The sequence below is a fragment of the Streptomyces sp. NPDC031064 genome (assembly GCF_055570965.1).
On record NZ_JBVIGF010000010.1, the window covers coordinates 279,507 to 335,515 of the forward strand.

Here is a 56,009-nt window from a genome sequence, read left to right on the forward strand (position 1 = left end):
CCCGGTCTTCAGTCCGGATGCGCGAACGGTCGGCCCGAGAACCTTGAGGAAGTCGACGGCCTGCTGCGGGGTGAACCGCATCGAGGCGTAGGTCGCCGTCCAGTCGGGTTCGTTGGTGAACCCGAGGTCGGTGATTCCGATGCCCTCCCGCTGGTAGAACTTGGCGTACTGGACGAGGTAGTTCGCGTAGGCCTGACGCCATGCGGGCAGGAGTTCGCCGCCGTCGTTCTCGCTGTTGTTGGTCTTCATGAAGGCCGGGGCGCTCCAGGCGTCGGCGAAGAACCGTTTGACGCCGTACGCCTTGGCCTCCTTGGCGAGCCAGACCTGACCGCCGTCCCAGCCGTCCCAGACGTACTTCGGCGTGGCGTCCGGTCCGCCGGGATCGGCCGGCAGGATCGTCGGCATGTGGTCGTAGACCCGGTCGGTCGACGACCCGATGCCCAGGCGCAGGATCGACAGGCCCGCGCCCTTCTCCTTGCTGAGCAGCAGGTCGAGGACCTCGCGCCGCTTGGCAGGGCTGAGGCCGCGCGCGCCGTGCAGCAGGTCGGCCCGCTGGAAGGCCATGGAGAAGCCGAATCCGTCGATGGGCTGGAGTTCGGCGCGGAAGTCGATGCCGGGGCGCGAGGGGTCGCCCGCGGGTCGTGCGGGGTCGGCCGCGGCCTGCGATGTCAGCGCTAACAGCAGGACGGCTGTCAGCGCGGTCAGGCGTTTCACAGGGTCTCCTCGGGGGTGGAGGTCACGTGGGACGGGTCAGCCCTTGGTGGCACCCGCGGTGAGGCCGCCGATCAGCTGTCGTTCGGCGACGGCGTAGAAGGCGAGGGCGGGGACCATGGCGAGCACGATGTAGGCGAGGACGAGCGCGTAGTCGGTCGAGTACTGGCCCTGGAACTGCTGGACGCCGACCGGGATCGTCTGCCATTTCGGGTCGTTGAACACCAGCAGCGGCAGGAAGAAGTTGTTCCAGCTCGCGACGACCGACAGGACCGAGACCGTGCCGAGCGCCGGACGCGCCATCGGCAGCAGGATCTTCCAGAAGAAGCGGAACTTGCCGCAGCCGTCCACGATGGCGGCCTCCTCGATCTCCGCCGGGATGGTCCGGAAGAAGCCGCGCAGAATGACGATCGTCATCGGGAGCCCGAAGGCCGCCTGCGGAAGAATCACCCCGAGCGGATTGTCGAGGAGGCCGAAGTTGCGCAGCATGAGAAAGAGCGGCAGGACGGCCACCGCGAACGGGAACATCAACCCGATCGTGAACAGCGTGTAGAACAACTCCCTGCCGCGGAAGGCGTAGCGGGCCAGCACGAACGCGGCCATCGCGGAGGCGGCCACCGTGCAGATCGTCGTACCGATCGCGATGCCGGCACTGTTGGCGATCTGCCGCCAGAACGTCCCGTCGCTCAGAATGCCGGTGTAGTTGCCGGCCTTCCACTGCTCCGGCAGGCCGAACGGATTCGTCGTCAGCTCGCCGGTGCTCTTGAACCCGGAGATCACCGCGTAGATCAGCGGCACGACGACGAACGCGGCGATCAGCCAGACCATGGCCTGCAGCGAAAGGCCGCGTGCCGTCGCGCGGGCGTTCATCGGCCGCCTCCCGAGGTGACGGCCCCGCTCAGGTCACGGCGGAGCACGTAACGCTGGTAGAAGAGGGAGAAGACCAGACTGATCATGAACAGCACTACGCTGATCGCACTGGCGTAGCCGACCTGGTACCGCTTGAACCCGAACTGGAACATCGCGATCGCCATCGTCTCGGAGGAGTGGTTGGGCCCGCCTGCGGTCATGACCCAGACGAGGTCGAAGAGCTGAATGGACCCGATGATGGAAAGGAAGACGCTGATCCGGATCGTCGGGCCGAGCAGCGGCAGCGTCACGTGCCGGAAGCGCTGCCAGGCGCCGGCGCCGTCGATGGAGGCGGCCTCGAGGACCTCGGCCGGGATGCTCTGCAGCCCGGCGAGGAAGAGCATCATGTGGAAGCCGAAGTACTTCCAGATCATGACCACGAACAGGGTTGGCATGACCGTCGAGGGATCGGCGAGCCACTTGCCCTGCAGCCCCTCCAGGCCCAGGAGGCCGGCGAGATGGTCGGCCATGCCGGCGCCGGGCAGGAAGATCATCGTGAAGAGGACCGCCGTGACCACCTCGGAGAGGATGTACGGCGCGAAGAACAGCATCCGGTAGACGGCCCGGCCGCGGAGCCTCTGGTTGAGCAGGACCGCGGTGAACAAGGCGAACGGCAGCTGGACCGTGATCGACAGGACGATCAGGTACAGTCCGCGCCCCAGATCGCCGAGGAAGACCTGATCGTCGAAGAGTCTGGTGTAGTTCGCGAAGCCGACGAAGTCGGCCATGGGGCCGATCCCGCCCCATTTGAAGAAGCCGGTGTAGACGGCGACGACGATCGGGGCGAGGACGAAGACGAGGAAGAGGACCAGGGCCGGGACGAGGAACCAGGCCACCGAAGCCCAGTCTCCCCAGCCGCGCAGGAGCGACCGGACCGGGACGGGCGGGCGCACCGGCACGGCCTCCTCCGTCCGCTCCTTGGTCAGGGCGGACACGGAGTCAGGCACCCTTCGCAGCCTCGGTGATCGACGTGGTGACCTGCTCGGGCGTCTTCTTGCCCGCGATGAGGTCGGCGACGCTGTCGTTGACCTCCTGGCCGACCGCCGGCGGGTATGCCTGGTCGAGGAAGAGCTGGAAGCCCGTCGCCTTGACCAGGCTGTCGGCCACCACCTTCTTGTTGGCGTCGGTGAGCCGGCTCTCCGCACCCTTGACCACCGGCAGGTAGCCGTTGGAGGCCAGCAGCTTGGACTGGTTGTCCAGAACGAAGAACTTCAGGAAGTCCAGCGCCTCCTTCGGGGCGCCCTTGCGCAGCGCGAAGCCACCGCCGCCGCCGAACACCTCGGTGGCCCGGCCGACACCGCCGTCGACCGTCGGGAAGGGGAAGAAGCCCAGGTCTGCTCCGAGGTCGGCGCCCGCGTCCTTCTGCACCGACGGTCCCCACTGACCCATCAGCTCCATGGCGGCCTTGCCATTGCCCATGGTCGCGGCCTGCCCGCCGGGGGTGGCGTAGCCGGCTCCCAGGAAGGCCGCCTGGAACGGCTGGAGGTCGACCAGCTCCTTGAGGTGGGCGCCTGCCTGGACGAAGCCGGCGCCGGTGAAGTCCTTGGTGGTCGCGGCCTGCTGCAGCGCGGGGAGACCGGCGACGCGCATCGCGAGGTAGGCCCAGTAGTAGTGCCCCGGCCACTTCTCCTTGCCCGCGAGGGCGATCGGAGTGACGCCCGCCGCCTTGAGCTTCCTGACGTCTTCGAGAAGCTCGGCCCAGGTGGCCGGCGGGGCGGTGATGCCGGCCTTGGCGAAGAGCTTCTTGTTGTACCAGAAGCCGACCATGCCGATGTCGTAGGGCACTCCGTAGGTCCGGCCCCCGAACTGGTACGCCTGCAGCGAGACCGGGGTGAGCTCGGACGACCAGTCGAAGATGTCGGTGAGGTCCTCGACCAGCCCGGCGTCGACCTGCTGCTGCAGCACACCGCCGCCCCAGGTCTGGAAGACGTCGGGGAGTTTGCCCGAAGAGGTGGTGGCGGTCAGCTTGGACTTGAACGCCTCGTTCTCCAACGAGGTCGTGTTGATCACGATGTTGGGGTGAGCGGCCGTGAACGCCGAGGAGATCTGCGGGAAGAGGGACTTGCCCGGTTCTGTCGTGGCGATGTTCCACCACGCGAAGGACACCTTGCCGTCGGCCGACCCGCCGCCGGATCCGTCGGCTCCGCAGGCCGCGGTCATGGAGACGGACAGGGCGGTCAGGCCCGAGAGCGCCAGGAAGCTGCGTCGGCTCGGGAGGGTGCTGGCCATGGGACCTCCGGGGTGGGGAATGCCGGTTCGTGCCCGAAAATTTTTCGAAATACTCTCGAATTCTGCGCTGCCACAAACTAGGAACGTGAGGCTTCTCGGTCAAGACCTCGCGCCAACTTATCTAGGGGCAGTGGTTGTTAGCAGGCTTGACAAGCAGGTCTGGCCGCCCAGAAACTCATCGAAAGTTTGCGATACCTGTCGCCCGGCCGAAGGCATCCGCGCAGAGGAGAGAAGTTGAGCGAGCAGCGCCCGACCCTGGCCGTCATCGCCGCGGAGGCAGGGGTGTCCCAGGCCACCGTGTCCAAGGTGATCAACGGCCGTTCCGATGTCGCACCCTCGACACGCGAACGGATCGAGGGCCTGCTGCAGGCGCACAACTACCTCCCGCCCGGCCGGCAGGGCAGAGCCCGCAGATCGGGTCTCGTCGACCTGATCATCGGCGGTCTGGACAGCGCGTGGGCGGTGGAGATACTGCGCGGCGTCGAGGCCGAGTGCGCCCAGCGGAGCGTCGGTACCGTCGTGTCGCTCGTCCCGCCGGGCGAGGCCACGCCGTCCAGTTGGACCGCACTGCCGGTCCTGCACCACAGCGACGGCGTCATCCTCGTCACCGCCTCGGTCACCCCCGCCCAGCGCGCCCAGGTCGAACGGGCCGGGGTGGCGCTGGTCGTCATCGACCCGATCGACCTGCCGGGCAACGGCGTGCCGAGCGTCGGTGCGACCAACTGGGCCGGCGGCCTCGCCGCCACCGAGCACCTGCTGGAGCTGGGGCATCGCCGGATCGCCACGATCGGCGGACGAAAGGAGATGCTGTGCAGCCAGGCCCGCATCGACGGGTACCGGGCCGCCCTGGAGCGGGCCGGGATCGAGGTCGACCGCGACCTGATCCGGTTCGGCGACTTCCAGCACGAGGGCGGATTCCGGTGCGCCCAGGAGCTGCTCGCCCTCCCCGAGCCGCCGACCGCCGTCTTCGCCGGCAGCGACCAGCAGGCGATGGGCGTCTACGAAGCCGCCCGGCAGGGCGGCTTGAGCATCCCGCACGACCTCAGCGTGGTCGGCTTCGACGACCTGCCGATGTGCGACTGGCTGTCACCGCCGCTGACGACGGTGCGCCAGCCGCTGGAGGAGATGGGCCGGGTCGCCGCCCGCACACTGTTCCAACTTCTGGACGGCCAGCCCCTGGTCAGCCCCCGGATGGAGCTCTCGACCGAACTCAAGGTCCGGCTCTCCACCGCCCCGCCTCGTCCCTAGGGGGTGCCTTGCCGGTCATGCCGGGCTCGCGTGCCCTGGCACGGCTCCCCCGTAGTCCTTCGGGCACGGGAGGTACCCCCGGGCCGCGTTGTCGTCGGTCGCCGACTCTCCCGTAGCCCTGCGGGCACGGGAGGGACCCCCAACGCGTTGTCTCCCTCCTCCGCCTTGCGATCCGTCCCCTCGGCCCTGGCGGGCCCGGGGAGGCCCCATGCACCAGACGCCGCTCCCTGATCCGGCCTGATCGACAGGACACCCCCTAGGAGAACCCCTTGAACGAGCCCTGGCGTGACCCGCTCCTCCCCGCGTCCGTGCGCGTCGCCGACCTGCTGGGAAGGATGACGCTGGAGGAGAAGACAGGGCAGCTCGCCGGCTACTGGGCGTTGCCCTCGAATCCGGGAGCACCTGTCGCGCCCATGGAGGACGACTCCGGTGAGCCCGCGCCCGGTCTCGACGACATCGTCGCCCACGGACTCGGCCAGCTCACCCGGGTGTACGGCACCGCCCCGGTCACCGCGGAAGCCGGAATGGAACGGCTCGCCTCGCTCCAGCGGCAGGTGACCGGAGCCGGTCGGTTCGGGATCCCGGCGGTCGCTCACGAGGAGTGCCTGACCGGATTCATGACGTTCGGAGCGACGGTTTTCCCCGCGCCGCTGGCCTGGGGCGCTTCCTTCGATCCTGGGCTCGTACGCCGGATGGCCGCCGTCATCGGCGCGGGGATGCGACGGGTCGGCGTCCACCAAGGGCTGGCTCCGGTGCTCGACGTGGTCCGCGACTACCGGTGGGGCAGGACCGAGGAGTGCATCGGTGAGGACCCCTATCTCGTCGGGGCGATCGGCACGGCCTACGTGCAAGGCCTGGAAGGCGCCGGCGTCGTGGCGACACTCAAGCACTTCGCCGGGTACTCGGCCTCGCGCGGCGGCCGGAACATGGCGCCCGTCGCCTCGGGGCCGCGCGAGTTCGCCGACGTGCTGGTCGAGCCCTTCGTACGGGCGCTGCGCGAGGGCGGCGCCCGGTCGGTGATGAACAGCTACACCGACGTGGACGGCGTCCCGGCGGCCGCCGACGAACGGCTGCTGACCGAACTGCTCAGGGGTGAGCTCGGTTTCGGCGGTGTCGTCGTCGCCGACTACTACGCCGTCTCCTTCCTGGAGACCCGGCACGGCGTCACCGGGTCGCGCGGCGCGGCCGGCGCGCTGGCATTGACCGCCGGAATCGACGTCGAGCTGCCCACGGCCCGCTGCTACGGCGAGCCGCTGACCGAACGTGTGCGATCGGGAAGCGTTCCCGAAGCGCTCATCGACCGGGCCGCGGAGCGGGTCCTGCGCCAGAAGGCCGAACTCGGCCTGCTCGATCCCGACTGGGAACCCGTCAAGCCGGAGCCGGTCGACCTCGACCCGCCGGAGAACCGGGCATTGGCCAGGCTCCTGGCCGAACGGTCCACCGTGCTGCTCGCCAACGACGGCACCCTGCCGCTGCGGCCGTGCCGTGTCGCGATCAGCGGGCCGTACGCCGACGACCCTCAGTCCTTCCTCGGCTGCTACTCCTTCCCCAACCACGTCGCGCTGCCCGGCGACCTGGGGCTGGAGATCCCGACGCTCGGCGAGGCGCTCACCGCTGCCGGGTTCACGGTCTGCGCGGACGATCCGGAGGTGAACGTGCTGGTACTCGGGGACCGGGCCGGCATGTTCGGCCGGGGCACCTCGGGAGAGGGCTGCGACGCCGAGACCCTCGACCTCCCCGGCGACCAGGCCGCCCTCGCCTCCGCGGTCCTCGACTCCGGAGTGCCGACCGTCCTGGTCCTCGTCTCCGGACGGCCCTACGCGCTCGGCTCGCTGGCCGAACGCGCATCGGCCGTGATCCAGGCATTCTTCCCCGGCGAAGAGGGCGGGACGGCACTGGCCCGGATCATCAGCGGGGCCGCGGAACCTGGCGGGCGGCTACCCGTCTCCATCCCCCGTCGCGCCGGCGGCCAGCCCGGCACCTACCTGCACTCCAGGCTCGCCGGACACACCGACTGGAGCTCGGTGGACCCGACCCCCCTGTTCCCTTTCGGACACGGGCTGAGCTGGACCAGCTTCACCTGCTCGGGGCTGTCGGTGGATCCCGTCGCCGCGACGGACGGGGTCGTCGCCGTCTCGGTCACCGTCCGCAACGTCGGAGAGGTGGCCGGGACCGAGGTGGTCCAGCTCTACCTCTCGGACCCCGAGGCGTCCGTCGTCCGGCCGGAGAGGTGGCTCGCCGGATTCGGCAGAGTCGAGTTGCAGCCGGGCGAGGCCGCCCGGGTCACCTTCTCCGTCCATGCCGACCGGACCTCTTTCACCGGGCTCGACCTGCGCAGAAGAGTGGAGCCCGGAGAGATCGGAGTGGCCGTCGGACGGTCCAGCGGCGATCTTCCGCTCCGGGGCTCCTTCACTCTGCACGGCCCCGTACGTCACCCGGCGGCCGACCGGGTGCTGTCCGTGCCGGTCGAGATCGTCCCGGTTCCATGAGCACGTCGTTCGGTGATCCCGTGCTGCCCGGGTTCCGGCCCGACCCGTCCGTCTGCCGAGTGGGGGCGGACTACTACCTGGTGACGTCGAGCTTCGAATGGTTCCCGGGTCTTCCTGTGTTCCACAGCCGCGATCTCGTGAACTGGCGGCGCCTCGGCTCCGCGCTCGACCGGCCGTCCCAGCTCGACCTCGACGGATGCGAGCCCTCACGCGGACTGTTCGCCCCGACGATCCGGCACCATGACGGGGTCTTCCATCTCGTCTGCACTCTGATGGACGGCCCCGGCCATTTCGTCGTCACGGCGACCGACCCGGCGGGACCGTGGTCGCAGCCGCACTGGCTGGAGGGCGAGGGCTTCGACCCGTCGCTGTTCTTCGACGACGGACCGGACGGCGGGGACGGCCGGGCCTGGTTCACCGCCGCCCGCGTCCTGGACGAGGCCGCCGGCCGCACAGAGATCTGGATGCGCGAGTACCTTCCGCATGAGCGACGGCTCACGGGACCCGAGTACGTCCTGTGGTCGGGAAGCCACCCGGACGCCCGCTGGTCGGAGGCCCCGCACCTCTACAAGATCGACGGCTCCTATCTCCTGCTCACCGCGGAGGGCGGCACCGATGTGGACCACAGTGTGGTGGCCGCCCGCGCCGACCGCGTGACCGGCCCGTACAAGGGCGTCCCCGGCAACCCGGTGCTGCCTCCCGCCACGGGCCCGGTCACCTGCACCGGGCACGCCGACCTCGTCCAGAACCCGTACGGCGACTGGCGGGCCGTCCTTCTGGGCGTCCGCCCGGGCTCCGCCATCGGCCGCGAGACCTTCCTCACCCGGGTCACCTGGGACGACGGCCGGCCGGTCTTCTCCCCCGTCGTCCACACGGGCCGTCGCCGTCCCCTCCACGACGACTTCGCCACCCTCTCCGCGGACTGGAGCACCCTGCGCACCCCAGGCGCGCGGTTCTGGACCACCGGCGACGGGCTCCGCCTCCAGGTCCGCCCCGAACGTCTCGGCGAACGCTCCGTCCCCTCCCTCCTTGCCCGCCCCCAGGAACAGCCCGACTGCGACGTCTCCGCCGAACTGCGTTTCACCCCCGCAGCAGCGGGCGAACAGGCCGGCCTCGCCGTGGTCGTCGACGACGACGCCCACCTCCTCTTCCTTCGCACCACGGAAGGACTCAGCCTCCGTCACGGGCCTGATGTCCTGGTCCGCGCCGCCCTCTCCCCCGGCCCCGTGCGCCTGGGGGTCCGTATCCGCGGCTTCAGCCACACCTTCGCCTACGCGGCACCCGACGGCGCCTGGCAGGATCTGGCCACCGTCGAAGCCACCTTCCTCACCCCGCTGTTCACCAGCGTCCAGCTCGGCCTCTACGCCACCTCCAACGGCCGCCCGTCCACCAGCCAAGCCCACTTCACGTGGTTCGACATCACGTATCCGCACCGGCCCTCCGGGGCGCTGGACACCGACGCCCCGGAAATGTGACCCGAGGCAAGCACTCACTTATGAACGAAGCGGCTCCTATCGAAATAGTTTCGATAGGAGCCGCTTCGTCATGGCGCTCCCGAAATTCCCTGACGGACCGTTTCGAAGGGCCACACCGAGCCTCATTCCCGGGCCGCGTCCTTCGAAATCCCTTCGAAACGCTTGACATGTCCCTGCCGCGTTTCCACACTGAGTCACGAGGCGGCGACCCATTTACCCGAGTGCGGCTGCGCCGGCCTCGAATCATTGCGCCTTGATGGTCCGCGTCCTTTTTCCATGGACCCGGACATCGCCTTCGCGGATTGTTTCCGCCGCGCTCACACCCATTCGTGATTTCCGTCCCGGAGGTCCAGTCATGCGTTCACACGCCATTCCTCCGTCCACCGTCCGCCGGAAAATCGGCGGCCTGTGTGCGGCGCTGGTCGTCGGCGTCCTCGGCTCCGCCACCGTGCTGGTGGCACCGCCGACCTCACACGCCGCCGAGAGCACGCTCGGCAGAGCGGCGGCGCAGAGCGGCCGGTACTTCGGCACCGCCATCGCCTCCGGAAGGCTCAACGACTCGGCGTACACGACGATCGCGAACCGCGAGTTCAACTCGGTGACTGCCGAGAACGAGATGAAGATCGACGCCACCGAACCCCAGCAGGGCCAGTTCAATTTCACCGCCGGCGACCGCGTCTACAACTGGGCGGTACAGAACGGCAAGCAGGTGCGCGGCCACACCCTGGCCTGGCACTCCCAGCAGCCCGCCTGGATGCAGAACCTCAGCGGCAGCGCGCTGCGCCAGGCGATGACCAACCACATCAACGGCGTGATGGCCCACTACAAGGGCAAAATCGTCCAGTGGGACGTCGTGAACGAGGCCTTCGCCGACGGCACTTCGGGAGCCCGGCGCGACTCCAACCTGCAGCGCACCGGCAACGACTGGATCGAGGTCGCCTTCCGCACCGCACGCGCCGCCGACCCGGCCGCCAAGCTCTGCTACAACGACTACAACGTCGAGAACTGGACCTCGGCCAAGACCCAGGCCATGTACTCCATGGTCCGGGACTTCAAACAGCGCGGCGTGCCCATCGACTGCGTTGGCTTCCAGGCGCACTTCAACAGCGGCAGCCCCTACAACAGCAATTTCCGCACCACCCTCCAGAACTTCGCCGCCCTCGGCGTCGACGTCGCCATCACCGAACTCGACATCCAGGGCGCCTCGGGCACCACCTACGCCAACGTGACCAACGACTGCCTGGCCGTCCCGCGCTGCCTCGGCATCACCGTCTGGGGTGTGCGCGACACCGACTCCTGGCGACCGGAGCACTCGCCGCTGTTGTTCAACGGCGACGGCAGCAAGAAACCCGCCTACACCTCCGTCCTCAACGCGCTCAACGCCGCCTCCCCCACGCCCACTCCGCCCCCCGGCTCCGGACAGATCAAGGGAGTCGCATCGGGCCGTTGTCTGGACGTGCCCGGATCGAGCACGGCCGACGGCACCCAGCTCCAGCTGTGGGACTGCAACAACCGCGTCAACCAGCAGTGGACCCACACCGCCGGAGGTGAGCTCAGGGTCTACGGCGACAAATGCCTGGACGCCGCCGGCACCGGCAACGGCGCCAAGGTCCAGATCTACAGCTGCTGGGGTGGCGACAACCAGAAGTGGCGCCTCAACGCAGACGGATCCATCGTCGGCGTCCAGTCCGGCCTCTGCCTCGACGCCAGCGCCAACGGCACCGCCAACGGCACCCTGATACAGCTCTACTCGTGCTGGAACGGCAGCAACCAGCGCTGGACCCGCACCTGACCCGGTGCGGTGACACCCGCACCATGAGGGGAGTCAGGATGGCTCCCCTCATGGTGCGGTCAGCCGGAGGAAGAGTTGCCGTAGTAGGCGTCCGGGCCGTGCTTGCGTGTGAAGTGGCGGTCCAGGAGGCGCTGCGGGGTTTCGATCGCGCCCAGAGCGATGGAGTGGAGGGCCAGCAGGTCCACCGCTATCCCGCTCCTGACGGCATGGAAAATGGGCTGCGGTCGGCTGAACCGGGGTGATAGGTAAGCGATGTGACAGAGAGTCTTGAGTATTCCGCCCTGCTGCGACTGATCGACGAGCGGTCGGCCGCGTTCAGGAGTGCGGTCGCCGCCGCGCCCGGCCTTGACGCGCCGGTGCCGTCCTGCCCCGAGTGGACGTTGTTCGATCTGGTGCAGCACCTGGGTACGGGCCAGCGCTGGTGGGCCGCGATCGTCGCCGCGGGCCCGGCCGAGGCTCCGCCGGCCAAGGATGCCGCGGAGGTGCCGCGCGAGCTCGAGTCGCTGCTGGCCTGGTACGCCGAATCCAACGAGCTGCTGCTGAGTGCGCTGCGCGAGGCCGGCCCGGAGCGCGAGTGCTGGGCGTGGTGGCGCGCCGGCGTGTCGCCGGCGAATGCCTGGGGCGTTGCCCGGCGCCGGGTGCACGAGGTGCTGGTGCACACCTACGACGCCCAGCTCGCCGCAGGCGCCGTGCAGCCGATGCCGGCGGACGTCGCGATCGACGGCGTGGCCGAGTTTCTCGACACCTGCAACTCCACCCCGGCGGCCTGGCCGCACGAGCCCGCCACCATCCACTACCACGCCACCGAGGGCCGCTCCTGGCTCCTCACACTGGACGGCACCGGCGCCTGGCCCGCACCCCTCACGGACGACGCCGCGCCCGCCTCCGCTTCGGCCACGGGCACGGCCGAGCAGCTTCTGCTCTTCGTCTGGGGTCGCCTCACGCTGAGCGACCTGAAGATCGAGGGCGACCAGCAGGTGTTCGAGCGGCTGATCGCCTGGGAGCCCGAGGAGTAGCCGGTCCATACCGCCGGCGGACGGTCTCGATGACGTCCGCGGCGGTGGACATCGCGAACAGTTCTCCCTCCGCGCGGCGGACGGCCAGTACGGCCTCGTACAGCTCGGGCCCGAGCGTGTCCCGCGGCACTGCCTCGCCCGAACAAGCAGGCAATCATCCAGAATCGGGGCATGGACGTCCCCAAGCTGCTGGAAGCAGCCTCCCTGCTGGTCCCGGAGGAGATCGCCACCGAGAACGACATCACGGTGAACGACGTCTGGGCGTACCTCATTCACGACGAGTGGGAGGTGGCTCTCGGTCTGCTGGAAGAACTCGGCGGCGTCCACTCGCTTCCGCTCGGCTTCTGGCAGGCCCTCGCCACCGCCGCCGAGCAGGTGCGGATGGTCAGGAGCGCGGCCTGGTGTCGCTGGCGCTGCTACGAAGCCCAGCACGGCACCATCCGAGCCGAACTCACCCTCAGACCTGCCCATGAGGTCCTCCGACGGACACCCTTCTCAGGGGCCGGCGTCCTTCGGCCCATGTGGAACATCGGGACGAAGACCCCGGCCGGCGAACCGGAACTCTACATTGCCGGCCTCTGGGTGGAGTTCGCAGCGTTCATGGAGCCAGGCGAGCGGGCAACGGTGCGTCTGGCCCCACTCTCCCCGTCGAAGTGGCAGCACCTTCGGCCCGGGCAAATGATCAACATGCACGAGGACCGGACCGTCGCCGGAACAGCGGTCGTCCTCGACGTTCGGCGTCCGTCAGCGTCCTGAGAGCCCTGGCTCGGGAGGGAGGTCGGACGGCGCTCCCGCGTGAGGCCGGCGCGAGCCGTGCACGCGAAGGACCCCAGCGGGTGGGCCGGGGTCCTGTCCGGCGTCGGCGACGGTCAGTGGCCGGCGAGTTCGCCGCTGAGCCTGCCGTGGAGGTCGGCGCTGGGGTCATTCAGGCCGGTGATCTCGACGGCCTTGCCGCGCTGGGCGTACTTGCTCTCGATGGCGTCGAGGACGGCGACCGAGGAGGCGTCCCAGATGTGGGCGGAGGAGAGGTCGATGACGACCTTGTCCGGGTCGGTGGCGTAGTTGAACCGGCCGACGAGGTCGTTGGAGGAGGCGAAGAACAGCTCGCCGGTGACCGAGTAGACGACGGTGGTTCCGTCGGGGTCGGTAACGGAGGTGACGTTGGCCAGGTGCGCGACGCGCCTGGCGAAGATGACCATGGCGGTGATCGAGCCGACGACGACGCCGATGGCGAGGTTGTGAGTCGCCACGACGGCCGCGACGGTGATGACCATGACGGCGACCTCACCGGCCGGCATCCGCTTGAGGGTCTTGGGGGCGATGGAGTGCCAGTCGAAGGTCGCGAACGACACCATGATCATGACGGCGACCAGGGCGGCCATGGGAATGTCGGAGACGACGGGGCCGAAGGCGATGCACAGCACCATCAGGAACGCGCCGGCGAGGAACGTGGACAGGCGGGTGCGGGCACCGGAGACCTTCACGTTGATCATCGTTTGGCCGATCATGGCGCAGCCGCCCATGCCGCCGAAGAAGCCGGTGACGATGTTGGCGACGCCCTGGCCGATCGACTCACGGGTCTTGTTGGAGTGGGTGTCGGTGATGTCGTCGACCAGCTTGGCGGTCATCAGCGACTCCATCAGGCCGACCAGCGCCATGGCGAAGGCGTACGGCGCGATGGTGGTCAGCGTGTCCATCGTGAACGGCACGTCGGGCAGGCCGGGTACCGGCAGTGAGGAGGGCAGTTCGCCCTTGTCGCCGACGGTCGGCACCGCGATCGCCGCACCCACCGTGATCACGGTCAGGACGACGATGGAGACCAGCGGGGCCGGGATCACAGTGGTGATCTTCGGGAAGAACACCATCAGGGCCAGCCCGCCGATGATCAGCGGGTAGACGGGCCAGGGAACGTCGCGCATCTCGGGGACCTGGGCCATGAAGATCAGGATGGCGAGGGCGTTGACGAAGCCGACCATCACCGAGCGGGGGATGAACCGCATCAGCTTGGCCACCCCGAGGGTGCCCAGGATCACCTGGAAGACGCCGGCGAGGATGACGGCGGCGACCAGGTGGCCGAGACCGTGCTCGCGGTTCAGCGGCGCGACGACAAGGGCGACGGCGCCGGTGGCGGCGGAGATCATCGCCCTCCGGCCGCCGACGACCGCGATGACGACGGCCATCGTGAAGGAGGCGAACAGGCCCATCGCCGGGTCGACACCGGCGATGATCGAGAACGAGATAGCCTCCGGGATCAGCGCGAGGGCGACCACGAGGCCGGCGAGGACCTCGGTGCGCCAGACCTTCGGGTCGGAGAGCCAGTCGGGGCGCAGGCCACGCAGCCGCGCGGCCGGGGTGAGGGCGGAAGAGGACAAGGAAGCAGGTACCTGTCGTGCTCAGGCGCGCCCCCGTCGGCAGGCCGGGGCGTGCGGGAGGACGCGGAAGGGCCGGGCGGCACCCCGCGGACGGCCCGCAAGGCGGGACCGGAAGTCATGGGGACGGAGCGTCGCCCAGCGCGGACCGGCGCTGGAGGCTCCCGTCAGGGGCAAGGCGTCACGGCGGGCAGGCAGCGGCACGGGGCATCGTGGGCTCGCGCACGCTCTCTCCTGCAGGAAACGGAACTTCACCGGGGGCACCATCGGCCCCGACACGGCTGCGGCGGGACAGCGGCACGCCGCCCTCGCCGCCCTCGCCGTCGGCAACTCTACCCTAACGTTAGAGTAGGGATCGCCGGGGCGGGCACGGGGACCGCGGCCCCACAGGAACGAGAAGGCCGGAGGATCACGGGCGTGGACGACAAGCACATGCAGATCGGCGAGGTCGCCGCGCGGACCGAACTGTCCCTGCGCACCATCCGGCATTACGAGGAGGCCGGGCTGGTTGTCCCCTCCGCCCGCTCCCAGGGCGGATTCCGCCTCTACACCGAGAGTGACGTGCAGCGGCTCATGGTCATCCGCCGGATGAAGCCGCTCGGCTTCACCCTCGACCAGATGCGCGACCTCCTCGACGCGACCGACCGCCTCGACGCCGACAGCGACCTCGACAGCGGCGAACGCGACATGCTGCTGGACCGCGTACGCGAGTACGAGCGGGCGGCCGCGGAACACATCGACAAGCTCCGCGTCCAGCTCTCCCGCGCCGAGGACTTCGCCGCCACCCTCCGTACGCGCCTGCGGCAGGACACCGCGACCCCCTCCTCCGTGCGGTCCTGACCCGCTGCACCGGTTCAGCCGGTGCGGGGCACGGAGAGGTGGGAGAGGTGAGGGGGCAGCCGGTCACCGGGTGGGCAGGCGTCAGCGTTCCTCCGGGGCTGACAGGTCGATGGCGTGGACCGGGATGTCCGGGATGGCGGCGACCGTACGCAGCAGGCGGGTGAAGCGGGTGCACAGGGCCTCGATGGTGGAGCGGTCGAACAGCTCCGTCCGGTATTCGACGACGCCGTCCAGGCCGTGGCAGGTGCCATCGGCGTCCCGCCGCTCGAAGAGGCCGAAGGTCAGGTCGAACCCGGCGGAACCCCTGCCGACCAGGTCCACCGTGGCGGACCCGCCCGGTAGCTCCAGCCTGTCGGGCAGGGATGGCGTGAGAACCAGCATCACCTGGAACAGGGCCCGGCCGAACACGGCCCGCCCGCTCGCCGCCCGTCGTGGTCCCTGCGCCTCCACGACCAGGTCGAAGGGCACATCCTGGTGGGCGAAGGCGGCCAGATCGGCTTGCCTGACCCGGCCGAGCAGTTCGCGGAAGGTCGGCTCCCCCGAGGTGTCGGTGCGCAGTACGAGCGTGTTCACGAAAAAGCCGACGATTCCGTCGAGCTCCGCGTCCGCGCGGTCGGACACCGCCGTGCCGATCGGGATGTCCGTCCCCGCGCCGAGCCGGGTGAGCAGCGCGGCCAGTCCGGCGTGCGCCACCAGGAAGAGGCTGGCCTGCTCGTCCGCGGCCACGTCCAGGAGCCGCCCGTGTACGTCCGCGGGGACGGTGAAGGCCACCGTGTCGCCGGCGGTGTGCGCCGGGCGCCCGGACGGTGCCTGCTCCGTACGGTCGGCAGGCAGCGGGATGCGTTCCGGCAGACCGGCCAAGGTCTTGTCCCAGTAGGCGAGTTGCTTGACCCGCAGGGCGCTGGGCTCGTCGTCGGTGCCGAGGAGTTCGCGCTGCCACAGGGTGAAGTCGGCGTACTGAATGGGCAACGGCGCCCAGCCCGGGGTGTCACCGCCGACGCGGGCCCGGTACGCGGTGCCGAGGTCGTCCAGCAGCCGCGGCAGCGAGGCGCGGTCGCAGGCGATGTGGTGGAGCAGCAGGAGCAACGTCTGCCGGCGTGAGGCCTCGGTGGTGAAGAGGACCGCGCGCACGGGTAGTTCGCTCTCCAGGCTGAAGGGTCGGCCGGCCGCGGCGTTCAACGCCTCCGGTAGCCGCTCCGGGGCGACGGATTCGACCGTGAATGCCGGGCGCGCGGCCGCGGCCGGCAGGATGTGCTGGAACGCCTGGCCGTCCCGCTGCTGGACGAGGGTACGCAGGGTTTCGTGCCGGGCCGTGAGGTCGCCCAGCGCGGCCCGGAGCGCCCCTTGGTCCAGCTCGCCGTCCCAGCGCAGCACCAGGGGAACGTTGTAGGTGCTGTCGGGGCCGGAGAGTTTGTGCAGGAACCAGAAGCGGCGTTGGCCGAAGGAGAGCGGGACCGGCTCGGCGCCGCGGTCCTCGGCCGCCGGGAGCCGAGGGACGGACCGGGCCCCCGGCGCCACGGAGGTGCCGCCCGGAGGAGCCGGGTCGCCCGGATCAGTCGGGTCGCCCAGATGAGTCGGGTCGCCCGGATCAGTCGGGTCGCCCAGATGAGCGGCGAGCCCCGCCACGGTCGGATGGGCGAAGACGTCCCTGACATCCAGCTCCGCCCGGGCGCCGAGGCCGGCTCGGCGCACCATGGTGACCAGCCGTGTCGCCCGCAGGCTGTCGCCCCCGAGGTCGAAGAAGTCGTCGTCGGCGCCCACGTGCTCCACGGCGAGCAGGTCGGTGTACAGCTTGGCCAGTTCGGCTTCCAGCGGCGTGTCCGGGGCGCGTGACGGCGTGTGTGCGCGGGCGTGGGGGGAAGGGAGCGCCGCCCGGTCCAGCTTCCCGTTGGGGGTGAGCGGCAGCCTGTCGAGCGGGACGAACAGGGACGGGACGAGATGGGCCGGGAGCCGGCCGCGCAGCCATTCACGCAGCCGGGCGAGAGCCGGCCCGGGATCGTCCGTCGCCGCCTCGGCGGTGAGGACGACGTAGGCCACCAACCGCGCGGCCGCCCCGTCGGCGCCCTGACCGCCGTCCGCCTTCGTGCGGTCCGGATCCCGCGGAACGTCGGAGCTCGCCAGCACGGCGCCGCCCGCCACGCCGGGGCCGGCCAGCAGCGCCGCCTCGATCTCGGCCGGTTCGACCCGGAAGCCACGGATCTTGACCTGGTCGTCCGCCCTGCCGAGGTACTCCAGTGAGCCGTCCCGGCGGGCGCGTACGAGGTCGCCCGAGCGGTACAGCCGGGACCCGGCGGGGCCGAAGGGGTCGGCCACGAAGCGCTGCGCCGTCAGTGCGGGGCGGTGCAGATAGCCCCTGGCCACACCGGTACCGGCGACGTACAGCTCACCGGCCACCCCGGGGGGTACCGGGCGCAGCCGGCCGTCCAGCACGTACAGCCGGGTGCCGGCGATGGCCTTGCCGATCGGGACGACCCGCGCCGTGCCGTGGTCGCGGTCCAGGTCGAACCGGGTCGAGAGGACCGCGGTCTCGGTGATGCCGTACATGTTGACCAGGACGGGCGCGGAGTCCCGGTGCCGCCCGTACCAGGAACGCACGACTGCCGACGAGAGGGCCTCACCACAGAAGATGACCCAGCGCAGGGCCAGTTCCCGCCCGGGCTCGGGCTCTTCGGCGTCGGCCTGCTCCAGCGACCGGAAGGCGGACGGCGTCTGATTGAGCACCGTCACACGCTCCCGCACGAGCAGGTCGAGAAAGGCGCGGGGGGAGCGGCTCACCTCGCGGGGGACGACCACCAGCCGGCCACCGTGCGCGAGGGCGCCCCACATCTCCCATACGGAGAAGTCGAAGGCACAGGAGTGGAACATCGTCCAGGTGTCGTCGGGGCCGAAACCGAACTCGGCGGCTCCCGCCTCCAGCAGTGCCACCGGACCGCGGTGCGGGACCACCACGCCCTTGGGGCGGCCGGTGGATCCCGAGGTGTAGATGACGTACGCGGCGTGGTCGGGCGTCAGCGGCCCCGTGCGGTCCGCGTCGCTCAGGTCGGCGTCGCTCAGGTCCGCGCCGCCCGGCTCCACGTCGCTCAGGTCCGCGTCGCTCATCGCCGACGGGGGTGCGGTCGCGGGGGCTCCCGTCGGGTCCGTCCCGGAGAGAACGCATACCGGCTGGGCGTCGGCGAGGATCCGCTCCCTGTGCTCCGGCGGCCATCCCGTGTCGAGCGGGAGGTAGGCCGCGCCGGTCTTGGACACCGCCAGGATCGCGGTGACCATGTCCACGGAGCGAGGAAGCAGGACGGCGACGGTGCGCTCGGGTCCCGCGCCGCGCCGGATCAGTTTCCTGGCAAGCCGGTTGGCGCGCGCGTTGAGCTCGGCATAGGTGAGCTGCCGGTCGCCGTGGGCAACCGCCGGGGCGTGCGGAGTACGTGCGGCCCACTGTTCGAACAGCTCGGGGAGTGTACGGGGCGAGAGGGGGGCGGGTGTGTCGACGCCCGGTACGAGCAGCCTGCGCTCTTCCGGTGCCAGCAGGTCCAGCTCTCCGACGGGGCGTCGGGGTTCGTCGGCCAACTGGTCCAGCAGGCGTACGCAGCGGTCGGCCTCGGCGGTGACCTCCTCGGTCTCGTACCGCCCGGCGTCGGCGTGCACCTCCACCATCAGGCCGGCCCGGCCGCGTTCCGGCCTGATCATGACGGAGAGGTCTTCCACCGCGCCGGTGTTGAGCTGCCTGAGGGTCATCGGCCGCCCGGCGAAGCCGCGGCCGAAGCTGAAGGGGACGATGTTGGCGAGCAGTTGGTACGGCGCGTGCGCGGACCCGGTGAAGCCGAGGTCACGGCGGAGGTCCTCGTACCGATAGCGCTGGTGGTTCAGGGCGAGGGCGATCGCCTCGCCGACGGTCCGGATCAATTCGGCGGCCGGCCGGCGCACGTCGACCGGCACCCGCAGCGGGAGCACGTTCGACGCCGCGCCGGTCACGGCGCCCGCCGTCTTGGGGGTGCGGCCGGCGACCGGGAACCCCACGACGACCTCGTCGCCGCCGCCGGTGCGGGCGTGGTCCAGCAGGACGGCGGAGGCGGTCGCCACCACCGTCCAGGGGACGTCGAGTTCGCGCGCCCGTGCCCGGAGGGCGGCCACGCGGTCCTCGGGCATCCGGGACGTACCGTGCACCGGCGCCCCGCTCGCCCAGCCCATGCCCGTCCGGCCGACGCCCGCCGGACCGACGCCCGCCGGACCGACGCCAGCCCGGCCGACGCCCGCCCGTCCGGGTGTGTCCCGGCCCGCCGCGCCTGGCTCGGGCATACCCGGCCGGACGGCTCCCGGGCGGACGGCTCCCGGCCAACCGGCCATCTTCTCCGTCCAGAACTGACGGTCGGCCTCGAAGTCGGGCGTGGAACGGTAGGCCCGCTCGGCGGTGAGCAGGGTGTCCAACGGCACTTGGTGGCCGGGCTCCGGGGACTCGCCGCGCTCCAACGCCGCGTAGATCTCGCCGAGCCGTCGGGCGAACAGCGCCAGGCCGAAGCCGTCCACCACCAGGTGGTGGACGAGCAGATACCAGCAGACCCGGTCCTCGGAGAGGCGCAGGAACGCGGTCCTGAAGGCCGGGCCGTTCGCCAGGTCGAACGGGCGCGGGATGTCCGCTCGCATCCAGTCCAGCGCGGCGGCCATCGGTGCGGGTTCCCGCTGGAGGTCGACGACCGGGATGTGCCAGGTGGGGAGGGGGCCGGCCCATTGCCTCGGCTCTCCGGAGTCCGTGACGGCGAACCGGGACCGGAAGGGCTCGGTCTCCGTCACGGCGAACCGGAAGGCCGCCTCGTACAGCTCCGGGTCGAGGTCTCCGGCGATCTCGAACGCACTCGCCAGGTGGTACCGGCCCGGAGGCGCCAACTGCTGCGCCATCCAGATCCCGTGCTGCATCGTGGTGAGCGGCATCGACCAGTGGTCCGCCGAGTGCGCGTGCTCCGGCTCGTTCCTCACGGAGTGTTCACCGACCCCTTCTGTGGCTTGGAGGCCCACCGTTCGACGAGGACGCGGCCGATGTCGCCGAGCGCGGCGGGGCGTCCCATGTCCATGTGCGTGCAGTCGACCGGCAGGACGTCGAGCGACCCCTTGATCAGCGGGCGCCACAGGCCGAGCGCGGTCTCGGGCGAGTGGTCCCGCGCGGTGAACATCACGGTGTCCCCGCCGAACGGGCGGGGCTCGTGCAGGACGGCGACCCGCGCGTTGTTGGTGAAGGTCCGGGCCAGCGCGGCGATGCGCTGCTCGTCGAACGAGGCCAGCAGCCCCTGCTGCGCACGGGTGATCTCCACGAGCCGCGGATACGTCAGCGACTCGCCCGCCCACAGGGAGGGGTCGTAGCCGAAGTGTTCCAGGAGCATCGCGAGGACGTCCCGGCCGGCGACCGAACCCGGTGCGTCCTCGGCCGAGGCCTCGGCGTCGGCGACGTCCGCGCCCATGGGGTAGGCGTCCAGGAGCGCCAGCGTCTCCACCGACTCGCCGCTCTCCTCCAACTGCACCGCCATCTCGTGGGCGACCACCCCGCCGAAGGACCAGCCGAGGAGGTGGTAGGGGCCCGTGGGCTGGACGGACCTGACATGGTCCAGGTAGTCGGCCGCCATCTCCCGCAGGGACCCCGGCAGGGCCTCCGGGCCGTCCAGGCCCCGGGCCTGCAGGCCGTACACCGGCCGGTCGGCGCCGAGCGGCGAGGTGAGTCCCGCGTAGCACCAGGAGAAGCCCGCCGCCGGGTGCACGCAGAACAGAGGCGCCTCGCCGCCCGACTCCCGCAGCGGCAGCAGGACCCCGGTGTCGCTTTCGGGCGTTTCCTGGGTGCCCCGCCACCTGTTGCTCACGGTGCCGTCGCCCGCCTCGGGCGAGAGGAAGGAACCGACGCTTCTGGCGGGCTCGGCGGCCGCTTCGGTCAACAGCGCGGTGAGGCGTCCGGCGAGCGCGGCGACCCACTCGCGGTCCAGGACGTGCGGGCGGTAGTCGAAACGCAGCAGCAGCTTCTCGCTCCTGGCGGAGACCGCCAGGACCAACGGGACGTGCGGGGCCTCGAAGGAGTCCCTCACACCCGTGATCGGACGGCTCGCGCCACCGCCGGTGTGCTGGTACGGCGTCAGCGCGGCCTGCTCCCGCTCCAGCCGCCGCAGCAGCGCCCCGAGCGGTTCCGCCGGGTCCAGCCGCACCCGGGTGGGCACCGTGTTGCCGAAGGACCCGGCCATGGGCTCCGCTCCGCCGGGCTCAGCCGGGCGGCCGGAGACGACCGAGCCGAACACGACGTCGGTGTTGCCGGTCTCCTGCCCCATCAGGATGCCCCAGGCCGCCTTGAGCAGGGTGCTGGTGGTGGCACCGTGCCTGCGGGCCACGTCGGCCAGCGCGGCGGAGGTCTCCACGTCGACCTCGGCGACGAAGGTAGGCGCGGCCGGCGATCGCTCGGGACCCTCGGGGCTCTTCGTACGGTTCGTCGGGCGCACGACCCGGGCCAGCGCTCTGACCGTCTTGTGCTCGAAGATGTCCTGGGGTGTAAGGACAAGTCCCACCCGGCGCAGTCGGCTCAGCATCTGGATCGACATCATGCTGTCGCCGCCGAGGTCGAAGAAGCTGACGTCCATGGGGACTTCGGGCAGCCGGAGCACCTCGCGGAACACCCGCGCCACGTGCTCCTCCCGCGCCACGTGTCCCTCCCGCGCTCCTTCGGCGATCGGCTGGTGGGCCTCCAGCGGCCGTACGCCCGTCGGGGGCTTCTCGCGGTCGAGCTTGCCGCTGCCCGTCCGCGGCAGCGCGGAGGCGGCCTTCAGCTCGGCCGGGACCACATGTGCCGGCAGCCGTTCGGCCGCCCAGTCCCGCAGCGCGTGGCGGCCGGGGAGGCGGGCTCCCTCCGCGGGTACCAGGTAGGCCACGAGCCGGGCGTCGCCACTCGGCCCCTTCCGGACGCAGGCCATGACTTCCGCGACGGCGGGATGCCGGGCGAGCACCGCCTCCACCTCACCGAGTTCGACGCGGAAGCCGTTGACCTTGACCTGGGCGTCCGCGCGGCCGAGGAAGTCGAGCTGCCCGTCGGGGCGCCGGCGGGCCAGATCACCGGTCCGGTACATCCGCTCGCCGGGCGGGCCGAAGGGGTCGGCGACGAAACGCCCGGCGGTCAGCCCGGGCCGGCGCAGATATCCCCGGGCGAGGCCGTCTCCCGCCAGGTACAGCTCGCCCTGGCGGCCGGCCTCCACCTGCCGGAGTGAGCCGTCGAGCACGTACGCGCGTACGTGGCCCAGCGGCCGTCCGATGGGCGGTGCGCCCTCGGGCACGGGGCCGTCGCCCGCCGGGGCGGGGCCGGGGATGGTGGCCGCCGTGGCATAGACGGTGGCTTCGGTGGGCCCGTACAGGTTGAGCAGCCGGGTGCCGGGCATGGTCTCCCGGATCCGCGCGGCGAGTGTCGCGGGGAGCGCCTCCCCGGTCGTCGAGAGCGTCGTGGCCGACACCTCCAGGCCGCCGGTCTCCATCAGCCTGGAGAGCACGGAGGGGATGGCGCACAGCAGACCGCCCGACCAGCGCGGCGGGTCGCCGTCGAGCAGCGACAGGAGACTGTCGACCACCTCGACGCTGCCGCCGCCCGCCAGCGCGGGGAAGATCTCGGCCACCGACGCGTCGAAGCTGAAGGAACTGGCCGCCAGCGCGTGTGCCAGCGAATCGGCGCCGAACTCGCTGGCCGCCCACTCCACCAGCGCGACCACACCGCGGTGCGGGACCACGACCCCCTTGGGTGTGCCGGTGGAGCCCGAGGTGTAGATGACGTACGCGGGATGCGAGGGCCGCAGCGGCCCGGGCCGGTCGGCGTCGGACGGTGCCGTGGGTGAGCAGCGCTCCAGCTCCGCGGCGGTCGCGGGGTCGTCGAGCCGGACGGTCGTGGTCAGCCGGCTCACGACGTCCGCGACGTACGCGTCGGTGGCGGTGTCGGTCAGCACACAGACGGGTTCCGCGTCCTCGACCATGAAGCGGAGGCGCTCGGCCGGGTACCGGGGGTCGAGCGGCAGGTAGGCGGCGCCGGTCTTGAGCACCGCGAGCATCGCCACGAGTGTCCCGGCGCACCGGGGAAGCAGCAGCCCGACGACCGACTCCGGCCCTGCGCCCCGGTCGAGCAGGATCCGGGCCAGCCGGTTGGCACGCTCGTGGAGTTCCGCGTAGGTGAGTTTGTCATCGGCGCTGATGACGGCGACCGCGTCGGGGTGGCTACGGGCGGCGCTGTCCAGCAGGTCGGTGAGCGTTCGGTGGGGCGCCCCGGAGGCCGTGCCGCCCGTCCGGGCGCGAAGGGCCGCGTGCTCGTCCGCCGCCGACAGGTCGATGGTGCCCAGCGGGCGCTCCGGGCCGGCCACGGCCAGGGACAGCAGGCGCCCGAAACGCCTGGCGTGCGCGTCGAGTTCGGCGGCCGCATAGCGATCGGCCGCACCGCTGAAGACGACCCGCAGCCGCTGGTCCACGGGGTCGTCGTCGAGTATGACGCGTAGGTCGTGGACCGGGTCGGGCACCAGGTCGTGGACCACCACGGACAGTTCACCGAACCGCACGAGGGTCCCGGGCGTGCGGATGTCGGCGATCGGCCCGAGCGGCAGGGGCCGGTCGTCCGGCGCCCCGGCCTCGCGGCACAACTCCCGGTGGCCCAGGCGCTGGTGCCTGACGGCCTCGCGCGACTCCCGGGCGACGTCGTGGACGAGTTCGGAGAAGGTGGCGTCGGACCGTACCGTCGCCCGGAGCGGCACGATGTACTCGCTCGCGTCGGGGACTCGCCTGCTCACCCGGCTCGGCCGGCCGTCCACCGGCATGCCGATCACCACGTCCGTGGCGCCGCCCATCCGGTGGGTGTACGCCGCCACGGCGGCGCACAGCACCGCCCGTGTCGGCACACCGTTGTGGCGGGCGGTGGCACGTACGCGCTCGGTGTCGGTGGTGCCGAGCGTCACCGGGCGGGAGTTCACCGGTGCTCGCTGCCGGTCGGCGTCGCGGGCGGGAGCGGACGCGAAGCTCACCGGCTCGGGGAGGTCGGTGAGCCGCCGGCGCCAGTGGGCGCGGTCGGCCTCCTGCGCGGGAGATCCGGCGTACCCGGCCGCCGCCGAGGCCACCTGGGCCCGGGTGGCCAGGGTGCCGTCAGCGGCCGGGCGGCCCTCGGCGAGCGCCGTGTACACCTCGGCTACCCGACGGGTGATCAGGGCACAGCCGAACCGGTCGACAGCGGCCCGGTCGTGTTGGTGGAACCAGTGGTGGTGGTCCGGGCCGAGCCGCAGCAACGCCTGGGCGGACCAGGGCTGCGCGGTCTCCTCGCCGCCCGGTGCGAGCTCGGCTCCCCGCTCGAGCGCCGCGCGTGTCCAGGCGTCGGCCGCGCCCCGAGGGTCCGCCTCCGAGCTCAGGTCCACCACGGGCAGCGGCAGGCTGTCCGAGATCTCCGGGGCGGCCGGTCCGTCCGGTCCTTGGCCGGCGAAGCGCACCGGCAGTGTGGTGGTCTCGGCCACGACCCGGGCGACCGCCTCGCCCAGCGTGGTGAGGTCCAGGTCGCCGTGGATCTCCACGAGCTGGGCGGTGTGGCTGCTGGGAGCGGTGGGCTGCGAACCGGGGTGTCCTACGGCACGTCGGGCGTCCTGTCCGGCGGTGGACGCGTCGGTGGACGCGTCGGTGGGCGAGCCCTGGGGGTCAGCCATGGTGGGTTCCTCCCCGCGCGATGGGGTGCTGTGGCGAGTACTGGTAGAAGCCACTGCCCGACTTGCGTCCGACGTTGCCTTCGGCGACGAGACGGGCCAGCAGGGAGCAGGGCCGGAAGCGGTCCTCGCCGGTGTGCCGGCGCAGCACCTCCAGCGAGTCGGCGATGGTGTCGAGACCGATGAGGTCGGCCGTGCGCAACGGCCCCATCGGGTGGCCGAAGCAGTCCTGGAAAATGCGGTCCACGGTCTCGGCGTCGGCGGTTCCCTCGCCCAGCACGGCGGCCGCCTCGTTGAGCGTCAGCATCAGCACCCGGTTCGTGACGAAACCCGGGGCGTCATGGACCACGAGGGCGTGCTTGCCGACGCGGGCGAGGAACGCCTCCGTACGCTCCACGGTCGGATCGCTGGTCTCCGGCGCGCGGATCACCTCCACCGCGTCCTTGAGCGGCGCCGGGTTCATGAAGTGGGTGCCGATGACCCGGTCGGGGCGGGTGGTGAAGGACCCGAGGCGACTGATCGGGATGCACGAGGTGTTGGACGCGAAGATCGCCTCGGCCCCGCAGATCCGGTCCAGCTCCCGGAGGATCCCCTCCTTGACGTCCTCGTCCTCCCGGGCGCACTCCACCACCAGGGAAGCGGCCGCCAGGTCGGCGAGCTCGGCGGACCAGGTCACGAGGGACTCGGTACGGGAGGCCGACGCGCCCGCCCCCGTCTGCGGGGACCCCGTCTGCGGGGATCCGGTCTGCCGGGCACCCGTCTGAGGGGACGCCGTCTGCCGGGATCCCCGGCGCAGCAGTGTGGCCGTCCTGATCCCGGCGCGGAGCCGAGAGGGTCCCGAGGCCAGCGCCCCGGGGTCGTTGTCGACGACGACCACGGGGTGGCCGGCTTCGGCGAAGCACTGCGCCACACCGACGCCCATCGTGCCCGCGCCGACGATGCCCACCAGTGACCCGGCCGGAACGCTCTGCTCGGCCCGCACGCTCTGCTCGGTCTGCTCGGTCCGCACGGTCCGCACGGCCTGCTCGGCCCGCGCGGTCTGTCGCACGTCTGTCTGATCGCCCACTGTTGCAGGTCTCCTTCGTCGGCCGAGCCGCGTCAGTCGGTGTGCGCGGGCCGTGCCGTGGCCGGCTCCGCGGGTGTGCTCGCGCTGGTCGTCGTGCGAATGGGCCACAGGCTGGACAGCGGCTCACCGGGGGCGCGGGTGGCCGCACGCAGCATCGTGAGCAGTCCTTCGACGAGAGCCCGGGCACTCGACCGGTCGAAGAGCTCCGTGCGGTAGTCCAACGAGAGGGACAGCTCGTCCCGCCCCGGTCCTTCGACGACGGACCAGGAGAGGTCCAGCTCGCTGCGGCCGGGCGGCAGCGTCAGCCGTCCGGCGTCCGTGCCGGGCCACCGCACGGGGGCCGCCTCCACCCCGGCCGCCGAGCCGAGCGTCGCCGGCAGCGCCTGGTGGGAGTACGCCACATCGAACAGCGGTGCCCTGCCGGGCTCGTCGGGCAGTCCGGCCGCGTTCACGATGTCGGCGAGCGGCACGTCCCCGTGCTGTTCCGCGCCGGTGATGGCCCTCCGCACCCGGTCGGTGAGCTGCTCGAAGGACGGGTCGTCGGCCAGGTCCAGACGCAGCGGCAGGCTCCGCGCGAAGGGGCCCACCCTAGTGCGGGCCGCCGAGAGGGGAAGCGCCGTACCGGTCAGCCCGATGAGCGCCTCGTCGGCCTCCGAGTACCGGGCGAGCAGGGCGGCGAGGGCCGCCAGCACGCTCTCCCTCGTCCCGGAACGCACCACCGCGTGGGCGAGGTCGTCGGGCACCCGGCACCCGAGGGTGGCGGTGGCGCGGGTGCCGTGAGCGGGCCGGGCCCGGTCCAGCGGCGGCGCACCATCGGCCAGCCCCGCCAGTGTCCCTCTCCAGTAGGCGAGTTGCTCCTCCCTCCGGGGGCCTGTCCCGGGCTCGGTGTGCTCGTCGGACGGCGTGGACCGCTCGGGCGCCTCGGAAAGCTCGTAAAGCTCGGGCAGCTCGGACAGCTCCGACAGCTCGGGAAGCTCGGCCGGGCGGCCGTCCAGGCGGGCGCCGTACAGAGCGAACAGGTCCCGGAAGAACACCTCCGGCTGACCACCGTCATAGGCCTGCTGGTCGGTGGTCACCAGCAGCACGTGCCGGGCCGGGGCCGTCGTCGCGAGGAGCGCGTGGAGCCGGCGCCCCGATGCCGGATCCAGTACGAGCGCGGCCTCGGCCTGTGCGATCTCCCCGGCCGCGAGGAGGGGCTCGCTCTCACCGGAGACGTCCGCGGTGGTGAAGAAGCCGTCGCCGAGCGACGAGCCGTGCCCCACGGCGTCGACGTTCCTGGCACGCAACACCTCGTGCCGCTCCGCCAGTTCCTCCAGCGCCGCGCGCAGCGCGGTCAGCCGCACCTCGCCGCGCAGCTCGAGGCAGCTCACGACGGGGGTGGCGAGCGGGACCAGCGGGGCGGGCGGCGTGGCCGAGCGGTCCGCGACCAGACCGGTCGCCGAGGGAGGACCGCCGGGGAGGTCGGCGAAGCGCGTGTCCCCGTTGTCCGCGACGGCGTGCAGCAGCTCCACGAACGCCTCGCACATGGCGGAGATCGTCTGGGCGTCGAAGAGCCGCGTCGCGTACTCCATCATGACCACGACGTCGTCCTCGTCCGCCAGCTCGCCGACGACCATGGAGAGGTCGAACTTGGCCGTTCCGGGCGGCAGTCCGGCGAAGTGCGGCAGGATCTCCGGATCGTACGCCGATCCGATGACGATGTCGCCGAAGGCGGCGGCCGGTGGCAGCGTCTGGTGCACGTACATGACGTCGAAGAGGGGGTTACGACTCGGATCGCGGTCGACCGCGACCTCGCGCACGACCTTGTCGAACGGGATCTCCTGATGGTCGAGGGCGCCGAGCACCACCCCGCGCACCTGGCGCACCAGCTCCCGGAAGGTCGGGTCACCCGACAGGTCCGAGCGCAGCGCGATCGTGTTGTTGAAGAAGCCGAGCAGGTCCCACAGTTCGGGCCGGCTACGGCCGATGGTCGCGGTGCCGACGACGATGTCCCGCTGGCCCGACCAGCGTGCGAGCAGCACTTTGAGCGCGGTGAGCAGCACCACGAACAGAGTGGCCGTCTCCTGGGCGCCCATCTCGCGCAGCCGCTGCACCAGTGCGCCCGGGATGGTGAAGCCGTGGGTGGCACCCGCGAAGTCCATCCGGGCGGGGCGCGGCCGGTCGGTGGGCAGCTCCAGCGCGGGCGGGTCGCTCAGCCGTTCGCGCCAGTAGGCAAGTTCGCCGTCCAGGCGCGAGTCGGCCATCAGCTCGCGCTGCCACCGCGCGTAGTCCGCGTACTGCACGGGCAGCGGCTCGACGTCGGGCGCACGGTTCTCCAGGCGGGCCGTGTAGAACTCCAGCAGGTCCCGCATCTGGATCTGGGGAGCCCAGCCGTCGTTCACCGAGTGATGCATGCACCAGCAGACGATGTGGTCGTCCTCACCGAGCCGCACGACGGTCACCCGTACGAGCGGGTCGTCGGCGATGTCGAAGACCCAGCGCGTGGCGGCGGTGACGACCGCACTGACCGCGGTCCCCGGGGCGTCCTCTCCCGAGACGTCCACATACGTGAAGAAGTCGCCCAGTTCCGGTCGGATGACCAGCTCGGGCCTGCCGTCGGCCTCGACGAAATTGGACCGCAGCACCTCGTGGCGCCGCGCCAGGTCCTCCCAGGCGAGGCGGAACTTCTCGACGTCCAGGGGTCCGCGGTACCGGGAGGCGCCGGGGAGGTTGTAGAGCGTGGTCGTCGGGTCGAGCTGGTGGTGGAGCCATATGCGCTCCTGCCCGTACGACAGCACCGGCTCGCCGCCCGGGGTGACCGGCGGCAGCTCGCCGTCGGGCGCCTCGGGGACGACCGGGGCCGGCGGCACGTCGGCGGCGCTCGGCGGTTCCGGCGTGGACGCGTGCGGCGCCCGGTCGTGAATGGCCTTCGCGAGCGAGCTGACGACGGGGTGGTCGTAGATGTCCGCCAGCTTGAGCCGGACCCCGTGCCGCACGCGTACCCGCTCCAGGAGCTGGAGAGCGATGACGGAGTTGCCGCCGATGCAGAAGTAGTCCGCGTCGGCCGGGACGTCATCCGCGTGCAGCAGCTCGACGAGGGTGTCCCGCAGCCAGTCCAGTACGGTCCGGAATTCATCGGTCCCCCCGCCGGGTGCGCGGGCCGGTCCCTCGATGGCAGGCGCAGGCGCGGGTACGGGCGCGGGAGCGGGCGCCGTGGGCGCGGGCGTGGGCACCGGAGCCTGAACGGGAGCCGGAGCAGTGGGCCGAGGGTGTACTTCGTCGAAGGACAGCACCTCACCCAGTGGCCTGGCCCAGCATCGAACGCCGGTGAACGGGTGTCCGGGCAGCGGAACCCGGCGCGCCGACGGGTCGGCCCGCAGCGTCGACCAGTCCAGGTCGACGCCCTCCTCGTACAACCTGCCCAGCAGCTCCAGCACAGCGGCGTCGGCGTCGGCGGCACCGGGCTCCAGACGGAGCACGCGGGCGTCCGCGCGGTCGTGGAGGTGGGCCCTCAACCGGTCGCTGATCTCGCCACGGGACGCCAGCTCCACGAACACCACGGGCCCCTCGGAGAGCTGCTCGTCCGCCGCCGCGTGGAGCTGCTCCACCCGCAGCGGGTCGCCCGCCACCGCCGGGTCCTGCCCGCTGTGTGCCCGCCGCAGCGTGGCGGTGTCCTCGGCGCTGAGATCGCCCCGGAGGTACCGCGCGGTGTAGCGGGAGATACCCGAACTCATCAGCCCGTCCGGCGCGACGCCGGCCTTGACCAGCCGCTGGTACGTCGCGAGTTGCCCGCCGACCATCGCGGCGCGGTCGGCCGGTGCGGGCAACTCGTCCGGCAACCGGCCCGCCGACTGGTCCGGCGACTGCTCCGGCATCCGATCGCGCGGCTCGTAGGGGGTGGCGTCCCCGGAGAGCAGGAAGACCACCCGAGGCGCTGCCATGGAGTCGGTGGCAGCCCCCTCGGCCCCCTCGGCTTTGGCCCCCTCGGCTCCCTCGGCCGCCTCCAGCCGACGCCAGGTGGCCTCGGCGGCCAGGCGTGCCGCGAGCTCAGAGGTGTCCCGGGCGACCACGGACGCACGGCAGGGGTCGTGGTCCCTTCCCTCGTTCAGCGTCCGTGCGACGTCGGCCAGCGGGTGGGCGGTGCGGCGCAGTTCCAGCGACAGCCGCTCGCACTGGGCGAGCAGGTCCGCCCGGCTGCGGGCGGACACCGCGACGAGCTGCGGGGCACCGCCAGTGGGGCGTACCGGGGAGGGCACCGGGGGCTGCTCCACCACGCAGTGCGCGTTGACGCCGCCGAGGCTGAACGAGCTGACGCCCGCCCGGCGCGTCTCGTCGTCCCACTGCTCGAGCGAGGTGACGACCTCCAGGCGAGCGCCTTCGAGGTCGACCTCGTCGGCGGGCTCCTCGAAGTGCAGCGAAGGGTACAGCTCGCCGTGGTGCACGCTGAGTACCGCCTTGACCAGCCCGGCGATTCCGGCGGCGTGGTCCAGGTGCCCGATGTTGGTCTTGACCGAGCCCACTTTCACCGTGCGGTCGCCGTCGGGGCGGGCGAGGGCCAGGCCCTCGGCCTCGACCGCGTCGCCGAGCCGGGTGCCCGAACCGTGCGTCTCGATGTATCCGGCGGTCGCCGGGTCCAGCGAGGCGTTGCGCCACGCCTTGGTGATGGCCTCGGCCTGCGAGCGGGCACTCGGTGTGCTGATGGTCGCGGAGTGCCGGCCGTTGTGCACCACGGCGCTGCCACGGATCACGGCGTGGATGAACGCGCCCTCCGCCAACGCCCGTTCCAGCGTGGTGAGGACCACCACCGCGCCGCCCTCGCCCCAGCCCGCGCCGTCCGCGGCACGGTCGAACGCGCGGGACCGGGCGGTGGGTGAGGCGATGCCGGGGAAGTCGGCCACCGCGGCCACCGGCGGCACGATGTGGCGCAGGCTCACCCCGCCCACGACGGCGTGGTCCGCGTCTCCGTCGCCGAGTTCACGGCATGCCTGATGGACGGCGACGAGGGAGCCGTTGCAGCCGGTGTCCACGCCGTAGCAAGGGCCGGTGAAACCGAAGAGGTGGGAGATCCTGGCGGGCAGGGCACAGGGGATGTTTCCGTTCATGCCGAGGGTGCCGGGCTCGCGCACCAGAGCCGCGTAGCCGTTGTTCGGCGAGCTGAAGATCACCGCTGTCCGGCTGTCCCGGAGCCCGGACGGGGCGTACCCGGCGTTCTCCAGCGCCTCCTGGGTGAGCTGGAGTGCCAGCCGGTGCTGCGGGTCGGTCACCTCCGCCTCCCGCCGCGACAGCCCGAAGCGCTCGTGGTCGAAGAGGTCGATCCGCTCCAGGTAGCCCTGCTCCGGATAGTCGTGCCGGGGATCGAGCCCGGTGGTCCGGATCCGTTCCGGAGGGATGGGACGCACCGAGTCCCTCCCCGCCCGCAGGTTCGCCCGGAAGGCAGTGAGGGAATCCGCCTGCGGGAATCTCGTGGCGATGCCGATCACAGCGACGGCCGGCCTGCCGTGTGTCACGCCCGTACCGCTCATGTCACCTCTCCGTTCGCGCGCGTCAGAGCTCGTATGTGGCCGGTGGGGCGTGTTCCTCGCCGTGCGTGCGCTCGCCCAGGCGGTCGGCGATGCGCTGCGCCTGGGTGGCGATGGTGGCGTAGTCGAACAGCTCGCCCACCCGCAGCGCCTCGGGCCAGAGCTTGTCCAGCCTGTCGTGCAGCTCGATGATTTTGATCGAACTCCCGCCGACGGCGAAGAAGTTGTCGTCCGGGCCCGAACGGGAGTGCCCGAGGACCTCCGCCCAGATCCGGCCGACGGCGAGCCGGTGCCCGCTCCAGTCCCCGCCCACGGCGTTTCCGGAGGCCTGCCGGTCTGCCGGGATCAGCGCGCGCAGCGCGGCCCGGTCGGCCTTGGTGCTGTGGTCGAGCGGCATCCGGTCGACCGGTACGAACAGCGTCGGTATGGCCTGCTCCACCAGTCTGCCTCGACAGTGTTCGCGCAGTCGCGAGGCGTCCGGCGGCCCGCTGCCGGGCGTCGGCAGTACGAAGGCGATGACCTGTGGCTCGTCCTGCCCGGCGCGTTCGCACAGCACCACGGCCTGCTCCACGTCCGCATGGCGTTCCAGCACGCCCGCGATCTCGCCGAGTTCGATCCTCGCGCCGCGGATCTTGGCCTGGTCGTCCGTTCTGCCGTGGTAGTGCAGCGCGCCCCGCTCGTCGACGCTGGCGATGTCCCCGGTGCGGTAGAGGCGCCCGCCCGGCCGCCCGTACGGGTCCGCGACGAAGCGCTCGGCCGTACGGGCCGGCTGGTTCGCGTAGCCGAGTGCCACGAGGGAGCCGCCGACGTAGAGCTCGCCCCGCTCCCCTGCCGGGACTTCACGCAGCCGCTCGTCCAGTACCCAGGTCTGCGTTCCCGGCCAGGGCCGCCCGATGGGGATACGGTCCCGGGTCGGGTCCGGATCGGTCTCGACCGTGCAGGCGATGGTCGTCTCGGTGGGCCCGTACTCGTTGACGAACCCGATCCCCGGCAGTCTCTCCTGGTGCGCGGCCACCATCTGCGGGGTGCACTCCTCACCTCCCACGACCACCAGCCGCAGTGTGTCGGGCAGGCCGCCGGGATCCTGGAGCACCGCCCGGTAGTACGAGGGGATGTTGAACAGGTGTGTGACACGGTGTTCCCTGGCCAGCCGGGTGAACTCCGCCACCCGCACGAGCTGTCGGGGGTCGGGCAGCACCAGCGTGTGACCGCGGGTGAGCGACCAGAACATTCCGCCGAGGATCCCGTCGAAGGACAGCCGCAGCGCGATCAGGAAGACGGAGTGCTCGGTGCCGTACACCGGCCCCCGGCAACTGATGGACGCCGCGAGCTGGCCCCGGCTGACCATCACGCCCTTGGGCACACCGGTGGATCCCGAGGTGTAGGCGACGTACGCGGGGCTCTGCTCGGGGGCCGGTGGGTACGGGTCGGCGGGCGGTTCCTGGCCGGCCTCGACGAGCCGCGTCAGAGGGAGGTCCGCCGCGTCCAGGACCGCCGGCGGGGCGGGCAGCGCCGAGAGCGCGGAGGCCGGCACGGCGTCACCGCCCTCGGTCAGCACCACCGCGCAGTCGACGTCCCGGCACAGCGCCTCGAACCTCCCGGCCGGCAGGTCCGGCTCCAGGACCGCCCAGGTGGCACCGGTGCGCAGTGCGGCGAGCATGGCGACCACCGACAGGGCGCTCTGCCGCGTCCGGACGCAGACGACCCGCCCCGGCCGCAGCCCGTGCTCCCACAGCGTCCGCGCGAGACCGGCCGAGGCATGGTCGAGCTCGCGGTACGTCAGCGAGTCCCCGCCGATGACGAGTGCGGTCGCCTCGGGTGCCCTGACCACCTGGCTCCGGAAGGCGGCCCACACCGGCCGTACCTCCGTGGCGGCGTCGCCGGGGACCGCCGGTGCGTCTGCGGGCACCACCTCATCGGTGCCACCGGGATGTCGGGTCATCGCGGCCTCGCTTCCTGTGTCGTTCGCTGTGCCGTTCATGCCGCACCGGCGATCACGCGCATGTGGCTTGGGGCCTTGGGCAGCGGACGCTCCGGGTCCACGGTGAGCACGAGACGGTCCCCGTCGGTGACCGTCGCCTCGTAACCGGCGAAGCGCATCGTGACCAGCAGGTTCCGGTTGGCCACGGTCGGGATGAAGTGCGCGACGGGGCGCCGGCCGGCCGCCAGGGCCTGCTGGATCAGATGGTGCAGCAGCACGCTCCCCGCACCGCGCGAGGCGACCCGGCAGGACATCAGCATCAGCCGCAGGACCGCGTCCCGCCCGACGAGCGCGGTGACGGCCAGGCCGATGATCCCGTAGTCACCGAAGCGGTCGCGGAGTGTGGCCAGCAGTACCTGGTGATCCGGTGAGGAGCTCAACCGGCGCAGTTCGTCGATGCCGTACGTCAGTCCTGTGCTGTTGAGCTGGTGCGTGCGGACGGTCAGCTCACTGGCCCGGGACAGGTCTTCCTCGGTGGCCGGGCGCAGCTCCATCACCAGGCCGAGCGAGTCGAGGAACGCCTGGCGCCCTTCGGTGAACTCCTCTTCGGCCTGCCGGCGCTGCCACTCGGCCTGGTAGAGGCGGCGTCGCCCGGTGGCCTCCGCGGTGATGTGCTCGGGCCGGAAGTCCTGGTATTCCGGCAGCCGTGCGACCTCCTCCGCCGGGTAGCAGCGGACCATGGGGAGCTCGCTCGCGACCTCCGCCCGTTCCACCGGGTCGTTGTCGATGAACGCGATGGTGTCGAGGCCGATGTTGAGGGCCTTCGCGATCCGGCGCACCGCGGCGGACTTGGTGCCCCAGCCCACCTCTGTCGCGCAGAACCAGTCGGCCAGTCGGCGTTCCGTCAGGTGGCGCTCGGTGACGCTGTGTTCGCCACGGCTGGCGGCGGCGTGCAGGATGCCGCGGCGGTCCAGCTCGGCCAGGGTCTCCAGCGCCGAGGGGAAGGGGGCGGGATCGTCGCCCTCCAGCACCACCCCGTCCCACAGGGTGTCGTCGAGGTCCCACACCAGGCACTTGACGGTGGGCGCGCCCGCTGCCGCCGTCACGGCGTCTCTCCGGGAAGCCGGGGTCCGGCGGGGCGGTCAGTGCCGCGCGCGGCATCGCCGAAGCGCCGCAAGAGGCGCTCGGCTATGTGGAGTTCGGACACTTGCTGTGCTCCTTCGATGATCTCCATGACCTTGGCATCCCGGAAGTGGCGGCCCGCCCTGCTGTCGGGCGCGCAGCCGGCCGAGCCGAGCACCTGAACGGCGTCGCGGCTGACCGCCGCCGCGGCGGAAGCCGCGGCGTATTTGGCCATGAGCGTCTCCGGCACCCCGTGACCCGGGCCGGGGGCCCGTGCCTCCGCGGCCATGCGGGCGAGTTCCCGGGCCCCGGCGGCGCCCACCGCCGCCCTGGCCAGCAGTGACCGGACCAACTGGTGGTCCCCCAGCGCGATGTCGCCCTGCCGACGGACCGCGGCGTGGGTGGCGGCGTCCTCGACGCACGCCTCCGCCATGCCCACGCATCCCCAGGCGACCGTGAACCGGCCGTGGTCGAGCGCGGTGCCGGCCACATGGGAGAGCCCCAGGCCGGGAGGCGCGACGAGCCGGTGCCGGGGCACCCGCACGCCGTCGAAGGACAGATGGGCGATCCGGGCGGCCCGCATGCCGAGCTGGCCGTTCACCGGCTCCCTCTCGACACCGGCGCGGTCCGCGTCCACGAGCACCGTGGCCGGCCTTCCCTCGTACGTGCCGAGGACCAGGAACACGTCGGCGACGGCGCCGAAGGTGACCCACCTCTTGCGGCCGCTCACGACCAGTTCCGAGCCGCCCGACGCCTCGATACGGGCTTCCACCGACCCCAGCGCGCTGCCGGCGCCCTGCTCGGTCGCCGCGAAGCCGGCGGTCAGCTCGCCGTCGGCCAGCCTGGGCAGCCACTCGGCCCGCTGTGCCTCGGTGCCCCAGCGCAGCAGTGCCGCCGCGACCATGCCTTGCACGGTCAGCAGCCCGCGCAGGGCACTGCACTCACCGCCGATCCGTGCGGTGATCTCCCCGAGCGTGAGCGGATGGAGGCCGGCGCCTCCGTACCGCTGGGGCAGGTCCGCGGCGAGCAGTCCCGACGCGGCGAACTCCTTGCGCACCGAGTCGGGCAGTCCGCCGTCCTGGTCCCAACGTGAGGCGCGGTCGTGTGCGCCGGCCGCGAAATCGGCCGCCACCCGGGACAGGTCGACGGGCACTGCGGGCTCCACGCGCTCCACGGGCGGCTGATCCGTCGTCGTGGCGCCGGGCCCGCTCTCAGGAACCCTCGGCATGTGCCTCTCCCCACTCGGGCGCTCCGGTCTTGCGACGGACGAACTCGGCGATGCGGTGGGCGGTCCTGAAGCTGTCCAGGTCCAGGTCCTCGACCTGAACGGTGATGGCGAAGTGGCTCTCGACGAAGGTCACCAGCTCCAGTGCGAACAGTGAGTCGACGAGGCCCTGTGCGAAGTAGTCGTCGTCCGGCTCGACCTGCCGGCGAAGAGCCGCGCTCAGAAAGCCGGTGATCTGCGTGGTGATGTCGTTGTCGTTCATGCCGTGCCCTCCTGTGAACCTGTCTCGACCAACAGCAGACTCCAGGCGGCCACCGGGCTCACGTTGATGAGGACCGCGAGGTCGCCGGGGGCCAGCTCCTTGCGGTCAAGTGCTGTGCGGAGATTGAGGAAGACGTCGTTGGGACCGAGGTGTCCGTACCGTCGGAGGTTGTCCCGGCACGCCGGCAGCAGTTCGACGTCCAGGGAGTCCTCCAGGAAGGTGAAGCTCCCGGCGGACAGGTTCTGGCTGACGAAGCCGGCGACGTCCCCGCGGCCGATTCCGTTGCGCCGCAGCAGGTCGTCCAGCATGGCGGAGAGGTGGTTGCGCGTCTCCATGGCCAGGTGGAAGGAGTAGGTGCTGGGCTCCGTGCACTGTTCGCGCCACTGAGCGGTGGGGCGGTCCCGGTAGTCGACGTGGAAGAGGTCCCAGTAGCGCCCGTTGGTCCGCTGCGCGATGTCGAGTATCCGCGTCCTCCCGGTGCGGGAGAGCAGCAGTGCCTGCCCTCCGTCGCCGTTCACCGTGACGGGGTGGCGGTAGCGCAGGGTGGTGGCCGGTTTGCTGCCGTGCACGACCAGGACGTGGTTCAGGGCGGGGTCTGCGGCCAGCAGTCCGCGGGCCGTCAGCAGGGCCGGGGTGATCGAGACACAGCCGAGCCCGCCCACGGAGAGTGCGGTGGCGTCGTCGGCGCCGAGCCGGTGCTGGAGCCTGGTCGTCTCGGAGCTGAGGAACGTCTCCTGGACCCGCGACTCCACCATCACCAGGGCGCCCAGGTCCCGGGCGTCGAGCCCGGCCTGTTCCAGCGCCCGGCGCGCGGCGCGTTCCGCGAGAGTGACGGCGCTCAGCCGGTCGTCCCCCCGGACCGTGTCGATGCCCAGACCGTCGCGTGTGGCGCGCTCGGTCTCGTCGAGCGTCCGTACATCGGTGATCGGCACAGTGTGCTCGGGCAGATACCAGGCGGCGCTGCGGATGGCGAGGGCTGCTCCGCCAGGCTGGAGGGCCTGCTGGGACACGGTCGTTCCCGCGTTGGCCATATCGCCTCCAGATGCACGCGTACGTCAGGACGTCCCGGATTCTCCCGAGGGAAACTGACGCCGGACTGACGCACCGCTGACGGCAGCCAACGCGCCACGGTCGGCCGAAAGTGTGACTGTCATACCGGTTTGCCCAGGAAGGCACTGATCGGGAACGATCCTTGCCCTGGGTCGCCCTCGGCCCCGCTCGGCCGCCCGGCCGGGCGTCCCCTTCACCTTCTGGGATGTCCGTTCCATGGCTACCCTGTGCCGTCCGGCCGTCGCCGTTCCCGAGCACGTCCTCACCCAGCGCGCGACCCTCGATCTGGCCCGTCGATTGCACGAGGGGCATCCCCAACTGGCGCTCGCGTTACGGCTGATCGAGAACACCGGGGTGCTGAAGCGGCACCTGGTGCTGCCCATCGAGGAGATCCTGCGCCACCCCGGCTTCGAAATCCGCAACCGGACCTACGAGGCGGAGGCGAAGCGGCGCGTCCCCCAGGTCGTACGACAGGCGTTGGAGCACGCCGAGTTGCGGACGCGCGACATCGACCTGATCGTGTACGTCTCGTGCACCGGCTTCATGATGCCCTCACTGACCGCCTGGCTGATCAACACCATGGGCTTCCGGTCCGACACCCGCCAGCTCCCCATCGCCCAGTTGGGCTGTGCCGCCGGCGGGGCCGCGATCAACCGCGCCCACGACTTCTGCACCGCCTACCCCGGGAGCAACGTCCTCCTCGTCGCGTGTGAGTTCTGCTCGCTCTCCTATCAGCCCACCGATCTCGGTGTGGGGTCGCTGCTGTCGAACGGGCTGTTCGGCGACGCGGTGGCCGCGGCGGTGGTACGGGGCAACGGCGGCACCGGCGTCCGCCTTGAGCACAACGGTTCGCATCTGGTGCCGGACACCGAGGACTGGATCGCGTACAGCGTCCGCTCGACCGGATTCCACTTCCTGCTCGACAAGCGTGTTCCCGGGACCATGGAACCCCTCGCTCCGGTACTCGTCGACCTGGCTGGAGAGCATGGCTGGGACGCCTCGCACCTGGACTTCTACATCGTGCACGCCGGTGGACCGCGCATCCTCGACGACCTGTGCCGCTATCTCGGGGTGGCGCCGGAGGCGTTCCGGTTCAGCAGGGCCACGCTCACCGAGTACGGCAACATCGCCAGCGCCGTCGTCCTGGACGCCCTCTCCCGGTTCTTCGACGCCGGCGGCACGGCGGACCAGGGCAGAGGGCTGATCGCCGGATTCGGCCCGGGCATCACCGCGGAGATCTCCCTCGGCCGATGGAGCGCCCCCGGCACGCGCGTCCCCTCGGTCGTCCGACGGCAGCGCTCCGACCCGCCTGCCGTCCTCGACGCCGCCCGCTGACCGCCTGACTCCCGGGCCCGGACGGTGCGTCAGCCCGGGCGCCTTCCCTACGTCGACACGCCACCGAGGACCCACATGAGCACCGCACCCGCCTCCCCAGCCGTCCACTTCTGGAATCCGCCCGACCTGGCCGGGCTCGACTTCGACCCCCTGCTGGCCCGCCTCCTCCACGAGGAGCCGGTGGCGCGGGTCCGGCTGCCCAACGGCGAGGGGTACGCCTGGCTGGTGACCCGCTACGAGGACGTCAGGTTCGTCTCCGCGGACCCGAGGTTCAGCAGGCGGGCCGTCGTCGGCAGGTCCGTCACCCGGGTCGCCCCGCACTTCATTCCGATGGACGGCGCCATCGGCCTCGCCGACCCTCCGGACCACACCCGGATGCGGCGCGTGGTGGCCGGTGCGTTCACCGCCCGCAGCATGCGGCGGCTGGGCGAGCGCGCCCAGCGGGTGATCGACGGACTGCTCGACACGCTGGAGCGGCACGGGCCCCCGGCCGACCTCATGGCCCATCTGAACCGGCCCTTTCCGCTGGCCATGGTCGGGGAACTGATGGGCGTGCCCCGCGACGACTGGCCCCGGATGGCGCACTGGTCGGACACGATCATCTCGGCCGGGGCGGGCCGCTCGGCGAGCGAGCGGGCCAAGGCCGAGATCGCGGAGTACTTCACCGCGCTGATCCGGCGCCGGTGCGGTGCCGTCCCCGCCGTGCCACCGCAGGCCGACGGCACGGAGGAGTACGAGGGGACCGGCCGGACGGACCTGGCGAGCGTTCTGGCACGAGGCGTCGGCACCGGCGCGCTCGACCTCGACGAGGCCGTGGGCCTGGCCGTGCTCGTCCAGATCAGCGGCGCACACGCGGTCCGCAACAACAGCGCCAACATGGTGTACGCGCTCCTCACGCGGCCGGCGCACCTCGCACGGCTGCGCGCCGAACCGGCCCTCGTGCCACGGGCCGTCGAGGAGCTGCTGCGTTACATCCCGCACCGCAACGCCGTGGGGCTCTCCCGTATCGCGCTGGAGGACGTACCGGTGGGCGGGGTGACGATCCCGGCGGGCGACGCGGTGTACGTCTCGTACCTCACCGCCAACCGCGATCCGGACGTCTTCGCCGAGCCCGACCGCCTGGACTTCGACCGGGCCGCCAACCCCCACGTCGCGTTCGGGTACGGCCCGCACTACTGCCCGGGGTCGGCGCTGGCCCGCATGGAGTCCGAGATCATCCTCCGCTCGCTGTGGGACCGCTTCCCCGGCCTGCGCCTGGCCGTGCCGGAGGAGGAACTGCGCTGGCAGCGGGGAGCGCTGATCCGCGGGCCCGAGGAACTGCCCGTCGAGTGGTGACGGCGACCTGGTGGTGTGCGGACGGCCGATGCCCCGAGAGGCCCGGACAGGCAGGAGAGACAGACGGATGACCGTGGTGAACTCGCGCGCGCGGGAGGGGCTGGTGGTGCCGCCCGGGTCAGGGCGGACCGTCAGGACCGCCGCACAGCAGGTGACGTACAAGATCACCGGAGCGCACTCGCGGGTGGCGTCGACCTTCGAGGTCGTCGTACCGCCCGGGTTCGACGTCGGAGCGCACACGCACGCCGACGGGGAGGAACTGTTCTATGTGATCGAGGGCGAGCTCGAGGTCATGGCCTTCGAGCCGCGCGTGCGGACCCGTGACGACTGGCGTTCCTGGGAATCGGCTGGCGGGGACCGGCCGGTACGGGCGACCCCCGGGACGCTGATCCTCGTACCTCCCGGCTGCCCGCACGCCTTCGCCAACCCGACCGGGGAGCCGGCCCGGATGCTCTTCCAGGCGGCGCCGCCACCCCACCACGAGCGGTACTTCGACGAGCTGCTGGAGCTGATGGAGCGCCCCGGCGGACCGGATCCGGCGGCGGTGGCGGGGCTGAGGACGCGTTACGGCATCGAGCAACTGACGCCCATGCGACACCGCCCGGCCGGGCACACCGCCACGGGGGCACCGGGGGACGCCCGGTGACGCGGGCACCACGCCCCGAGGCCCGGACGCAACGGGCCGCGCGCATCCCCGCCCCGCAAGGCCCCGTCGAGGGCGGCTCACGGCCGCCGGTCCCCCGGACACCGGCGGCCGGGCCGCCCGTGCACCACTGGCCCGTGGACCATCTCGGCGCCCTCGACTTCGACCCGCTGCTGCACCGGCTGCTGCGCGAGGAGCCGATCGCCCGCGTCAGCCTGCGGTTCGGTGAGGGCGAGGCATGGCTTGCCACCTCGTACGAGTACGTCAGGGACATCTCGGCCGATCCGCGGTTCAGCCGGGCGCTGACCGTCGGCCGGCCGGTGACCTCCATGACCCCGCACACCGTGGCCCCGGTCGGCGGCATCGGCCGGACCGACCCGCCCGACCACACCCGCCTGCGGCGGCTGGTCGCCCAGGCCTTCAGTCGCAAGCGTGCCGCGGAGCTGCGCGCCGATGCCGAGGAGACCGCCCGGCGGCTCGTCGCGACGATGGTCGCCCAGGGCCCGCCCGCCGACCTGACGGAGGCGGTGACCGGACCGATGCCGGAGCGGCTGCTCGCCGGCCTGTTCGCCGTACCCGCCGCCGACTTCGGGCGGCTCCAGACCTGGCGGGAGGTGATCCTCTCCAGCAACCACTCCCAGGAGGAGGGGAACGCGGTCAAGGCCGAGATCGCCGCCTACTTCCGGGGCCTTGCCGACGTACGGGCCCGGCAGCCGGGCGATGACCTGTTCAGCGAACTGACGACCAGGCAGAGCGCAGGTGCCCTCAGCCGGCCGGAGCTGATCTCGCTGTCGGTCATGGTGGTGCTCAACACCCTCGACCAGATCCGCAACCAGGCGGCGACCATGGTGTACGCGCTGCTCACCCACCCGGGGCAACTGGCCCTGCTGCGGGCCGACCCCACGCTCCTGCCCCGGGCGGTCGAGGAGTTGCTGCGCTTCGTTCCCCAGCGCAACGGGGTCGGCCTGCCACGGATCGCCACCGAGGACGTGGCGGTGGGCGACGTCCTGATCCGGGCGGGTGAGGCGGTGTACGTCTCCTACCTCGCGGCCAACCGTGATCCGCGCGTGTTCACCGAGCCCGACCGGCTCGACGTGACCCGCGACGAGGCCCCTCACCTCGCGTACGGCAACGGCCCCCACTACTGCCTCGGGGCATCGCTGGCCCGGATGGAGTTCGAGGTCATCCTGGCCACGCTGCTCCGGGAGCTGCCGGGCCTGCGGCCCGCCGTCCCGCCCGAGCGGATGCGCTGGCGCCGGGGGTCCATCAACCGGGGCCCGGAGACGCTGCCCGTGGCCTGGTGACGGAGAGGGCACGACGGCCGTGGATGGCCGCGAGGGCGCCGGGCAGGGGAAGGTGCCCGTCAGGCGCCCTCGCGGCGCGCTCTCCCCGGGCTCAGCCCGCGAACCGGGCCATCCAGGCCTCGACGTCGTTCGCGGACCGGGGCAGGGCCGCCGACAGGTTCTCGTGGCCGTCGGCGGTGACGACCAGGTCGTCCTCGATCCGGACGCCGATGCCGCGCCATTCCTCGGGCACGGTGAGGTCGTCCGGCTGGAAGTACAGGCCGGGCTCGACGGTGAGCACCATGCCGGGCTCCAGCACCCCGTCGACGTACTCCTGGTTGCGGGCGTGGGCGCAGTCGTGGACGTCCAGGCCGAGCATGTGACCGGTGCCCGCCATGGTGAAGCGGCGCTGGAGGCCGAGTTCGTAGGCGCGGTCGGCGGGCCCCTGGATGAAGCCCCACTCGACCAGGCGGGCCGCCAGGTGGCGCTGGGCCGCCTCGTGGAAGTCGCGGTACCGGGCGCCCGGCTTGACGGCGGCCATGCCCGCCTCCTGGGCCTCGTACACCGCGTCGTAGGCCTCGCGCTGTACGGGGGTGAAGGTGCCGCTGATGGGGAGCGTGCGGGTGACGTCGGCGGTGTAGAGGGTGCGTGTCTCCACGCCGGCGTCGAGCAGGAGCAGGTCCCCCGGGCGTACCGGACCGTCGTTGTCCGTCCAGTGCATGATCGTGGCGTGCTCGCCGGCGGCGCAGATCGTGCCGTAGCCGACGGAGTTGCCTTCGAGGCGGGCCCGGCGGAAGAAAGTGCCCTCGATCCAGCGCTCGGACGACGCCACTGCGCGGGACAGTTCCCCGATCGCGTCGGTGAACCCGCGCACGGTGGAGTCCACGGCCTCGCGCATCTGGGCCAGCTCCCAGTCGTCCTTGACGAGCCGGAGATCGCTGAGGGCCTCTTCCAGTTCGTCGTCGCGCGCCTCGTCGGTGGTGACGGCGGCCTCCAGGGCCGGGTCGATGCCACGGACGATCCGGGTGGGTGCCTCGAGGGCACCGCCCAGGTCACGGGCCGCCGTGCGGACGTCACGGCAGGGCAGCCCGAGCACGAGTTCCGACTCGGCGAGGGAGCGGCGGCGGCCCATCCACAGCTCGGCCGTGGCGCCCGTCCAGAACTCGTCGTCGTCCCTGGAGTCCCTCGGGAGCTGGTAGCAGTAGGCGTCGTGGCCGCCGTCGGCGCGGGGTTCGAGGACGAGCGCGCCGTCCCGGGCCTGGTCTCCGGTCATGTGCACGTAGCCGGAGTAGGGGCGGAAGGGGTAGGCGTCGTCGTTCGACCGGATCTTGAGGTTCCCCGACGGGATCACGAGGCGTTCGCCGGGGAAGCGCGCGGAGAGCGCGTCGCGGCGGCGGGCCGCGTACGGGGCCTGCTCGTCGAGTTTCAGGTCGTGCCGCTCGGTGTCCGCCCACCCGGTTCGCATCAGGGCGGACAGTTCCTCGGAGATCCCCGCGTACAGACCGTTCTTTCGGCCCTTTGCCACGACGTGCCCCTTCTCTCGGTGGGTTCCTCGACTGCGAGAGCCCTCGCGGCCGCCGTTTTCCGGCGGCGGTCCGGACAGTAGCCCGCGACGCGCGCCCTGGGGGCCGGGCAGTGCCACTGGCACAGATCGGCCACGCACTGTCGGTGGGGCGGTCGATAATGCGTGGCATGACGAACGGGAGACTCGACGAGGCCCTGCGGCTTCTGGGCATCGGTGAGGCCGCGCGCCGGGTCTATCTGGCGCTGCTGGAGCTGGCGCCCGCTCCGCTGACCACGGTCGGCACGGCGGCCGGTCTGGTTGGCACGGAGCCGGCCACGGCGTACGGCGAACTGGTCGACGCCGGTCTGGCCAGTGCCGTCGGCGAGGGCGGGGACGTGGTGGCTCCGGTGCCGCCCGCCGCGGGGCTGGAGATCCTCGCCCGGCACCGGGCGGCCGAGCTGGAGGAGTCGCGCATCGCGGTGGGGGGCGCGTTCGAGTCGTTCCGGCGGCAGCGGCTCGCCGCGTACAACGACAACCTCGTCGAGGTCGTCACCGGGGACGCCATCGGCCCCCGGATGCGCCACGCCTGGGCCAGCGCCCGCGAACAGATCCGGCAGTTCGAGTCACCGCCGTACTTCCCGCTGCCCGGGGCCACGGACGACGCGCTGGCGACGCTCGCCCGTGGTGTGACGCAGCGTGTCGTGTACTCGCGGGCGTCGCTGGAACATCCGGGTCACCTGAAGGAGGCCATCGAGCCGTGCGTCGAGGCCGGCGAACAGGCCAGGGTGCTGCCGTCGGTGCCGGTCAAGCTCGTGATCATCGACGACGCGTACGCGCTCGTGTCACTGTCGATCAAGGAGGCCGACGTGCACAACAGCATGCTGGTCGTGCAGCCGTGCGGGTTGCTCTCCGCGCTGGTGGCGCTGTTCGAGCAGTCCTGGCGCAACGCCCTGCCCTTCCACGGCCGCACCGCCCGCCCGGGCGGCCTGGCGCCGGCCGACCGCCGCCTGCTGTGGCTCCTCGCGGGCGGTGCGAGCGACGACGTCATCGCCCGCGAGATGGGTATCAGCCGCCGTACGCTGTTCCGCCGCCTCCAGGTCCTGATGGCCCGGCTGGGCGCCGCGAACCGGTTCCAGATGGCGTTGCAGGCGCAGCGGAGCGGGTGGCTGTGACCGGCGCGCCGGTCCTGGGGACGGGGCTTACTCGACGGGCCAGGTGTGTACCGGAGCGTTCAGGTGCATGTAGTCCATGTACTGCCGGGTCATCCGCCGCAACGCCTGGTGCCGGCCCCCGTGGGCGGTGTCGTGGATGTGGTGGACCGTCTCCGACTGCCACACCGCGCCGTTGCGGCCGGTGACGCACCGCTGCTCGATGATGCCCAGCAGCGGCTCCCGCCAGGCCGCGTCCAGACCCGATGCCTCCAGGCCGCGGTGGGCCAGCGGCAGCAGGCGCCGCAGCACCAGCTCGGGCGCCGGGACCTCGCCCATTCCCGGCCAGTAGAGCTGCGCGTCGATCCCGTGCCGCGCCGCCGCGTGCAGGTTGTCCTCCGCGGCCGAGAACGACATCCGGGACCAGACGGGCCGGTCCTCGTCGACCAGGGCGCGGGTCAGTCCGTAGTAGAAGGCACCGTTCGCCAGTACGTCGGCCACCGTGGGTCCCGCGGGCAGGACGCGGTTCTCCACCCGGAGGTGCGGTACGCCGTCGACGACGGCGTAGACCGGCCGGTTCCAGCGGTAGATCGTCCCGTTGTGGAGGGTGAGCTCGGCCAGCCCGGGGATTCCGCCGCGGTCGATCGTCTCGTGCGGGTCCTCGTCGTCGCACAGCGGCAGCAGCGCCGGGAAGTACCGGACGTTCTCCTCGAAGAGATCGAAGACGGTGGTGATCCACCGTTCGCCGAACCACACCCGGGGCCTGACTCCCTGCACCTTGATCTCGTCCGACCGGGTGTCGGTGGCCTGCTCGAACAGCGGGATACGCGTCTCACGCCACAGCTCCTTGCCGAACAGGAACGGGGAGTTCGCCGCCAGGGCCACCTGTACGCCGGCGACGGCCTGGGCGGCGTTCCAGTAGTCCGCGAACTCGTCCGGGGAGACCTGGAGGTGGAACTGGGCGCTGGTGCACGCCGCCTCCGGTGTGATCGTGTCGGCGTAGGTCCGCAGCCGCTCGACCCCGTCCATGGCGATCAGCAGGTCCTCGCCCCGTGCGGCGAAGATCTGCTCGTTCAGCAGGTGGTACCGCGGGTTCTCGGACAGTGCCGCCAGACCGACGTCCTCGAGATCCAGCGTGGGCAGGATCCCGATCATGATCAGATGGGCGCCGATCGCCGCGGCCTTCTCCTCGGCGTGGTTGAGCGCGGCCCGGATCTCCCGCTCCCAGGAGTCGGGTCCGCCCGCGGTGAGCTGCCGGGGAGCGATGTCGATCTCCAGATTGAACCGGCCCAGCTCGCTGGACCAGGAGGGGTCGGCGATCGCCTCCAGGACGTCCGCGCTGCGCATGGCGGGCCGGGCCGCGTCGTCCACGAGGTTCAGCTCGATCTCCAGACCGACCTGCGGCTGCTCGAAGTCGAACCGCGACTCCCGCAGCATGCGGGCGAACACATCGAGGCACCTGTGCATCTTGTCGCGGAACTGGCGACGGTCGTCACGGGTGAAGACCATCGCCGGAACGTCGCGGCCCATCCGGCCCTCCCGAGTCTCCTCGGCGTCTTCCCGGCGTTTCCCGGCGTCTTCCCGGCACGGTTCCCACCTTCAGCGTCCCACTCCCCGGGCGTCCCAACCACTGAGGCCGGCGGTGGCCCGGGAGAGGGCGATCAACCGTCTGCCGCGCCCGGCCAGTACGGAGGGCCGTCTCTGCCGGAGTGGCGGAGGCAGGAGGTGACGACCACGAACGGCCAGAGCGACTGAAGGAATGTCACCAGACGTTCCGCGACACCCGCCGCTCCCTGATGACGCATCTCGATCACGAACCAGACCGCCCCGGCCAGCATCGCGGCAGTCGCCGCCATCGACGGCACGGGCCGCAGCGCCCACGGTGCGGTCCCGCCGCGATCGGCGGCCAGCAGGGGCCATACCGCCATGAGGGCGAAGCCGACCGCGGCGACCGAACCATGGCGCAAGGAGCCGCCGCTGCTCGGGGCGGGGAGCAGCACCACGCCGAACGCCGACAGGCCACCGCAGCCCAACGCCACACGTCCGGGGAGCGCGGCCGCTCGCAGCGCCCAGGCGGTCAGGAGGTGGCAGGCGCCCAGCGCGAGCAGCGCTCCGGTCATCACCCAGAATCCCGCGGCCCCGTACGCCGCCAGCACGCTGATCGTCTGGGTGACCGGGTCGTAGGCAGGCCCCTCGATGTGCGCCGCGATGGCCCAGCCTCCGACCAGCAGGACGGGCGCGCACCCCGACGAAAGCAAGGCCCATCTCGGCACAACTCCCATCAGGACACCATAAAACACCCCATCATTCCTCGGCCGTGCACACGCAGGCGGCTCCCGTGCCGGTCAGGCGGACCGCTTGACCCGGCCGCTCGCGAGGGGCCATTCGCGGTGGAGGCCGCCCAGCGGGATGCGCTTGTGGAACAGGGGCGTGCCGAAGACCGAGAGCTGGAGCTGGAGGCTGCCGCTCAGGTCGAAACCGCCGTGCAGCGCCCAGGCACCGGTCAGGTCCGCGGTGCCGCCCGTGGAGCTGGAGGCGGAGGCGGAGGCCCGGACCTCGCCCTCGGCACGCAGGTACGGGGCGAAGTCGGCGGTGAGGCCGGCCATGCCGTACAGGCCGACGGACGCCTCGGCCCCCAGGGCCGCCCTCGCCCGGCCGGCTGCCGTGACCGTGGCCGTCACGGGGGTGCTCGTCACGTCGGAGGTGCTGACCGGGGCCCACCCCTTGCCGGGTGTGTAGCCGCCGCCGACGCGGAAGTCGCCCTTGACGTCCTGCCGCACGTCGAGGGTGACCCGGCCGTCGGCGTCGACCTGGAGGTAGACGGTGAGGTCGAGGTTGACGACGACGGGCACGGGGCCGACCTGGATCACCGGGTCGGCGTGCAGTTTGGCGAAGGGGATGCGCTGGGAGGTCTGAGCGGCCGCGCGGCCCTTCAGCGTCCACTGGGCGGACCAGTCGCCGGACATGCCGAGGAAGGCCGAGCCGGGCCCGGGCCTGCCCGCCTGTCCGTGGGCGCCGCCGTCGTAGGAGAACTCCACCTCGGGGGCGAGCTGGACGAAGCCGGAGACGGAGGCGGCGGCCGAGACGGGCGCGTCGGCGGCGGTCGCGAGCGAGGTGCCGACATCGAGGCGGAGTTGGCCGACGGGCACCTTCGCCCCCTGGGGGCCGAAGCGGATGCCGTCGGGCTTGGCCCAGGAGAACGTGACGCCCTTCACGAGGGGCTCGACGTCGACGGTGGCCGGGTCCACGGGTATCCGCCCGTCGGCCTTGTCGTCGGCGAGCAGCGCGCTGAGCGTCGCGGGTTCGGTGGCGACCTCGGTGCCCTGGTCCGTGGTGCGTACGACCTTCGTCACCTCGGCGAGCAGGCCGTTGGGGGCGCCGGGCGCGGGGGCACTGGCGATGACGTCGCCCGTTCTGACGGGCGGGCTGGGGTCCGGCGACGATGTCGGGGCCGCATCCGGCGATGCGTTGGGTGAGGCGTCCGGCGGGGTGGCGATGACCGCGTGCCGGGTCCGCTCGTCGTAGTCGGCGACCTTGAAGGTGCTCCGGTGGCCACCGGCGCTGCCGGTGCTGCCGTTGGACGCCGGTCGCGCCACGGCGGTGGGCGTGTCCTGGGGTGCCGGTGTGACGTCGAGCCGTTCGCTGCCCTCCCCCACGGCGGCGGGTGCCGCGGCCGGGGTGGTGGCGGGTGTCGCTCCGGGGGTGGTGGCGGTGCTGCCCGGTGTGGCGGAGCAGCCGCCCGCCACCAGGGCGAGCGAGAGCAGCGTGGGGACCAGGAGTCTCCTGGTGTGAGTGCGCACGGGGGTGTCCTCCGGCGATGTGCGATGTGCGTGAGGGGGGTGGTCGCTGTCGCCGACGTGTTCCTACTCGCCGGTAACAGCAGGGAGGATCATGGCACGGCAGCAGTCGGGGGCGGCGCCTACCCCCCCGTCCACGAGCGGAAGTTGGCCGATCCGCCGAGGTGGTTGGCGCGTTGACGGCCGGGGGTCGTTGGAGAACGCCCAGGGGGCTGGGTTACCGTGCGGCGCATGAGTGCCGAGGACCAGATCACCCAGCCCCTTCTCCGGTTCCGGGACGTCGTGGCGCGCGGAGCCCTGTACGGGGTCGTCGCCGTTCCCCTGCTCGGGGTCGCCTCGTTGTTCGTCGTCGACCATCACGACCGGATGACGTTCCTCGCCGTCGTCGGTGGGTTCGCCGTCTCCTTGGCGGGTGTCTCCCTCCTGTTCGGCCTCTTCTTCTGGTGGGCGTGCGGGGGTGACATCCGGCGCTGCCGCGACTGGCGCACCATCAAGGGCCAGACGGAGAGCCTCACCGTCGCGGCTCCGGTCATGGTGCGCATCGGTGTGCTGGCGCTCGTGCTGTTCCCCGGCGCCGTCGGGCTGTACCACCTCGTGGACGGCGCCGAGTACGGCACCTTGCTCTACGGCGACTGACGGTCGTGCCCGGCGAAATCCGGTGGCGTCGGTCAGGGAGGGGTCGTTACGCTGCTCACCGCATCATCGGAAACGTCACCGGGCCGCCTGTGCCCTGGAGAGGGTGTTTTATGACCCGGCCCGCGCCGAGCGCGCCTCGTCGTACCGCGTAACCCCGTCTCTCGTCGAGGAACGCTCGGCCTGCTCTTGCTGTCATGACTGTTCTCTCAGCAAGGAGCCTCCCGGGTGTCCCACCCCAACACGCACCACACCCTGAAGATCGACACCTTCACCTGCGCGTGGTGCGGCCTGACCGTCGCCACGTTCGCCGCCGACGGCACGCGGCGCAACCACTGCCCGTCGTGTCTGCACTCCCAGCACGTCATGGACCATGTCGAAGGCGGCCGCAGCGAGTGCCGCGGCCGGATGACCCCGATCTCCATCGCCGTGCTGCGCACCGGCGACTGGATGGTCGTCCACCGCTGCGTGCGGTGTGACGAGCTGACGTCGAACCCGGTCTGCCCGGACGACAACCAGCTCATCCTGATGCGCATGGCCGTACGTCCCCTCGCCCAGCCGCCGTTCCCGCTCGAATCGTTCGGCAGTCTCTGAGCGCCGGCCAGGGAAGGAGACGACCGATGCCACGCCGCAATCCCCCCGCCCGGCGCCCGCAGCGGCACAAGGACGTGCCGCACCGGCAGGGCCGGCACCGCGCCCGTGACTTCCGGTGCGTCGGCTGCCGGCTCGACGTACCGCTGGACGCCCCGGGCACCGCCCACCGCAACCACTGCCCGCACTGTCTGGTGAGCCTGCACGTGGACCGGCGCGTACCGGGAGACCGTGCCGCGTCGTGCCGCGGGCGCATGGAGGCGATGAGCATGTCCGTACGCCCCGATGGCGAATGGGTCATCATCCATCGCTGTCTGGCCTGCGGGGAACTCAGCGCCAACCGCATCGCGGGCGACGACAACGCCCTGGCGCTGATGCGCCTCGCGGTCAGACCACTCCGGACGATGACGGACGCGGGGCACCGCCTCCTGCTCGCCCTCTGAGTAGTTGCCGGCCGCCGGAAGGGGCCCCTCCCCCTTCCGGCGGCCGCTGTCGGCTCACCCCGCCGCCACGTCACGTCGCGTCACCAGGCGGCGCTACGAGGGCCGTTGTCAGTGGTGCCCGGTAGCTTCGTGAGCGATGGAACAGCCGTTGCTCGATGGGAGTGGACTGATGACCGTGAACCGCGTGACGTCGCAGCTCAGGGTGGTACTGACCGACACCAACGCGAACGTGGTGGAGGCGTGGCGGGCGGCGTTCGCCGACACCCCGGGGATCGAGATCCGCAAGGGATCGATCCTCAACGAGAAGGTCGATGCCTGGGTCAGCCCGACCAACTCCCGGGGCCGCATGGACGGTGGGGTCGACGCGGCCATCAAGCGGCACCTGGGGGCGGGCATCCAACTGCGTGTGCAGCGGGCGATCCGCGACCGGTTCGCCGGAAGCATCCCGGTGGGAAGCGCGGTGTGCGTACCGTCCGGGGCGGTCGACCCGAAGTTCCTGATCTCGACGCCGACCATGGAACAGTCCTCGCAGAACGTGAGCGAGACCCTCAATGTGGCCCTGGCGTGCGCCGCCGCGTTCCAGGCGATCCACCGGCAGAACACGCGAGCGCCCGGCAGCATCGAATCGGTGGCACTGGTCGGCATGGGCGCCAGGACCGGCCGCGTACCGGCCCGGGTGTGCGCCAACCTGATGTGGACGGGCTACACGTTGTTCAACGACTACTCCTTCGAGGACGACGACGACCTGCGCGGCACGATCGTCGCGCAACTGGACGACATCGAGAACGCCCCCGCCGACAAGCGCATACGCATCGCGCCCCCCGAGCACCGCCGCACGGCCCGCCGTTGACGCCCCATCAGTACGGTTCGCACATTTTTTGAATTCGGAGTTCCTTCACCATGAGCGATGCCAACACCCCGGCCCAGGCCGACCCCAACGACCCGCTGGCCCTCACCGAGTTGTTCAAGGGCGGCGGTGAACCGTGGCTTCCGCTGCTCAAGCCCGTCATCGAGGCGCAGCCGGACGCGGCCGCGTTCATCGGCCCGGGCCGCGCCCAGGACGTCGTGCCCGTCCGCGAACTGACCTTCCAGGCGCTCAAGCCCAACCCGCCGCACAAGTGGAAGGTCGTGGTCTTCGGTCAGAACCCTTACCCGAGGCCCGAAAGCGCCACCGGCATCGCCATGTTCGACAACACCTTCCACGACTGGAAGGACAGCCAGTTCGGCAGGGTGGTCAGCATCCGCTGCATCATCAAGGCCGCGGCGATGTGGAAGTACGGGATTCCCAAGAAGACCCCGATCGCCGACATCCGCGCGCTGTTGAAGGAACGGGACACCGTCCAGCCGCCGGAGTGGTTCCAGGCGATGCTGACGCAGGGCGTCCTGCTGCTGAACGCGGCCCTCACCGCCAGCAGTGACGGGCCGAGGGGAGCCGACCCGCACACCGCGTTCTGGCGTCCGGTCGCTGAGCGGATCGTCGAGGAGATCCTCAAGGCGAAGCAGAACGCCGACGAGGAGGACCGTAGTGTCGTCTTCGCCTGGTGGGGGGCGCACGCGCGCAACCTCAAGAAGATCGTCCTCCAGCTCCAGAAGAAGTATCCCGAGGTCGAGGTCCGCCATATCGACCACCCCAACCCCGCGGCGCAGGGCGACATATTCTGCGATGGCGACCATTTCGGAGTGGTGAACGAGGCGCTCGCGTCGCTGGGCGCCGATGAGATCGACTGGCTGCCCAGCAAGGGGTGGAACGAGCTCGCGGCACAGGGCGACGGGTCGAACGGCGATGTCGCCGAACGCATGGGCGCGTTCATCGCGTCCACCATGGAGCTGCACCAGCTTTACCTCGAACGGCTCGCGAGCGTCAAGGACGAGGGGCTTTCCCTTCCCGCGATCACCGGTGTGTTCGACACACCCCTCATGGATTTCCGCGACGCCGTCTCCCCGGTCGCCGGCCTGCTGTCCGGTCTCGACCGGCACATCGAACTGTCGCACGAGTTCGGCAAGAGGCGGGCGGACGAAGCGGCCGGCAACGGCCTGTCCGCCGATGCCATCGCCGCCCTCTACCTGTACACCTGCGAGTCGGCCTTCTACCGCGAGATCAACGCCATTCTGCGTTCCCCGGACCGGTCGAAGCTCGTCCCGTACCTCCCGTATCTGCGGCTGCTGTTCGCGGCGGTGTCGGGGCTTCCCGCCCGCACCGAGCCGTTGTGGCGCGGGGTGTCGCTGGACCTCCGGGCGCAGTACCCGCTCGGACGGACCGTGACCTGGTGGGGTGTGTCCTCGTGCACGTCCGAGCTCAATGTGGCCCGGGCGTTCCTCGGCAGCCGAGGCAAGCGGACGCTCTTCGAGGTGGTGCCCGCACGGGCGGTGGGAATCCGGAGCTTCTCGGCGTTCACCGGCGAGGAGGAGTTCCTCCTCCTGCCGGGCACACAGCTCAAGGTGACGGACGTGAAGGCCGAGCGCGGCGGCCTGTGCACCGTGCGGCTGACCGAACTGGAGGAGCAGCCCCTGGTGTCCTGACCGGACACCGGCCCCTGAGCGGCCATCAGCACTACGGGTGAACGCGTGCCTGATGTGCCGCGGTGGGCGCGGATCGCGGCGGTGAACGCGGCTGCGGTGGGCGCCGCGCTGACCGACGTGCCGTCGGCGCCCCGGCGGGGCGTCATCGCCCTGGGTGTGCCCGTGGGGCCGGTGCCGGACGACGGGCGGGGCGCGTCCTCCGGTCGGCGCGCCCGACCGTCACCGCCGAAGCGGCGGCCGCGTCCCATGAGGGGGCGCGGCCGCCGCCCGTCACTTGGTCACGGGGCTGACGAAGTTGCCCGGGTGGGTGGCCGCTTCCTGACGGAGGACCGGGCCCCAGCGCCACTTGAGTTGCTTCGAGGTCTTGCCCTTGGGGGGAGTGATCTCGGCGACCCCGGGGACGATGACGTTTTCCTCGCTCTCCTTCGCCGAGAGGAAGGTGAGGGTGAACCGGGCGGAGGCGCCCGGCGCCAGGGTGACGGGCTTGGGCCGGACCGACGTCTGCTCGCGGAAGGTCTCGGTCTGCACTCCTGCCGTCTCCGTGCCCATCTTCAGGGTCACCTTGGGGTAACCGTGGACGGTGCACGCGCGGGACCCGGTGTTCTTCAGCGCCACCACGGCGGTCACCTGCTCATCCGGAGAACCTCCGGGCTTGGCGGTGCCACCAGGAACCCAGGACGGCGCCAGGGCGCCTGCCTTGCACGAACCTGGGTGTCCGGCCGCGGCTGGACTCGCCGCGATGGCGGGGGCGGGGGTCAGGCTCGCGGCCATCAGGCCGGCGGCCAGGAGGGCGGCCCTGCGGGCGGACGGTCGTGCCATGGTCCACCTCCAACGTGGGGGATTGCGGCGGGCGCGCCGACACGCCGCCGCCGTTGGCACATGCCGGCGTCACCAGATACGAGTATCCATGATCACGTCGAATCGCACATCCGCACGAGGATGTGCGCACGTGAACGTCCGCACGAGCGCGTCCGCACGAGGGAGTCCCTACAAGCGCGTCCCTACGAGGATGCGCCGGCCGGCCGGTACGGCTCACTGTCTCCGGTACCGGCGTTCCGGGGACGGTGTGCGCCACGTGAGAGGGTGTGCCACCTGAAGGGGGAGCTCAGCACGGTCACCGAGCGTTGAACCCTCGAACGAAGCGGTCGGCGTACGCAGCGCCGCACCCATGCGATGAGGTAGGAGGACCATGAACGCCGCCGCAGAAGGACGGCAGCATCTGGACGCGGTCAGCGTCCTCAACGCCAAGCAGACGCTCCGGCAGCTCCTGGGCCGGGCGGGGGTCTTCTCCGGCGACGCGGAGGAGCTGATCGGGCTCGTCGAGGCCGGTGCCCTCGCGCTGGCGCACCAGGAGCTCAGCGGCATCGGGCGGAGCGCGCCCGGCGGGAAGGGTGCGCTCTACGAGTCCGGCTGGCTCGACGGCGCCCAGGCCGTCACCGGTGACCTTGCCGGCCTGGCCGCACGCGCGCTGCGGCACGCCGTCGGGTCCGATGCGCCGGGCCCCTCTCCGGACGCCCGCCCTCCGGTGAGGAGGATGCAGGTGGAGCGGGCGAAGGTGGCGGTCACGCCGCTGTACCTGTCGTTCACCACCGTCTCCGACCTGGACCCCGAGGTCTCCGAGCAGGTGCTGACCGCCGTCCTCGGCACGATGACCTCCAGGGAGCGGGCCGGATACCCGGGGCGGCTCGCGGAGTTCGCCTCGGCCAACCGCGTACGCCTGGAGCGGCTGTACGCGCGGTACGGCCCGGGCAGCACGATCGCGATCCACGGCCGCTACTCGCTCGTCCACTCCCCCACCAGCGTCGCCGTGCTGGAACGGCTCGCCGGCGCGGCGTCGGAGCTGCGGGAGGAGTGGGACGCCGCCGAACTCCCGCCCGCGTGGCTGGAGGGCCTGCTGACGGCGTGGGACTCTACGGACTGACCGGCACCGTGGTGCGGCAGTCGGGGTGACCCCAGCGCGTGTCCACCTTGGTGATCGGGTCACCGGCGGCGTACGGCCGGCCGCACGGACAGGTGCCGCGGTACTTCGCCTTGATGGTCCGCGGCGCGCCGCCCGTCGTCGTTCCGGCCGGCCGCCGCTCGCCGGTCGCGCCACGGGGCTTGTGGCGGGCGGCCGGAGCGGTGCGCTGGGGCGCGGGTACGGGCATGTGCGTGGCGCCCAGCGCGGTGCCGGCGGCCTGCTGGGTGGCGGCCGCGTCACTGGCGGCCTGGTCGGCGATGGCGTTCAGGTGGTCGCCGTCCGCACGGTGGGCCGGGACGTAGCGGAACTCCACGTCCCGCTCGGCCAGCAGGGCGTCGATGCGCCGCACCAGTTCCTGGTTGGCGACGGGCTTGCCGGCCGCCGTCTTCCAGCCGTTGCGCTTCCAGTTCGGCAGCCACTGCGTCACGGCCTTCATGGCGTACTGGGAGTCCATGCGCACCTCGACGGAGGTTCCGGGCGTGAGGGCCTCCAACAGGGCGCGCAGGGCGGTGAGTTCACCCACGTTGTTGGTGGCGCGGCCCAGCGGCCCGGCCTCCCAGCGCTCGGGGCGGCCCTCCGCGTCGGCGATGACCCACGCCCAGCCGGCCGGGCCGGGATTTCCCTTGGCCGCCCCGTCACAGGCGGCGATGATGCGATCGGACATCCCCCGATCATGCCTTACGCACGGGGGCGTGCGGCCCGCCGGGCCGGGCCGGCCGGTGCCGGGGCGCGGCGTGGCCGTGCTCAGCGGCGTTCGAGGCAGCCTCGGATGAAGGCGGCCTGTCCGGCGTGCTGGAGGTCGTCGGCGATGACGCTGACGAGCCGGACGCCCAGGGTCACCGGTGGCGACCACGACTCGTCCACGATCCGGTTGAGTGCCGTGCCGCGCAGTCCCGTGACGTAGTCCATCGTCACGTCGTGGACGGCGTCGAAGTAGCCGAGCAGCAAGGCGGGCGAATCAACGCGGAGTGCGGCGACCTGTTTGGACGTGTGGCCGTACCCGGTCGCCTCGGTGGGGAAGGGCAGGGAGAACCGGCCGGCCCAGTCCTCGGCCGTCCACACCTGTTCCCGGCCGGCGACGTCGGCCACGTGGTCGTCCTGGATCCGGGTGAGGTGCCAGACCAGCCAGGCGATGGAGTTGGCGCCCGGGTCGAGCCGGGTGTGCAGGTCCTCCACGCCGATTCCCTCGACCGCCTCGTGGACCACTTCCCGGACGCGTCCGAAGGCGTCTGCGAGCACATCTGCGGCGTTCATACGCAGCAGTGAACCCCGCCGCCGTCCCATGCCGCCGCCCGACACGCTCACAGCCGCCACGCGGGCGCCTGTGAGCGGCCGTGTGCCGGCAGGACGCTCAGGCCTCGGCGTCCTCGGGGTACCAGCGCAGTTCGACGGTGTTGCCGTCGGGGTCCCGCACGTAGATGGACTGGGCGTTCCCGCGTGCGCCGAAGCGGCCGACCGGCCCCTCCAGCACGGTGAAGTCACCCGAGTCGATGACCTCCTGCCAGTCGAGCGGGTCGACCACCAGGCAGATGTGGTCGACGTTGGATTCGCCGCGCGGACGCCGGAGCAGGTCGATGATCGTCGTGGGGCTGACCCGCACGGACGGGAACGGGACCTTGCCGGCCCGCCACTCCTCGACCCGGACGGGCTCCAGGCCGAGAGGCCCGCAGTAGAACTCCAGCGACCGCTCGACGTCTTCCACGTTGAGCACCAGGTGATCGAAATCCTTGACCCGCATGGGGCCACCCCCTTCAGTGGGTTCGGTCCGTCGGGTGATCATGACATGCCGCAGGGGGGGGGGGGGGGGGGGGGGGGGGGGGGGGGGGGGAGGGAGGGGAGGGGGGGGGGGGGCGGGGGAGGGGGGGGGGGGGGCCCAGGCGGCGAGCAGCAGCCGCGCGATCCCCGCGTGGCCGCTCACCGCGGCCAGGTA

General features: G+C 71.6%; 40 protein-coding genes and 1 pseudogene (1 of these 41 only partly in view). 18 read left to right on the plus strand and 23 right to left on the minus strand.

Annotated elements, in window-relative coordinates; genetic code table 11:
- The 4 genes in view from ACZ46W_RS31880 to ACZ46W_RS31895 are tightly spaced (at most 36 nt apart) and all read right to left on the minus strand, a layout consistent with a single transcriptional unit that may run on beyond the window.
- On the minus strand, nucleotides 1-714 hold the 5' portion of the coding sequence (locus ACZ46W_RS31880; RefSeq protein ID WP_468345119.1) for a glycoside hydrolase family 30 protein. It extends 687 nt beyond the left edge of the window; 714 of the gene's 1,401 nt are visible here — the first part of the coding sequence; it begins with the start codon at nucleotides 712-714; the stop codon falls past the left edge of the window.
- Nucleotides 715-750: 36 nt separating this feature from the next.
- Nucleotides 751-1,581 (minus strand): carbohydrate ABC transporter permease, encoded by an 831-nt coding sequence (locus ACZ46W_RS31885; RefSeq protein WP_468345122.1) that lies wholly within the window; start codon nucleotides 1,579-1,581, stop codon nucleotides 751-753.
- Nucleotides 1,578-2,567, minus strand: a complete 990-nt coding sequence (locus ACZ46W_RS31890) for a carbohydrate ABC transporter permease (RefSeq protein WP_468345125.1) — start codon at nucleotides 2,565-2,567, stop codon at nucleotides 1,578-1,580. The genes ACZ46W_RS31885 and ACZ46W_RS31890 overlap by 4 nt, the downstream gene beginning before the upstream one ends.
- The gene (locus ACZ46W_RS31895) at nucleotides 2,560-3,849 is read right to left on the minus strand and encodes an extracellular solute-binding protein (protein ID WP_468345128.1); all 1,290 of its coding nucleotides are present in this window, start codon (nucleotides 3,847-3,849) and stop codon (nucleotides 2,560-2,562) included. Before ACZ46W_RS31895 ends, ACZ46W_RS31890 begins: the two co-directional genes overlap by 8 nt.
- A 234-nt stretch (nucleotides 3,850-4,083) precedes the next feature.
- Between ACZ46W_RS31895 and ACZ46W_RS31900 the strand changes: the two genes are divergently transcribed.
- The 4 genes from ACZ46W_RS31900 (at nucleotide 4,084) to ACZ46W_RS31915 (ending at nucleotide 10,853) form a co-directional block, all read left to right on the plus strand.
- Nucleotides 4,084-5,097, plus strand: coding sequence for a LacI family DNA-binding transcriptional regulator (locus ACZ46W_RS31900; RefSeq protein WP_468345131.1), 1,014 nt, complete (start codon nucleotides 4,084-4,086; stop codon nucleotides 5,095-5,097).
- Between the two features lie 269 nt (nucleotides 5,098-5,366).
- On the plus strand, nucleotides 5,367-7,586 hold the full coding sequence (locus ACZ46W_RS31905; protein ID WP_468345134.1) for a glycoside hydrolase family 3 N-terminal domain-containing protein: 2,220 nt from the start codon (nucleotides 5,367-5,369) through the stop codon (nucleotides 7,584-7,586).
- Nucleotides 7,583-9,061 (plus strand): glycoside hydrolase family 43 protein, encoded by a 1,479-nt coding sequence (locus ACZ46W_RS31910; protein ID WP_468345138.1) that lies wholly within the window; start codon nucleotides 7,583-7,585, stop codon nucleotides 9,059-9,061. The genes ACZ46W_RS31905 and ACZ46W_RS31910 overlap by 4 nt, the downstream gene beginning before the upstream one ends.
- 355 nt (nucleotides 9,062-9,416) lie before the next feature.
- Nucleotides 9,417-10,853 carry an endo-1,4-beta-xylanase gene (locus tag ACZ46W_RS31915; RefSeq protein ID WP_468345141.1) on the plus strand — a complete coding sequence of 479 codons (1,437 nt, stop codon included), beginning with the start codon at nucleotides 9,417-9,419 and terminating at the stop codon, nucleotides 10,851-10,853.
- 59 nt (nucleotides 10,854-10,912) lie between these two features.
- Here ACZ46W_RS31915 and araD read toward each other — a convergent pair.
- A pseudogene (gene araD, locus ACZ46W_RS31920) lies at nucleotides 10,913-11,041 on the minus strand (L-ribulose-5-phosphate 4-epimerase); the annotation flags it as partial.
- A 66-nt stretch (nucleotides 11,042-11,107) separates the two neighbouring features.
- Between araD and ACZ46W_RS31925 the strand changes: the two are divergent.
- Entirely contained in the window at nucleotides 11,108-11,869 is a 762-nt protein-coding gene (locus ACZ46W_RS31925) for a maleylpyruvate isomerase family mycothiol-dependent enzyme (RefSeq protein WP_468345144.1), read from the plus strand.
- A 171-nt stretch (nucleotides 11,870-12,040) separates the two neighbouring features.
- The gene (locus ACZ46W_RS31930) at nucleotides 12,041-12,625 is read left to right on the plus strand and encodes a hypothetical protein (protein WP_468345147.1); all 585 of its coding nucleotides are present in this window, start codon (nucleotides 12,041-12,043) and stop codon (nucleotides 12,623-12,625) included.
- A 113-nt stretch (nucleotides 12,626-12,738) separates the two neighbouring features.
- Here the strand turns inward: ACZ46W_RS31930 and ACZ46W_RS31935 are convergent, their stop codons facing one another.
- Nucleotides 12,739-14,241 (minus strand): SulP family inorganic anion transporter, encoded by a 1,503-nt coding sequence (locus ACZ46W_RS31935; protein WP_468345149.1) that lies wholly within the window; start codon nucleotides 14,239-14,241, stop codon nucleotides 12,739-12,741.
- A 414-nt stretch (nucleotides 14,242-14,655) separates the two neighbouring features.
- On the opposite strand from ACZ46W_RS31935, the gene ACZ46W_RS31940 reads away from it, so the two are divergent.
- Nucleotides 14,656-15,078: a MerR family transcriptional regulator gene (locus ACZ46W_RS31940; protein WP_468345152.1), complete on the plus strand. Its 423-nt coding sequence runs from the start codon at nucleotides 14,656-14,658 to the stop codon at nucleotides 15,076-15,078.
- Nucleotides 15,079-15,159: 81 nt separating this feature from the next.
- Here ACZ46W_RS31940 and ACZ46W_RS31945 read toward each other — a convergent pair whose 3' ends face one another.
- Genes ACZ46W_RS31945 through ACZ46W_RS31985 form a run of 9 tightly spaced genes read right to left on the minus strand, consistent with a single transcriptional unit; the run spans nucleotide 15,160 to nucleotide 36,868 of the window.
- Nucleotides 15,160-20,043: an amino acid adenylation domain-containing protein gene (locus tag ACZ46W_RS31945; protein ID WP_468345155.1), complete on the minus strand. Its 4,884-nt coding sequence runs from the start codon at nucleotides 20,041-20,043 to the stop codon at nucleotides 15,160-15,162.
- On the minus strand, nucleotides 20,040-24,746 hold the full coding sequence (locus ACZ46W_RS31950) for an amino acid adenylation domain-containing protein (RefSeq protein WP_468345159.1): 4,707 nt from the start codon (nucleotides 24,744-24,746) through the stop codon (nucleotides 20,040-20,042). Before ACZ46W_RS31950 ends, ACZ46W_RS31945 begins: the two co-directional genes overlap by 4 nt.
- A complete protein-coding gene (locus tag ACZ46W_RS31955; protein ID WP_468345162.1) occupies nucleotides 24,739-25,809 on the minus strand; it encodes a 3-hydroxyacyl-CoA dehydrogenase family protein in 1,071 nt (356 codons plus the stop codon). The genes ACZ46W_RS31950 and ACZ46W_RS31955 overlap by 8 nt, the downstream gene beginning before the upstream one ends.
- A 32-nt stretch (nucleotides 25,810-25,841) precedes the next feature.
- Nucleotides 25,842-31,310, minus strand: a complete 5,469-nt coding sequence (locus ACZ46W_RS31960) for a condensation domain-containing protein (protein ID WP_468345166.1) — start codon at nucleotides 31,308-31,310, stop codon at nucleotides 25,842-25,844.
- 22 nt (nucleotides 31,311-31,332) lie between these two features.
- Nucleotides 31,333-33,249 carry a non-ribosomal peptide synthetase gene (locus tag ACZ46W_RS31965; RefSeq protein ID WP_468345169.1) on the minus strand — a complete coding sequence of 639 codons (1,917 nt, stop codon included), beginning with the start codon at nucleotides 33,247-33,249 and terminating at the stop codon, nucleotides 31,333-31,335.
- A gap of 35 nt (nucleotides 33,250-33,284) precedes the next feature.
- The gene (locus ACZ46W_RS31970; RefSeq protein WP_468345172.1) at nucleotides 33,285-34,334 is read right to left on the minus strand and encodes an HAD-IIIC family phosphatase; all 1,050 of its coding nucleotides are present in this window, start codon (nucleotides 34,332-34,334) and stop codon (nucleotides 33,285-33,287) included.
- A complete protein-coding gene (locus tag ACZ46W_RS31975) occupies nucleotides 34,331-35,578 on the minus strand; it encodes an acyl-CoA dehydrogenase family protein (RefSeq protein ID WP_468345175.1) in 1,248 nt (415 codons plus the stop codon). The genes ACZ46W_RS31970 and ACZ46W_RS31975 overlap by 4 nt, the downstream gene beginning before the upstream one ends.
- Entirely contained in the window at nucleotides 35,562-35,837 is a 276-nt protein-coding gene (locus ACZ46W_RS31980) for an acyl carrier protein (RefSeq protein WP_468345178.1), read from the minus strand. Before ACZ46W_RS31980 ends, ACZ46W_RS31975 begins: the two co-directional genes overlap by 17 nt.
- Complete coding sequence (locus ACZ46W_RS31985; protein WP_468345180.1) at nucleotides 35,834-36,868, minus strand: 3-oxoacyl-ACP synthase; 1,035 nt, start codon at nucleotides 36,866-36,868, stop codon at nucleotides 35,834-35,836. Before ACZ46W_RS31985 ends, ACZ46W_RS31980 begins: the two co-directional genes overlap by 4 nt.
- 235 nt (nucleotides 36,869-37,103) lie before the next feature.
- Here ACZ46W_RS31985 and ACZ46W_RS31990 point away from each other — a divergent pair, with 235 nt between their 5' ends.
- From ACZ46W_RS31990 to ACZ46W_RS32005, 4 genes are all read left to right on the plus strand, one after another.
- Complete coding sequence (locus tag ACZ46W_RS31990; protein ID WP_468345183.1) at nucleotides 37,104-38,222, plus strand: type III polyketide synthase; 1,119 nt, start codon at nucleotides 37,104-37,106, stop codon at nucleotides 38,220-38,222.
- Between the two features lie 75 nt (nucleotides 38,223-38,297).
- Nucleotides 38,298-39,557, plus strand: a complete 1,260-nt coding sequence (locus tag ACZ46W_RS31995; RefSeq protein ID WP_468345185.1) for a cytochrome P450 — start codon at nucleotides 38,298-38,300, stop codon at nucleotides 39,555-39,557.
- Nucleotides 39,558-39,624: 67 nt separating this feature from the next.
- On the plus strand, nucleotides 39,625-40,203 hold the full coding sequence (locus tag ACZ46W_RS32000; RefSeq protein ID WP_468345188.1) for a cupin domain-containing protein: 579 nt from the start codon (nucleotides 39,625-39,627) through the stop codon (nucleotides 40,201-40,203).
- A 134-nt stretch (nucleotides 40,204-40,337) separates the two neighbouring features.
- Nucleotides 40,338-41,504, plus strand: a complete 1,167-nt coding sequence (locus ACZ46W_RS32005; protein WP_468345192.1) for a cytochrome P450 — start codon at nucleotides 40,338-40,340, stop codon at nucleotides 41,502-41,504.
- Nucleotides 41,505-41,595: 91 nt separating this feature from the next.
- Here ACZ46W_RS32005 and ACZ46W_RS32010 read toward each other — a convergent pair whose 3' ends face one another.
- The gene (locus ACZ46W_RS32010; protein WP_468345195.1) at nucleotides 41,596-43,008 is read right to left on the minus strand and encodes an aminopeptidase P family protein; all 1,413 of its coding nucleotides are present in this window, start codon (nucleotides 43,006-43,008) and stop codon (nucleotides 41,596-41,598) included.
- Between the two features lie 167 nt (nucleotides 43,009-43,175).
- Here ACZ46W_RS32010 and ACZ46W_RS32015 point away from each other — a divergent pair, with 167 nt between their 5' ends.
- Complete coding sequence (locus tag ACZ46W_RS32015; RefSeq protein WP_468345198.1) at nucleotides 43,176-44,159, plus strand: LuxR family transcriptional regulator; 984 nt, start codon at nucleotides 43,176-43,178, stop codon at nucleotides 44,157-44,159.
- 27 nt (nucleotides 44,160-44,186) lie between these two features.
- On the opposite strand, the gene ACZ46W_RS32020 is transcribed toward ACZ46W_RS32015, so the two are convergent.
- From ACZ46W_RS32020 to ACZ46W_RS32030, 3 genes are all read right to left on the minus strand, one after another.
- Nucleotides 44,187-45,665 carry a glutamate-cysteine ligase family protein gene (locus ACZ46W_RS32020; protein ID WP_468345201.1) on the minus strand — a complete coding sequence of 493 codons (1,479 nt, stop codon included), beginning with the start codon at nucleotides 45,663-45,665 and terminating at the stop codon, nucleotides 44,187-44,189.
- Nucleotides 45,666-45,796: 131 nt separating this feature from the next.
- Complete coding sequence (locus ACZ46W_RS32025; RefSeq protein WP_468345203.1) at nucleotides 45,797-46,417, minus strand: DUF998 domain-containing protein; 621 nt, start codon at nucleotides 46,415-46,417, stop codon at nucleotides 45,797-45,799.
- Between the two features lie 63 nt (nucleotides 46,418-46,480).
- Complete coding sequence (locus ACZ46W_RS32030) at nucleotides 46,481-47,935, minus strand: hypothetical protein (protein WP_468345205.1); 1,455 nt, start codon at nucleotides 47,933-47,935, stop codon at nucleotides 46,481-46,483.
- 228 nt (nucleotides 47,936-48,163) lie between these two features.
- Here ACZ46W_RS32030 and ACZ46W_RS32035 point away from each other — a divergent pair, with 228 nt between their 5' ends.
- The 5 genes from ACZ46W_RS32035 (at nucleotide 48,164) to ACZ46W_RS32055 (ending at nucleotide 52,119) form a co-directional block, all read left to right on the plus strand.
- Nucleotides 48,164-48,568, plus strand: a complete 405-nt coding sequence (locus ACZ46W_RS32035; protein WP_468345209.1) for a DUF6336 family protein — start codon at nucleotides 48,164-48,166, stop codon at nucleotides 48,566-48,568.
- 225 nt (nucleotides 48,569-48,793) lie between these two features.
- Entirely contained in the window at nucleotides 48,794-49,159 is a 366-nt protein-coding gene (locus tag ACZ46W_RS32040) for an RNHCP domain-containing protein (protein WP_468345212.1), read from the plus strand.
- Between the two features lie 26 nt (nucleotides 49,160-49,185).
- Complete coding sequence (locus ACZ46W_RS32045; protein WP_468345215.1) at nucleotides 49,186-49,599, plus strand: RNHCP domain-containing protein; 414 nt, start codon at nucleotides 49,186-49,188, stop codon at nucleotides 49,597-49,599.
- Nucleotides 49,600-49,768: 169 nt separating this feature from the next.
- A complete protein-coding gene (locus tag ACZ46W_RS32050) occupies nucleotides 49,769-50,449 on the plus strand; it encodes a macro domain-containing protein (protein ID WP_468345218.1) in 681 nt (226 codons plus the stop codon).
- Nucleotides 50,450-50,499: 50 nt separating this feature from the next.
- On the plus strand, nucleotides 50,500-52,119 hold the full coding sequence (locus ACZ46W_RS32055; RefSeq protein ID WP_468345221.1) for an ADP-ribosyltransferase domain-containing protein: 1,620 nt from the start codon (nucleotides 50,500-50,502) through the stop codon (nucleotides 52,117-52,119).
- 270 nt (nucleotides 52,120-52,389) lie between these two features.
- Here ACZ46W_RS32055 and ACZ46W_RS32060 read toward each other — a convergent pair whose 3' ends face one another.
- Nucleotides 52,390-52,938 carry a DUF4232 domain-containing protein gene (locus tag ACZ46W_RS32060; RefSeq protein WP_468345224.1) on the minus strand — a complete coding sequence of 183 codons (549 nt, stop codon included), beginning with the start codon at nucleotides 52,936-52,938 and terminating at the stop codon, nucleotides 52,390-52,392.
- 370 nt (nucleotides 52,939-53,308) lie between these two features.
- Here ACZ46W_RS32060 and ACZ46W_RS32065 point away from each other — a divergent pair, with 370 nt between their 5' ends.
- Complete coding sequence (locus ACZ46W_RS32065) at nucleotides 53,309-54,040, plus strand: hypothetical protein (protein ID WP_468345227.1); 732 nt, start codon at nucleotides 53,309-53,311, stop codon at nucleotides 54,038-54,040.
- Here ACZ46W_RS32065 and ACZ46W_RS32070 read toward each other — a convergent pair.
- From ACZ46W_RS32070 to ACZ46W_RS32080, 3 genes are all read right to left on the minus strand, one after another.
- Nucleotides 54,030-54,743, minus strand: a complete 714-nt coding sequence (locus ACZ46W_RS32070; protein WP_468345230.1) for a ribonuclease H family protein — start codon at nucleotides 54,741-54,743, stop codon at nucleotides 54,030-54,032. The genes ACZ46W_RS32065 and ACZ46W_RS32070 overlap by 11 nt on opposite strands.
- Before the next feature lie 80 nt (nucleotides 54,744-54,823).
- On the minus strand, nucleotides 54,824-55,333 hold the full coding sequence (locus ACZ46W_RS32075) for a mycothiol transferase (protein WP_468345233.1): 510 nt from the start codon (nucleotides 55,331-55,333) through the stop codon (nucleotides 54,824-54,826).
- A 97-nt stretch (nucleotides 55,334-55,430) separates the two neighbouring features.
- Entirely contained in the window at nucleotides 55,431-55,817 is a 387-nt protein-coding gene (locus ACZ46W_RS32080) for a VOC family protein (protein WP_468345237.1), read from the minus strand.
- Between the last annotated feature and the right edge of the window lie 192 nt (nucleotides 55,818-56,009).

Bases quoted from the DNA above. Each gene is read 5' to 3' on its own strand.
- ACZ46W_RS32025 (WP_468345203.1), bottom strand. From the start codon at position 46,417: ATGGGAGTTGTGCCGAGATGGGCCTTGCTTTCGTCGGGGTGCGCGCCC.
- ACZ46W_RS32035 (WP_468345209.1), top strand. From the start codon at position 48,164: ATGAGTGCCGAGGACCAGATCACCCAGCCCCTTCTCCGGTTCCGGGAC.
- ACZ46W_RS32070 (WP_468345230.1), bottom strand. From the start codon at position 54,743: ATGTCCGATCGCATCATCGCCGCCTGTGACGGGGCGGCCAAGGGAAAT.
- ACZ46W_RS32055 (WP_468345221.1), top strand. From the start codon at position 50,500: ATGAGCGATGCCAACACCCCGGCCCAGGCCGACCCCAACGACCCGCTG.
- ACZ46W_RS31950 (WP_468345159.1), bottom strand. From the start codon at position 24,746: ATGGCTGACCCCCAGGGCTCGCCCACCGACGCGTCCACCGACGCGTCC.
- ACZ46W_RS31975 (WP_468345175.1), bottom strand. From the start codon at position 35,578: ATGCCGAGGGTTCCTGAGAGCGGGCCCGGCGCCACGACGACGGATCAG.
- ACZ46W_RS31910 (WP_468345138.1), top strand. From the start codon at position 7,583: ATGAGCACGTCGTTCGGTGATCCCGTGCTGCCCGGGTTCCGGCCCGAC.
- ACZ46W_RS31895 (WP_468345128.1), bottom strand. From the start codon at position 3,849: ATGGCCAGCACCCTCCCGAGCCGACGCAGCTTCCTGGCGCTCTCGGGC.
- ACZ46W_RS32020 (WP_468345201.1), bottom strand. From the start codon at position 45,665: ATGGGCCGCGACGTTCCGGCGATGGTCTTCACCCGTGACGACCGTCGC.
- ACZ46W_RS31990 (WP_468345183.1), top strand. From the start codon at position 37,104: ATGGCTACCCTGTGCCGTCCGGCCGTCGCCGTTCCCGAGCACGTCCTC.
- ACZ46W_RS32060 (WP_468345224.1), bottom strand. From the start codon at position 52,938: ATGGCACGACCGTCCGCCCGCAGGGCCGCCCTCCTGGCCGCCGGCCTG.
- ACZ46W_RS32045 (WP_468345215.1), top strand. From the start codon at position 49,186: ATGCCACGCCGCAATCCCCCCGCCCGGCGCCCGCAGCGGCACAAGGAC.
- ACZ46W_RS31965 (WP_468345169.1), bottom strand. From the start codon at position 33,249: ATGACCCGACATCCCGGTGGCACCGATGAGGTGGTGCCCGCAGACGCA.
- ACZ46W_RS31985 (WP_468345180.1), bottom strand. From the start codon at position 36,868: ATGGCCAACGCGGGAACGACCGTGTCCCAGCAGGCCCTCCAGCCTGGC.
- ACZ46W_RS31960 (WP_468345166.1), bottom strand. From the start codon at position 31,310: ATGAGCGGTACGGGCGTGACACACGGCAGGCCGGCCGTCGCTGTGATC.
- ACZ46W_RS32075 (WP_468345233.1), bottom strand. From the start codon at position 55,333: ATGAACGCCGCAGATGTGCTCGCAGACGCCTTCGGACGCGTCCGGGAA.
- ACZ46W_RS32065 (WP_468345227.1), top strand. From the start codon at position 53,309: ATGAACGCCGCCGCAGAAGGACGGCAGCATCTGGACGCGGTCAGCGTC.
- ACZ46W_RS32000 (WP_468345188.1), top strand. From the start codon at position 39,625: ATGACCGTGGTGAACTCGCGCGCGCGGGAGGGGCTGGTGGTGCCGCCC.
- ACZ46W_RS31980 (WP_468345178.1), bottom strand. From the start codon at position 35,837: ATGAACGACAACGACATCACCACGCAGATCACCGGCTTTCTGAGCGCG.
- ACZ46W_RS32050 (WP_468345218.1), top strand. From the start codon at position 49,769: ATGACCGTGAACCGCGTGACGTCGCAGCTCAGGGTGGTACTGACCGAC.
- ACZ46W_RS31995 (WP_468345185.1), top strand. From the start codon at position 38,298: ATGAGCACCGCACCCGCCTCCCCAGCCGTCCACTTCTGGAATCCGCCC.
- ACZ46W_RS31915 (WP_468345141.1), top strand. From the start codon at position 9,417: ATGCGTTCACACGCCATTCCTCCGTCCACCGTCCGCCGGAAAATCGGC.
- ACZ46W_RS31885 (WP_468345122.1), bottom strand. From the start codon at position 1,581: ATGAACGCCCGCGCGACGGCACGCGGCCTTTCGCTGCAGGCCATGGTC.
- ACZ46W_RS32080 (WP_468345237.1), bottom strand. From the start codon at position 55,817: ATGCGGGTCAAGGATTTCGATCACCTGGTGCTCAACGTGGAAGACGTC.
- ACZ46W_RS32015 (WP_468345198.1), top strand. From the start codon at position 43,176: ATGACGAACGGGAGACTCGACGAGGCCCTGCGGCTTCTGGGCATCGGT.
- ACZ46W_RS31930 (WP_468345147.1), top strand. From the start codon at position 12,041: ATGGACGTCCCCAAGCTGCTGGAAGCAGCCTCCCTGCTGGTCCCGGAG.